Source organism: Salmonella sp. 2020_1459, assembly GCF_043847915.1.
In the GTDB taxonomy this organism is placed as follows: domain Bacteria; phylum Pseudomonadota; class Gammaproteobacteria; order Enterobacterales; family Enterobacteriaceae; genus Salmonella; species Salmonella enterica.
The window spans coordinates 1-55,659 of record NZ_JBCMFA010000001.1 but is presented as its reverse complement, the minus strand read 5'-3'; the positions used below and the strand labels follow the sequence as shown (position 1 = coordinate 55,659).

The following is a 55,659-nucleotide window of genomic DNA, read 5'->3' as shown; positions in this document are numbered from 1 at the left end:
ACCACATCGCCTCAGCACACGATATAGCACACTCTTTAGCGGAGTGATCCTCAAGGCAAACCAGCGCCAATGCAGGTGTCGTTACCGTGGCGACCATCGCCCCCACAAACAGGCGCAGCACAATTTTTTTTAAAGGCGGCATAACCTCTCCTGACAGTTAACAGACCATTAATCCTTATCGAGACATCATCCGTGCGCGGGTATCATAAACTTAACAACACGCAGCGTTTCAAAAAAAGCTGTCTGGTTATACCGGCATTTAGAGTAATAACAATTATTTTAAGTTTTAAGTGTATCCATTTGATTTTTATATTAAAATAAATATGACGACGTTTTGTTAAAAGCGTCGCCATAAAAATGAATATATAGTTTCAGAAAATCTGCTATTAATTCATATGGTTAATAGCAGTATTGTATTTACTACCTTCAGGAGGCATTCTGAAGATACTTATTCGCAATATTTTCTATAGTTAACTGAAATTGTTGTGGCGTTGGCATCGTCCCCTTATTAAACAGCGGCGTAACCTCTTTCATAACGATTTTCTCAGCATACGCTTTAAAAGATACCTGCTGATTATGATTTATAAACATATGCGGATATTTAATACTCGCGGAAGCAATGAGGGGGACGACAAAAGGATTCGCCCCTGCCCCACCTGGAGTAAATACACCATTTTTTATCTCCCCAGGTAGCCCCGCATTCTGCGCAGCCTCTCCTATCTCTTTCAGAAAGGGGGTAATACTGACCCCTTTACTGATGAGTAATTTACAACAGTGATCTTTATTATTACTGTACACGGCTGATAATATGGCTTCGCATGTCTGACGAGCATAGGCCGGATCTTTACTCGCATTACCTTTGATATCCAGGCTATTGAGCTTTTGTAGCATAAAATCTTTAACAGTTTTACTGGTTAATACTGCCCTACCCTCAGAGGCGCTCCCACGATGAAAATGGGTAGTCGGTATGTCTGTTTGTTGATGCAGGCTAAAACGATCTGACAGACTCGTCGACAGGCTGATAAAGCTATTTCTAACGGCAGTAATACTTTTCGCAAAAATGTCCTTCTCCGTTGTTTTTTCTTTTACTGGTTCAACGTCACTTCTATGGATTCTGTAGTGCTGGGTGGATAGTGTTATGTTAGTCACGGTAGTTCTCCTTTTAGATAACTATGCATAGCTACACTTTGTTTATATTTCTTGCTTTCAAAAAATAGCCACCTTCTCCACAACCATTTTTACTCATTGATATTTATAAATTTTATTTTCCTGATGGATTTTGTTCTTCTGTCACTTAGCCTGTTTTTTTTCGGCGCAAGGTGATCGACTTTTATCGAGAAACATTTTTATCGGGACAATCCTGAACAGACAAAACATCACTTCAATTCAACTGCTGCGTCACACAAAACATTCATGAATATTATTATTTATGCTGATGTTGTTACGCTTTCGCCCCCATTCAAACGCTGACTGTCAGTTATCCTGCCAGCGAGTTAGCCGCTTTTTCAAAACCTATAAAGTCGCCACGCCAAACCTCTCCGTCACTGTAATCCTTATCTAAACATCAATTAATTAACTGATTTTTATATATTATGACTTTTCATGACGTTCAGAAAAACTACAAATGAAATGGATTGACGCATCTATTAGTGGTCAAAAAAACGCGCTACGAGAAATAATCAGTAACAATTGCAACACTATTCCAATCATAACGTAAACTATATGATACCAGGCGATTATTATTGCTTTTAGGTAACATCTTTGTATGGCTGCTTTTAAGCAACAATACTCTAACACAACATATAACATTATAACTTACAATAGGCTAACAAATGGAATTACAGCTTATGCTTAACCACTTTTTCGAGCGCGTCAGAAAGGATGCAAATTTCAACGCATTTCTAATCGATCTGGAATATAATAATATCGCTTATTACATCTATTTTGTTGCTACCGGCAATGTGAAAATTATCACTCATGCAGGCCACTTCATTTCTATTAAAAGCAATAGAAAGCTGATTAAAGTCAATTCAACACCGAATACGCAATTAATAAAATTGACTTCAGATAAACACTTTTCGGGGGAGCATTCCTATGAAAAATACTGTACTGATCTGGCAACGGCAGGCGTTTTTAAATGGATTGTTGAATTAAACCAAAAAACTCGACAATACTGGTCGAAAGACAACCAATTATTATATATAGAAAATGTGGTCATGCCGCTTTAACAAGCCAGGGTAATAATAGCGTCAGTCGTGACATCCGGCGTGTTACGACTGCGGGTTATCCAATTTAGAGACCATAATGAGAGTCTGACTGCGAGAGTTACCCTGTGCAGTCCGACCGACGCAGCAACGTTTGACACGATTCTCGACAACAGCATCTCCTGGTGCAGGAGAAATGATATTCAAAGCGATATCGACTAAAAGCTCAAAATATTTGCCTTCTATTTATATTCTATCTAATTAATACCCTCCAGGAAGTGTGGCATAATTGCAGAATCTGTCAGGATTCCGGGAGCATACCGGAGCGTAATCGAAAAAACATCTGGAGATGTATGAGCAAGGATGAAATCAGTTATCAAATTCTTTACCGGTACTCTCTGGAAAAGCTATACAGTACTCTTACCAGAAGAGTAGATAACGTGCTGTCATTCGCCCTCGTTTTTCTCGGGGTCGGCGTCACCATAAACGTCGGGAGTCCCTTTATTCTGGGGCCAGGCATTGTGGGTATCGCCATACTAAAAAGAGTACTCCGCTTCGGCACGCGATCAGCACAGGCCGACCGGCAGTCCCGCGCCTGGCTGAAACTTTTTAATACTCAGCACCGCTTTCCTTCAGATAAAACACTGTTCCTTGCCTTCACATCGCTTGAGCAAGACGCGAGTGAAGTATGGTCCATGCTTATTGGTCCTGCCATCGTCATGACTGAGACCGCCCTCGGAAAAACGCCCATTGAGCCATTGACGGCGGGTGAAAAACTCTGTGCATTTTTGAGCGGCGCGACGAAATCCCAGCCAGCAGATCGCAATTGAACTGTCTTCTAAACGCCTGTGCCATACCACAGAGATTCAGTATAAAATTAATTAATGGAGTACTAACGCTGTCAGCAGGTTTCTCTGAGTGAAAGATTTGTATTATACGCACAGCCCAGTTTACAGTTTATATAACAGCGCAATATGTTTTTGTATCCGGACCATGTCGCCTACAAGCGGCTGTCTGAGTACCTCTAGCCATGCCAGGGGTATTAGCTCAAATGTGAGCTGACATATCTATGGCACAGCGCCAAACCTAATCTGACTGTCCGCCCTGTGCCAGAAGCGGACGCTGATCATGGTGTGTACAGGCCAACGGTACGATATATTTTAAAGCTACCTGATTACAGCTTTCATAAAGCTATGGGTATTCAAATGCAGCAAAGCTATAAACCGAGCTTAATTAAATAATGCCTTTGCGAACCTACTTTAGGAAAGTCCGGTAGCGACATTTGAAGTATATAACCCTGTTTTTCATAAAAAGGGAGAGCCTGGAAGCTAAAGGTATCTACAAGTCCATGAACACAGCCTTTCCGCAAACCTTCTTTTTCGGCCATCGCCATAAGTTTGCTCCCCAGACCGCAGTTCCTTGCAGATTCACTTACCCAAAGATAGTCGATGCAGAGCCACGGACCTTTTCTGTCAGCAATTAATCCGCCTACCATTTCGCCGCTTTCGTTTCTGCAGTAGACCCCAAGCTGCCCATTTTTACTAAAATCGACGAACTGAGCATTGTAGCTTCTTAATCCGGTTAATAGTTCTTCTTTATCAAATTCAGTAACTTGATGTGTGATTTGAATGTCCATACATGCCCAATTGAACAAGTTTGTATTTGGAATATAACGTTATAAATAAGTTAATTAAATGTATCAATAGAAAGTTTGTTTTTACTCCTGGGGGCAGGCCACGTCCGCTACTCACAGCTTAAAGCAGACTGTCAGCTGGAGTCTGAGCCGGTACAATTAATGTGCCACTGGTTAGAAATCAGTAATACGATTTTATCAGGCTGGTGCTCTGGCCTGTCAGGATTTGAGGTATCCACCCGGTTTACCAGCCCCCTGTATTTGGCACCAGTGGAACCCACTTCCCGATCCAGGATATCCAGTACCTACCACCGAACCTCTTTCCCCAAAAGACATGAGCAACCTCAAGCGCCTTGTCTGGATGATAACCACGGTATGAAGTTTGATAACACGTGGAATCAGGGCGTATGGTTCGCTCTCCGTTCAGCAACTGGACGCCCTTCTCCCCAGCCTTTCAGCGTTGAAGATTTGCCAGCGCAGGGTGAAGAGTGTAGGCGAATTATGAAAATCACTTCTGCCGTTTATACTTCGAAAAAGACGTTATCAAAAAGGTGGTTCGCAAGCGCGGAGTTATTAAACCTTTACTTAACGAAATACGGTTTAAGTTGCTTGAATTGCAGCAGAAAGAAAACGACGGCTTGCTGATGCTGGACAAATTAAGCGAGCATGGCATCAATGGACTGATACGCCGTCAATAAAAGGAAGGGTGCATGGACGATCCCGTCACATCACCAATCACAACAGAAGAGCACAAAACAACATTTCACAGCGTAAAGGATAAAACACGATGCCATTTTCAATCAAAAACATATGTTCAGGTCCACAAGGACACTACCCAGAAATCTCCAGACCTATACAGAACAAGCCAGTACCGAGGAATTGCACACTGATCTCAACAACATGCAAAATACAGGAGTATACAGTATTCAGCAGATGTTCCTGCAGTTTTGAAATGCGACCACCCGGTACAGAAGAAAGAACCCCACGACTAAAACTCTCAGCAACAGAGCTCTCATGGCTATCTAAAACAATAGAAACAGAGATGCGCAACACAAAAGAATGAGCCTGTCAGTAATTCTGTGTAACTGCCCAGTTATTAAAGGTGATCGCTCAGGCGGTCACCGAACTCGATAATAAAACGGCTCATCGCCAGCCGCCAGTTCTGGATCGGCATACTCCATTTTTTTGACGCATCCTTGATTGCCAGATAAATAACTTTTCGTACTGAGTCATCCGTTGGGAACACCTTGCGTTTCTTAATCGCGGCACGGATCACGCAGTTCAGGGATTCGATTGCGTTTGTCGTATAGATGGCCTTGCGGATATCCGGCGGATAACTGAAGAGCGTATTGAGGTTTTCCCGGTGCGCACGCCAGCTTTTGCTGATTTGCGGATATTTATCGTCCCGGACTTTCGCGAACGCATCCATCGCCATCAGTGCCGCCTCTTCGGTCGGGGCCTGATAGACCATCTTCCGGCCGCTGGTGACGGCTTTGTAGTCTTTCCAGGCTACGTATTTCAGGCTGTTACGCACCATATGGATAATGCACAGCTGGATATGGGGCTGCGGGAAGACGCTGTTTATCGCATCCGGGAAGCCCTTCAGACCATCCACACAGGCAATCAGGATGTCCTGAACGCCCCGGGTTTTCAGCTCCGTCAGCACGCTTAGCCAGAACTTTTCGCCTTCATTTTCGGCCAGCCACATACCCAGTAACTCTTTCTGGCCTTCGGTGTTGATACCCAGTGCCAGGAAGACGGCTTTGTTGATTACGCTGCCATTCTGACGGACTTTGACGACAATGCAGTCCATATAAACAATGGGGTACAGCGCATCCGGTTGCCGGTTTTGCCTCTCAGTGACCTGCTCTTTTACGGCGTCGGTGACTTTAGATATCAGCGAGGGTGACACATTGGCGTCGTACATCTCTTTGAAGGTGGCGACGATTTCGCGGGTAGTCATGCCTTTGGCGTAGAGGGATAAAATTTGGCTGTCCATCTGCGTAATGCGCGTCTGGTGCTTCTTAAGCAGCTGTGGTTCGAAGATGTTTTCACGGTCACGCGGTGTGTTGAGTTCTATCTCGCCGTCATCGCACAACACCGTTTTGGACGAGTAACCATTACGGGTGTTTGAGCCTGTTTTGGGCGCATTTTTCTCATACCCGGGGTGGTCAGCCAGCTCCGCATTGAGCACCGTTTCGACGGTTAATTTCGTCAGCATACGGGAAAACGAATTGAGGTCGGCTTCGGTTTTAAGGCCTTTAGCCAGTTCAACCACAAGGGCTTTGAGTTTCTTTTCGTCCATAATTGCCTGTCTCCGTTACTGGAGTGAACATATCAAAGACAGGCAATTACACAATTTTACTTACAGTCTCAGTTCAGTCACATTATTGATGAGCGACTGTACGTTAAGCAAATCAAGACCGGGATGAAAATCGCTCTGCCACTTCCGCTCAACCTTCCTTCCATGGGTTTACGCCTCAGTACGGTGATTGAGCGTTGCCGCCTGGTAAGCCGTAGCGAATACCTTATCAGCGCTGGCATACGCAAAAACCGCCCGAACGGGAGTATTCATCCTGATAGCCTGACTAAAAAATTTGTTGCGGCACGAAAATTGACCGGAATAAATTTCAGTGAAAACCCACCGCCGTTTCACGAGATCCGCAGCTTATCCGGACGACTGTATAAAGATGCTTACGGGGAAGGGTTTGCTCAGAAACTCCTGGGACATACTTCCGAGAACACCACGAAACTCTATCTCGATGAACGCGATAATAAAGCTTACGTGATGCTCTGATTTTGCTGTAAAAGAAATGTTAAACTGGATTTGGATCTGATATAACGAAAAAGCCCGGAATACAGAAATTCTGGAAAATTTCGGATTATTGATCATAAGCAACTGATTTATAAGAAAAAAAGAGACCGAATACGATTCCCGCTTACGGCAACCATTGATATTTCTCTTTAAATTCATAATGTTACATATTAATTAAGTGATTTTAACGATTGGAATATGTTATTTTTGATTCTAATAGATTCAATTAGTTATCACTTTTTACGTTTTAATTCGGACATATTTCGGGCCATTTTGCGTATAAATCCCCCGACCAAACAAATTAACTGCCCAATACATCACTCCCCTCTTCCATTGGGGGACTCCCGATGCCAAATACCCATGTAGACGAAGACTTAATAGTGATGCCAACAAAAGCGATCGCGAAAAGTTGAACAGGTGGCTAGTTTCAGATTAAACACATTGGTTAGTCATCTTGAACAAGTAAAATCCGCCGCAACTGGCAACCATTCAATACTCGCACTATCGAACGATCGCCAGCTTGCCGCAGCCCGTTCTTGCATACGATGTGGCTGCGGTTCCATCACATCAGGAATGTGAAAATCGGGATAAACCTGCCACTTAACCTGAAGCAGGTCTTCATAGCGGGGGGTATACCGAGGCGAAAGCATTTCTCTTAAGGTCGCCATATAAAAACATTCTATTACAACGAGTTATCTCCTCCTGCCTCCGCCCCGGCGCAAAGCTATAGTTTTTTCTATCTCCTTGTGAAACAAACAATTATTCTTGCTATGGCGCTGATTAACAATCGTTCGCGGGCAACGTACATTCAGCGAGTTTCAGAGCTTCCTGACGGAATTCAGCCGGTGCTGTTTCTGGGGCTTCTTACTGGTTGATACAGATCCTGCCTCTTACTTGAGAATTTACTCATTTAGCCGTATGTCCATTATGGGTGGATAAGATCATTTATCATCGTAAGGGTTGAAAGCGATAAGTTAAACCTGTCCTGGCTCAACAAGGGACCCGACTAATGATGAGCTCTTCATCTTCAAGGCGTTTTATGCCTTCCAGCAAGAATAGATATTAAATCGACAACTGCTGCCAGGTCTTGCAGGCGCAGTGGACAATCGTGTGGTAACAGCCTGAGTCATTTCTTATTTTTCTCATTCAGCATAACTGCGTCTTCTGATAGAGAAATTTTTATCTAAACATATAAAAAACACAGTGAAGAAAACGCTACTTTTTTCTAGCTAAAAAGCTAAATTAATTTTTTTATGGAGAGGATCTTATGCGCAAGGTGTCGATATCTATATTATTCATGCTAGTTTCACTGACCTGGGGGACTACATGGTTGGCTATGCGAATTGCCGTTGAAACTATCCCTCCAGTGTTTGCAACCGGAATGAGGTTTATGTTTGCAGCACCTTTTTTAATCATCATTGCATGGTTAAGAAAAAAAACACTGTTGTTTCCTCCCGGACAACGATTATTCCAGTTTGTGATATGCATCTTTTATTTTTGCATTCCTTTCTCACTAATGATTTATGGTGAAACCTATGTCAACTCTGGGCTTGCCGCCATTATCTTTGCGAATATGCCTGTGGCCGTTTTGATAGCATCGGTTTTGTTTCTAAATGAAAAAGCGAAACTAATGCAGATCGCAGGCTTAACTATCGCAATCACTGCATTGACGGGGATACTTCTTGAAGAAACGAATACAAGTACAGAGAGTCACTGGCAGGGTATCACTGCGCTTATTTCTGCTGTGTTAATCCATGCCATAATATATACACAATGTAAGAAAAGAAGTTGTACTGTCTCTGTTATCACATTTAATGCGCTCCCGTGCCTTTTAGCTGGGTTGATACTTTCTGCGACAGGATGGTTTTTTGAAAGACCACAAGTATCAACCTTCTCAGTACACTCAATATTAGCTACCCTGTATCTCGGGGCTTTTGCCGGAGTTTTTGGTATCCTGTGCTACTTTGCACTTCAGCAAAAGGCTAATGCCTTCCAGGCTTCGCTTGTATTTCTTATCTTTCCGCTGATTGCGGTAAGTCTGGAAGACTATATTTATGGATATGCTATTTCAACACACTCAATGCTGCTTATTATACCATTAGTTATCGGGATATTTCTTACTCTTGTCGCCAGAAATATCCCTGTAACCAGCAGATGCCGGGATAACTCATCACAGAAATAATCGATTTATAATAACGCAAATAATTCCTGATGCCTTACTGAGCTCCGGCTAATGCGGGGTGGATAAGCTGGAATACAGACCCGGTAATACACAGCGATTATATTAACAAGCAATGTAATAAAGGAGTTTTTTATGTTCATGTTTCTGCCATTCTTGCTTGCACTGAGCGTGGCAATGGGGGCCATAAACAGAAAGGATAAAGTCAGCTACATTCTGTGGGCCGTTTTACTCATCGTCACTATTTTATCATTCATTCATCATATGACCAATTCGCTGACTTTGTCATTTTAAGGAGTGTGTATGAAAACGCATCATCATCCAACAACATTTGTTCATCTGATTAATCAGGTGGGACTCCTTGGGATATGCGTTGCTCTGGTTGTAGCCTTTTATTATCAACTCGTTAGGCATGAGCTGCCTTGTCCAATTTGCTTATTACAGCGGGCTGGCCTCATCATCACCGGTTTTGGCTTTTTATTTAACCTCTGCTTTGGTCTACGAGGTATACATTACGGGATGGTAATTATTGGCAGTATCCTGACCGGAGTTATGGCATCCCGGCAAATATGTTTGCATATCATGCCCGGTGACACAGGATATGGTTCTGCATTTTTTGGATTACACTTTTATACCTGGACTCTGATTACGTCAATTCTCATTATTATTGCTGTTGCGGTAGTTCTGGCAATCAGTAGCATGAATGTTGCATTTCGTTCATTGAATATTAATCCGAACCTGTTCAGTATTGTCGGTTGGGTATTTCTATTACTGATTACTGCCAACCTTATTTCAACTGTACTGGAATGTGGCGGAGGGGAATGTGCTGCTAACCCGGTCACATATAAGCTACTGTCGAAACAGGATATTGCCTTTCTGAAAACAGGCCTCCTGACGAGGGCAGTTCTCCGGTTATGACGCACTTTTAAAATGACTGATTGGTAAATATATAGCAAGCACCTGTCTTGTAGAAATTGGAATGGTTATGGGCTAACACGGAAGTTACAGTAACATTGAAATGTTGCAATAACAGGAATCAAACTTACAACCTTCGCATTACGAATTAGTAGAATCACATTTAACTAACTGTTTCAAATACACATTTCCGCATTCCCATTGCTCAACTCAATGGCACATGATGTTAGAAATAGAATGATGCTTCACCATGTTTGACACAAAAATGGCACACCCTATAAAGCATCCACAGCACATATTTGGGTGGCACGCACCGTGGAAATACTGCATTACCCTAACACAGGGAATTTTCTGTACAGCGTCGACAGCCCCGCATCATAAATAATCGCTACCTGCTGTCGCGGTACTCCTGCCCTAATAAGGCACCCTGCCTGCGCCCATTGCTCCGGCGTCAGTTTTGGCCTACGGCCACCAATGTAGTGGCACTGTAGTGGCACACTGGGTACTGAAGCAATGGCCACAACTGGCGCTTGATGCTATCAGCCAGATAACCTTCCAGATGGATAACAAACATAGCAGCTATCCTGCCTGTATCGGAATTGTAAAACCAGACGTTGACCATCTTCATCAAGGTTAAAGGAACAAAGAGCTCTTTAAAGTAACTCTTTGTTCCATTACGATAGTTTAAATATGATGTTCTGAATGGGCCTTCACTACATGAACAGGAAAGGCTCAGGATAACCACTTCTCAGACATTAAAAGCAAATGAGAAAACCAAGGGGGCCTAAACCTGCCGCCAGGGAACAAACCTTTGCACAGTCTGCAGTGCTACCACCGTCCCCTATGCACCCCAGGGCGAACGCTGGCTGGGCAGCAGACGACAACAGCAGAAGAGTTGTTATGAATAAAACTTTACGTGATTTAATAAGAGAAAACATATTATTACCCTCATAGTAAGCAGTATTAAATAAGCCGGGATATATCTGATGTTCAATCAGTCCCTCATATAGGGTTAACACCATAGCGAGTCGTTTTCACAAAAAACACAGACTGTTGAAACTTTATTTATCACTTTGACATTTGCAATACATGACACATGATTAGCTTCAGCCGCCATTATAGGGAAAGCTCCATTTCCATACTCATTTACTCACTTCTCCCTGCGGAAAAAGAAATGCAGTATAGCCAGCGTGATGCTTTTGCTGAAACCAGGCGCGAGCAACACGGCAATGATGATCGGCGTCAGAATGAGTTCGGAATCAGCATTGGCAAACAAGGCGCACAGTCGTTAATACCCACCAGCAGTTCCGGCAGGACTGCGACAATGTCGTAAGAGAGGCCTTCAGCTAGGCAAAACAGCGCTACGGTGCGCCCCGGCTTGCTGAGGAAGTGAACCTGGGGCCTGAGGTACAATGTAAAACGATAGCGTCCAGCCTGCGCCGTCAGGGTCTGCGGCGATCTCAGTCCGGAACAATTTGAAAACCAGAACCTCGCTTAAGGCTGTGTCCACAATACGCGGACAGGATCAAAACTGTTAGTGTGGCTGGCTTACAAGAATGAAGTGAAGTTGATTGATATAACAAACACTCCTGATAATGTTAACTGGCCTGTTCCTCCGGGGGGGCGAGCCAGCCATGATTTGAAAAGCACATGAAATCACTTTCACATGAATTAATTTACATTGAAAATAAAATATAATAGTGCTTATCATTTTTATTTAAGTTAAATATTTTATAAATGGTTTTTATTTACTCACCTGATGGTAATGAATAACGTTTAATATCTATAGTAAAGGATGCTGTAACCGTAAGGATAGTGTGCCACAATTTAACAGGTAACATATTATGAAACACGTTAAGAGCGTATTTTTAGCAATGGTTTTAATATTACCATCTTCACTATATCCTGCTCTTACAATAGCGGCAGACTCTCAAGATCATAAAAAAGAAGAAACAATTAAGCCAATGCCTAAAAAGTGGTGTAATCTTTGGCCTGCTGACATACCCTTCCCTGAAGATTGGTTTAAAATGTGTAGAGGTTATTGAGTATAAATTTAATATACTAGCCAGTAACCATATCAGTTATGACAGACAGGCCTTCTTCATATTTGCTATAAATAAGGCCTGAGCTTTCCTGACAAATTATAAACTACTGGCTGGTTTCTCCGGCCAGACAGGCTTTAAAGTATCAACACGGTTTACCTGTACCCGGTACTTTCTCCATGCCAGAAGAGAAGCTTTTTCTTTATTGGTTGCTTCGTCCAGATCCACTGCATCCTGTAACGGCGCGATTTTTTCAGACGCTATTTGCAGGAGTCTGTTTTTCGTTCCTTCAGCTTCACGAAGTCTGGCTGCGGCCTCCGCAGCTTCATCATTCATCCAGACCTGAGCCTTACTATCCCATTTTTTGTATCCACCACCTGGTGAAACTGATGTGACGTTTTCAGGTAGCGGACCAAGATCGGAGATATAAACCTGATTGCCGGTTGTTGTGTCGTAAACCGTCTCGCCGCGGTGATCCTCCTGCAGACTCCACGTTTGGGTTTCAGCGTCAAAAACAGCAATATGACTAGAGGGAATATCAGGAGGGGCTATATCAGTACAATTTGCCGGGCGACGCTGTCCGGGGGGACCTGACCACATCCGGCCCCCATTGCAGGTAATGCAACAGATGTAATTTTCCGGTCTTCTCCGGCGCTTTTATTGTGCTGAAAAATTGCCAGTAACGCAGCCCGTGTTGCATTATAAACCGCGTCGGTGCCGTCAATAATCAGCGGAACGCGCATCGTCGGGGCGTGAACCAGCCACGGATGTTTACTGTTACCCGTTTCAATAACAAAGGCGGTGCCGACGGGCTGTTCCCCCAGGTATTCACGGATGATATTTTGCTGTACCCGTTCCTGTAATTGCGACCCGAAATATGCCGTAATAGCAGCATCCACACCGCCGTCCATAAGACCAAAGGTTTCCGCATTACCGTCTGCGTCCACAATAACGACGTGTCCCTGTGGACCGATATAAATGGTGTGCTCGTGTCCTCCGATATAAACTGTATGCGCATGGTCGCCAGCGGCCTGTGTCCACGCACCACCTCCTAGCTGAAATGAAGTGTGATTGGAATCTCCCCAGTATGAATTGATATAACCGCCGAACTGGTGAGTATGGTTGCCCGTGGTATTGGTCGATTTCGTACCGTAATCAAAGGATGAGGTAGATTTTGTCCCTAAATCAGTATCCTGCGCCCGCGCGGTGTGTCCGTGCGCCTTGTTGCCGTCCATTTCCTGTGAGAGCACGGCTCGACCGCTGGCGGGCTTGCCTTTGATTGTCCAGCCTCACATGTCAGGGATAATGCCGGACGGATACGCTATAGCCAGTAACGGGTAAGCAGATTTATCAAACGATTGCCCCTGCATCAGGGCGTAACCGGCTGGGGTGCATCAGACGGCCATGCTATCGGCGCCCCTACTGGATGCGAATCCGGAGGTGGGTTTAGTGTGGTATAGAGCATTGCCCATTCGGACCACTCAGCCTCGGCGGTATCTCGATGGCTGCGAATATATGCGGGCGCTGGCGCACCGTTTGTCCCGCTCCAGCCAATGAGAATTTCCCCATCACCGGTTCCGGTCAGACGCAAAATATTCCCGTATTGCGTTGGATAACCGTTATTGTAAACCTCGCCCATTATCAGGCCGCTATCGCTGCCTCTTGTCGTGCCAGTCAGTGCCGGAAGCGCGCCGCGTGATGCCAGTCTGTTCGCTGCAACAGCCGTACCTGATGCAGGGAGCGCTCCGATATTTTGTACAAACAGCGGCTTTTCCGGAATATCGCCACCGTTCTGTGATTTATGTAACGCATCGGCGGCGTGATTTATCGTTTCCCGTAAACCAATGTATTCGATAAAACCATCAGCGCTTTTTCCTGACAGCGCCGTCAGGGTTTCGTCCAGCGGCTGCTTGCCCGCCAGTTTATTCAGTACCGTGATGGCAAAGTTCGGATCGTTTCCCAACGCGTCAGCCAGTTCCTGCAGGGTGTCCAGCGCTTCCGGCGCAGAACCAACCAACTGCGCCACTTTCGCAACCACAAACGCTGCCGTGGCAATTTCAATACCTGCAGCTGTGGTTTCCGGCATTGGTGCCGTTGGCGTACCGGTCAGTGCCGGACTGTCCAGCGGGGCTTTGGTCTGTACCTCCCCCATACCCCACCATGTTTTCCATCGCTGGCTGGAACCAGTCGCCGCAGTGTGGACAGGGCCAGTACCACCGACGGCGATCGCCCCGGTTATAAAGAGAAAGAATGCCTGTCGTGGGTGGGGCCTCGTGCGGCGAAGAACGCCGCCATTTCACATCGGTGATTTCCCGACCAGACGAACTCTCTGCCAGTGTCATCCCCGCAGACATAAAGGTGGTGGTACGTTTGGATGCCAGGGAAAAACCATCTCCCTCGCCATCGATATCTTCAGGGAAACGGTCATAGTCGGTCAGCGCCACCCGCTTGTAATCCGACGAAGAAAAAACGGTTATGGACGGCCAGCCAATTTGCAGGAATGAACCATCACGAAACATTTTATCGTGGACGTTGTTGTCATTTCGGGAAGGACTGAGACGCTAACGTGTCATCCCAAGGAACCGCCGTATTGGTACCGCGGGGAACAAACATAAATTGTTTTGTTCCTTCCGCTACCGGCATTCTGCGTGGAGGCCTGAGATATTCAGCAACCTCCCGGCGTACTGCCGCTGCGGAGCCATATTTATTCCCCGTCATCGTCTGCGGTCTCCTGTATTGCCTTAACTAACAGTATTCTGACCTCATCCACCACATCCTGGGCCTCGTTTAGCTGATCCGCAGACCATCCCTTATCCCTTTCCAGTTTATCCGGCCAGACTTCAAGTACCCGCGTAATGGCCTTGACTATCGCCGCTATTTGTTGACGGACTTCCGGCAACGGGACGACCTGCTTCATCTCTTTTTCCAGCCAGAAACGCCCCTTTTCGGAGTCAAACCAGTTCTTACGCTCTTTTGGAGTCATTTTATTCGGGTCCTGATGTTCAGCAGCCTGGGAAACGGGCGTTTCCATCAGTACGCGGATCACATCCGTCAGGAGATACAGCTTGTTTTTTTCATTGCTTCCCGGTGCCAGAGGAACGCCCGAGAGGCGACTGACAACCGTCTGTCGATGTAACCCTGTAATAGCGGCAAGCTGACAGATATTGCATTTGAGGTTCTTCAGTTCGCCGTCCATTTTTACCTCTGGGGCTGTTTCTTAGCGCGCCTTCCCCCGGAAAAACAAAATATAATGAACAAAAAACATACAAACCATCATCTTTTAAAAATAAATGACATTAAAACAGAGAGTTACAACATGATGATGATGCATGAAAAATCAAAAATGCGCCAAATCCCGCGCCGCTGCAGCCCCGTGGCAGACCGCCCCGCCGGGAGTACCTTTTTAAAATACGAACAATTATCAACAACTACCACTTAATGATTATTTATTTCATTTTGCGATATTGATTATCATTTTCAATAACAACACACAGAGAACATAAATGAAAAACATCATCACTATTATCGTAGCCATTATTATCGTTTTTTATGCAGGTATGTGGTCGCAGAAATTCCTGATGGAAGATGAGTGCCTTGATTCAGGTGGTTCATACAATGAAAATGGAATTTGCAATATTGCAGGCAGTCATCAGGATGTTCCCCCTAAGTAAGCAGAATGCTTTTTAAATTCGTTACCCACCTCTACAGATAAGGAGGCGAATGGTCACTAAAAGTAAAATCCATTGCAGAAGAATTTCCGGAAAGTTGTTATTCCAGCACCCCGACAGGTTATTCAGACAGATTTCAGCTATATCAAAACTGAGTGAGTACTTATCAGTTTCATCTGGTGAAAAACCTGTTCTTATTCATCTGGTTCCATCTGATGATATGTAGTCACTTTTTTACAGCAATATTACAGGGGGAGTTTCAATGCCTCCTGTAATTATTTGACTCTCTCACCGAATCATATACTCGTTCACACGTCATTCCTGCCCGGTAGCGCTCGTCAGCGATTCCAGCATAATGTTTAGCTTCTTCTGCAATATCTCCGAGCATGTTGGCAAGCATTCTGGCGTCGGCGTTGGTTGTTTTGCTTCTGACGGCAGCGGCAAGATTTGCGGTGTGCTTTGCGGCGTCCAGGCGGGTGGCAAGTTTTTTTGCTTCGGTACGCAGCTGGCTAACAGTGGCAGACAGGCCAGCAGCAGTGGCAGCAGATTTAGCGGCTTGCGCTTGTGCATCTTTCACAGCCTCATCACGGGCAATAACGCGGCCCTGTTCAATAATACGGGCGGCGGTCTGGGCGTTGACTTCCTGAGAGGATTCAGCGCTGTCGCGATCTGCCCATTTTTTTTGCCAGCCCCTGTCACTCCAGACATTACCGGCGATAAACGCACCAGCCATCAGCAAAATAAACACCAGCTGCAACCAGTATCTTTTCAGAAGAGCAGATAACAGATTCATACCAGCACCGATTTTGCTTTCTCAAAGCGCTCCCGCCGATCACCGATGCCGTTCTACCCTCCGTTGATGATCTGCGTAACACGTACCAGGTCGCCGGAATATTTCAGACACCCTTTAGTCACAAAAAGCCACGCTGCGGATCGGGCGGCATGACGTTCTAGCTCAAGCTGTCCTGGATTCGCCACTAGATCCAGTTTCAGTGTAACGCCACATCTGGTGTAATTCTCCAGCCCGGTAATCCTGATCTTCGCCGAACGTGGTGCGAAAGCTTTCTTGCCGTTCATGGCGTTCGCGATCCGGACTGGTACGAATATGTGCCTGATAACACCCCAACAACCCATGAAGAAAATGCAGCAAGGCTTAGTCAGGCGGGCAAATGTCTGCGGGATATTGAGGCAGGGAGATTTCAGTGTGATGAAGAAAAACCGCAACCGACAGGCGAACTGGCAGATGAACCAGCAACGCCTGAAGCAGTGGAACAGGACACAACTGAACATCATCCGGACCCACAGCCGCTGGAGAATGAACCACCTGTAAGCCAGACAGAAGCAGGCTACCAGAAAATACGGGCAGAACTGCACGAAGCACGTAAAAACATTCCACCCAAAAACCCGGTTGATGTTGGTAAACAACTGGCAGCCGCGCGCGGTGAATATGTCGAAGACATCAGCGACCCGAACGATCCGAAGTGGGTTCATAACAATTACAGCGCCTCAAATCAGGGTGAAAAAGAAGAAGTGGTGCAGGAGGAAAAACAACCAGCAGCAGAGCCGGAGGCTGTCACCAGAAACGCGGACGGGACTTTCGATGTATCAGCGCTATTCCCGCCCCCCTCAAACCAGACCGAAAAAACGGAAGCCAGAACAGAAAGAGATGGAGAAACGCCGAAAGAGAGCAACCAGCAGGAAACGGCTGGCGATACAGGACAGGAAATTACAACGGACGGTGGATCAGGTACAACTTCATAGCGCAAAACCACACGCCAGTGGCGCTTATTGAAAAACTAAAAGGAACGGACTCATTCACTGTGTCCGCATGGATTGATCGCTATGAGGTTTTATTACAGCGCCGGAGTCTGTCGGTTAATACCTACAAGATTCGCAGTAATCAATTAGCGACCGTACGCGAAAAAATGGGGGAAATGATACTGGCAGAGGTGACCACGCGGCATATTGCTGAGTTTCTGGAGTCATGGATCGCGGAAGGTAAAAACACGATGGCGGGGGCGATGAGGTCTGTACTATCTGACATGTTTCGTGAGGCAATTGTGGAAGGAAGAATAACAACGAATCCGGTTGAGCCAACTCGAGCACCTGAAATTAAGGTTGCCAGGGAACGCCTGCAACTGGAAACATATAACGCCACGCGGACGGCGGCAGAATATCTGCCTGTGTGGTTTCCTCTTGCGATGGATCTCGCGCTGGTTACTGGCCAACGCCGTGAGGATATAGTTAACATGAAGTTTAGTGATATCGTTGATGGTCGCCTACACGTAACCCAGATAAAGACAGGAATGAAGATAGCATTCCCCCTATCCCTGATCCTTCAGGCGCCAGGGTTACGTCCGGGACGGTTATCGATCGCTGCCGACTGGTAAGCAGAACCGATTTCATGATCAGTGCCGGAATCAGGAAAAATAGCCCGACCGGGAATATTCACCCGGATGGGCTGACAAAGAAATTTGTAAAAGCCAGAAAAATTTCAGACGTTAAATGTAGTTATAACCCACCGACATTTCACGAGATCCGTAGCCTGCTCGGGCGGTTGTACAAAGACGAACGCGGCGAGGAATTCGCTCAAAAACTCCTGGGCCACACCTCAGAGAACACCACGAAACTCTATCTCGATGAACGCGATAATAAAGCTTACGTGATGCTCTGATTTTGTTGTAAAAGAAATGTTAAACTGGATTTGGATGTGATATAACCAAAAAGACCGGAATACAGAAATTCGAGGAAATTTCGAGGGGAAACACATAACCCATTGATTTATAATCCAAATAAAAAGAGACCGAATACGATTCCTGTATTCGGTCCAGGGAAATGGCTCTTGGGAGAGAGCCGTGCGCTAAAAGTTGGCATTAATGCAGGCTAAATCGCCTTGCCCTTTAAGAATAGATGACGACGCCAGGTTTTCCAGTTTGTGACGAAGGTGATTGAAAAAACCTGGCGTTTTGTCTGTTATCAGAGATAAAAAACCGTAAGCCTTTTCGTGAAGGTTTACGGTTTTTTATTAAAAATCAGTCAGCTATTGGATGGATCACAAAGCTTTTGCGCACGTTCGATAAACGGTGCCAGACTCATTTTCTCACCGGGCTTCGCCGGGTTATCGATTCGAATGACGGCAATAGGCTGAGCACGCGTTTTACCCTCCGCTACTTGCTGTTCGGCAATGGCATTCAAGGGATACTGCACCAGCGTACTGGGGTTGATCACATAGAGCGCCTGGCCAGGCCGACAGGTCAACATGACCTCTTCCCGATTAAACGCCCACTTGTCTTTTCCTACTTCAAAACGACTTACGGTAATCACCTGCGGCGCCGCCAACGCTACGCCCGAAGTGGCCAGCAGAAGCGCCGGAAGGAGTATTTTTTTCATTCGTTATGCCAGTCCATCAGAAAGGTTCGAGGGTTGCAAACAGGCTGACGATCGCCAGAACTATGCCTCCAACTCCCCATTCAATTTGCGTCATCCTGACAAACCATAGGTCAGTCCGGGGATTTTCCTGTCGCATACGTGGTACGAGAACATACCGATTCGTCAGCGCAATTGCTACCATAAGCACCACCAGCGCACATTTTAACAAAAGCAACTGTCCATAAGTGGTCTGCCAGATAGCGGTAAATCCCGTGATAAATAGCGTGTTGCCAATGCCTGTGAGCAGTACGCCCGCCACAAAAAAGTGACCATAACGAGAAAAACGCATCATGGCGCTAATAGCATGTTGACGCCAGCGTCCCTGAGCCATGCGCATACAATAAACCACTGGTAACAGCCCGCCAAACCAGGCTGCGGCACAGAGCAAATGCAGAGCATGGTTAATCTGCTGTAATGTTCCCGCTACACCGTCACGCATCGTCGCATGTCCAACGCCTGCCAGCAGGATAAACTGAGCAACGGTGAGAATAAGAAGCCGTCGTTGCATTTTTACCGGCGCAATGACTACCACCGCCAGCGTGACCAGCGCGAGGATAATTTGCCATATCCAGACCGCGCCAAAGCGGGTTTGCAGTACCGCGCCCCACACCGAGACGGAAAAAACATCGGGCCAGCCGCCGCCCATCAGTCCGCCCTGAATCGCCAGCATGAAAGCCGCGCTGATAACGCTCCAGGCGGCGGCATGTCGTTGCAGATGTAAAAATCGACGCGTCATTAAACGACGAATTGGTGCGGGTGACAGCCAGGCGCCGTAAAGCGCGCAGCCGTAGACCAGCATCAAACTAGCAAAATGAATAAATCGGAGAGTTATCCAGACGAATGTCAGCATCATTTATTTCACGCTGAAGGTGTATTTCCCTTTTGTTTTATGTCCATCCACCGACACAACGTGCCAGTCTACCGTGTAAGCGCCAGATTTTAACGGCTGCTCAAGCGGGATAATCAACTGCGTTTTATCCTGTTCATTTCGCTTTGCCGGGCGCGTTTTGATGAGCTCTTGCTGAGGGCCAGTAATGGTTGCGCCGCTGAACCCTGGCTCAATCCCTTCAGAAAAATTCAAGGTCAGCGCCTGTGGCGAGGCCGTAACGGCAGCATTCGCCGCTGGATACTGATGCGTCAGGTGCGCATGTGCCCAGGCCGCTGGCGTCGCAAATGTCGATGCCAGCAGCAGTAAAGCTAAACGTCGCGATGGTGCAGAAGAAGCCATATTCACTATTCCTTTTTGTTATACCTACGTTACAAAGAATAACCTTCAACAATCAATGAGTCGAGGATCATCATTTCCATCTTGCCATTACCGCGGACTCTTAGTACCTTCTGGCGGCAACAAAAAAGGAGACGCGTATGAAAACGAATCTGGCTCAGCTTGAACAAGCGGAAATGGATAAAGTCAATGTGGACCTGGCGGCAGCCGGGGTGGCATTTAAAGAGCGCTACAATATGCCAGTTGTCGCGGAGGCGGTCGAACGTGAGCAGCCAGAGCATCTACGCGCCTGGTTTCGCGAGCGGCTGATTGCCCATCGTCTGGCTTCCGTATCACTATCCCGACTCCCTTACGAACCCAAAGTTAAATAAAAATTATATAACGTTACACTTCCTTACATGCAGACGACTACATTATAAGGCGATTCTTAACCTATGCTTTTTAGAATGGCTGTAGAGACTATGAAAAGGAAGTCATTATGTCCTCCTGGAAAATTGCTGCTGCGCAGTATGCGCCCCTGAACGCCTCGCCGGCGGAGCATGTCGCCCATCATCTGGAATATATTGAGCTTGCGGCTCGTCAACAGTGCGAACTGCTGGTCTTTCCGTCACTGTCGCTATTAGGCTGCGACGAAAGAAATAAACCGTTGCCCGCCCCGCCTGACGAGGCGCTTTTACAGCCGCTCACTCATGCGGCCGATACCCACCATATGACTATCATTGTGGGTATGCCTGTTGAGCATAACTGCCGCTTCGTAAAAGGCATCGCTATTTTTGCCCCATGGCTAACGTCGCCGCTCATGTTTCACAAAAGTCATGGCGCCTGTATTGCCAGGCAGCGAAGCGCTATCAACGTGGTGGATGAGCAGCCAGAAGGTGGTGATATAGATCCCTCATTTACGTTATTCACAACCAGTCAATGTCTTAACGAACCTGAACTCCATGCTTCTACCTCACGCTTACAACGTTTTTCGCATAAATATGCGCTGGCCGTACTGATGGCCAATGCCTGTGGAAGTAGCGCGCTGTGGGATGAAAGCGGGCAACTTATTGTTCGTGCCGATTGCGGTTCGCTATTACTGACGGGTCTGCGCACAACCGAGGGTTGGCAAGGCGATATCATTCCATTACGCTAAGGTCTTTCGGTGAGGAATGAATCATGTTGCGGATTATAGACACGGAAACCTGCGGGCTGCAGGGCGGGATCGTAGAGATAGCCTCTGTAGATGTCATTGATGGCAACATTGTCAATCCCATGAGTCACCTGATACGCCCCGATCGCCCTATTACACCGCAGGCGATGGCGATACACCGTATTACCGAAGCCATGGTCGCCGATAAGCCGTGGATTGAAGATGTCATACCGCTTTATTACGGTAGTGAGTGGTATGTCGCTCACAATGCCAGTTTCGACAGACGCGTATTACCTGAATTGCCGGGTGAGTGGATCTGTACCATGAAGTTGTCGCGACGCCTGTGGCCGGGAATAAAATACAGCAATATGGCGCTCTATAAATCGCGTAAACTAAGCGTACAAACGCCGCCGGGGCTGCATCATCACCGGGCGCTTTATGATTGCTATATCACCGCCGCCTTGCTGATTGATATTATGCGAACCACCGGCTGGACCGCGGAAGAGATGGTCAATATCACGGGCCGTCCTGCGCTGTTAACCACTTTCCCGTTCGGTAAATACCGCGGTAAGGCGGTATCTGAAGTCGCAAAACGCGATCCGGGCTATTTACGCTGGCTTTTTAATAACCTTGATAATATGAGCCCGGAACTTCGCCTGACGCTTAAACACTACCTGGAGGATGTTCAGGCTGGCGAGCAACGCAGCAATGGAACACCACAATAACCCGCGACGCTCACAAGCCGTTGCGGGCGCGCGTCTATGCGCTATGTAAGGTTCCCTGCGCCAGGCCGATTAAAAAGGCGAACTCCAGCGCGACGCCTTCGTAGGATTTAAACCGCCCCGACTTACCACCGTGCCCGGAGTCCATATCCGTACATAACAGCAGCAGACGTTGGTCCGTTTTTAGCTCGCGTAATTTTGCCACCCACTTCGCCGGTTCCCAGTATTGCACCTGGGAGTCGTGCAATCCTGTCGTCACCAGCAGGTGCGGATAGTCCTGCGCTTTGACATTGTCATAAGGACTATAGCTTTTCATATAGTCATAATACTCAATATCCTGCGGGTTCCCCCACTCTTCAAACTCTCCTGTCGTTAGTGGGATCGACTCATCCAGCATCGTGGTTAATACATCAACAAAGGGTACCTGGGCAATAACGCCGTGGAAAAGCTCGGGACGTTCGTTGATAGCGACGCCCATTAGCATTCCGCCCGCGCTCCCGCCCATCCCATAACACAGCGACGGCGAACCGTAACCCAGTTTTAATAAGGCATCGCAGGCATCAAGATAATCATTAAAAGTATTCCGCTTTTTGAGGAATTTGCCATCTTCATACCACTGCTGCCCCAGCTCACCGCCGCCGCGAACGTGTACGATTGCGTAAACAAAGCCACGATCCAGCAAGCTCAGTCGGCTGCTGCTGAAGTCGGCGTCAATACTGGAACCGTAAGATCCGTAGCCGTAAACCAGAAGCGGATTTTGCCCTTTACGAAAATACTTCTGATGATAAACCAGCGATACCGGCACTTCGACACCGTCGCGTGCGGTGATCCACAGGTGTTCGCTCTGATAACAGCCAGAATCAAACCCAGGCACTTCCGTCTGTTTAAGTACCCGTCGCTCTCCGGTATCCATATCCAGTTCAAACAAGGTATCTGGCGTCGTCATTGAAGAATAGCCGTAACGCAGCCGGGAGGTCTCAGGTTCGGGATTATAGGCAAGCCACGTCACGTAAGCCGGATCGTCAAAGGCAATGCCTATCACTTCACGGGTTTTACGGTTTATTTGCCGCAGGCTGGTAAGCCCCCGTTGACGCTCTTCGACCACTAACCAGTCGGTAAACAGGGTAAACCCTTCCAGCATAATATGCTCGCGCGGAGGGATCAGTTCTTCCCAGGCGTTTTCATTGCGCACGCGGGTACGGTACAACCCAAAGTTTTTACCGTTCCGGTTAGAACGCAGGTAAAACTTATGTTGATAGTGATCGAGACTATATTCATGGTCTTTGCGGCGCGGTAAGAATGAAAACGGCTCGGCATCGGCCAGTTCCGCGTCAAGTAATAGCACTTCGCTAGTGGTGGCGCTGGCAAGATGAATCACCACATAATGCTGCGAAGTGGTTTTATGCAGGCTGACATAAAAGGTATCGTCTTTCTCTTCATATACCAGTTCATCTTGCGATGACGGAGTGCCAATCGTGTGCCGCCAAACCTGATAGGGCAGCAGCGTCTTCTTATGCTTACGCACATAGTAAAGGGTCAGGGAATCATTGGCCCAGACAAATTCAGGCGCAACGTTATCCAGCAGTTCCGGATACCAGTTACCGCTTTCGAGGTTACGAAAACGCAATCCATACTGACGACGGGATAAATAATCTTCTGCCAGCGCCATGATGGTATTATCCGGCGTAATGGCAAGCCCGCCGAGCGTATAAAATTCGCTGTGCGCGGCCCGCTGGTTCGCATCGAGCAAGGTTTCCCACACATCCCACTCTTCGCTTAACGCCGATTGTCGTTGATAGATGGCATATTCGCAGCCGGGTTCATAGATATAACGGTAGCGATAGCCGTTTTTCACATACGGAGCGGAAACTTCTCTGGGCGGGATGCGATCGATAATTTCTTTTAGAATGCGGTCCTGTAACGCCTGCTGAGAGGACATGACCTTCCGGCCATACTCATTTTCCTGATGCAGGTAATCAAGGACTTCCGGCTGCGAGCGAGTGTCATCTCGCAGCCAGTAATAATTATCAATGCGCGTATCGCCATGTACGGTCATGGCATAGGGAATTCGATTGGCTTTTGGCAACATGTCGTTTTTTCTTTTGCGTTAATATTTGTTATATATCACGCGGCAAACACAGCGGCGTAGCATGGTAGTCCCGGTCGCTCACCTCGGTAAGCGCCTGAGATGTCACTGCTTCGCCGCTATCCTGCAACATGAATGACGTAAACTATCCATCCTATAAGGGTGGCAAAAGACACGCATGATGCAAGCGAAACATGTTACTTAATGGCAGGTTATCAGCCTGGTAGCGCCTGTTTTTGCTGCTGCAAGTCCTGCTCGATACCGTCCCGAACCTCCTGAGGAATTTTTAGTGCGTCTCCTAACGCATTCAGATAGCTACGTTCCATAAAGTGGTCAATATCAATGGCGGCACAGCTCAGGAAGTAGATTTCCAGGGCTTCTTCTTCATTACGAACGCCCTGTGCCAGACGTTGTGGATCAAGCGGCTGCTCAATAGCTTTCTCGATAAACACACGCCCTTGCTCTTCCACACCTGATTCTCGCAGTTGGTGCTCAATCGCCGCGCGTTCTTTGGCATCAATATGCCCATCGCTTTTTGCAGCAAAAACCAGCGCCAGGATCAGTCGCTCAGTGCGAACATCCAGCGGCGTACTTTGGCTGCCGAATTGCGGCTCCCCCTGATGCGCGGCGCGTACTTTATCTTTGTACTTATTCCACAATACGGAACCCGCCACCGCGCCGCCGCCCACCAGCAAAGCGCCAGTACCGTATTTGGTTAATAATTTGCGCGAAGACTTATTGGCGACCAACAGTCCAGCCAGACCGCCCAGCGCGCCGGGAACCAGCAGTTTATTTAACCCCTGTTCACCGGAAGGCGATGCGGAAGCGCCTTTTTGCCCAAGAAGTGATTGTAATTGGTTCAACCAGTTAGCCATAGTACCCCTCAAATACAGACCAATAATGGTCAAGCGTACCTGAGGGGATGTCAGGAATTGTCTGTTCCGGCAAAAGAAGCGCAAATTACGCTGCTAGCGGGGCTTATATTCCGCCTTGCCGGCTTTGCAATCAACGATGACCTGATAATGAATGTCGGCGCTTTTACCGCGAACAGTTAGCGGAACTGTCCATTTATCATTTTGACCCACAACGTCCTGCACATTAACCCACGCGACCGGGTCAGCCTGCCCGACCTTTTTTTGGTCGTCGGCCCACCGCACGATACGATTTTGCTGGTAGTCGCGCTTCACGCTTGCCGCAATCCCGGCGGCATCCAGCCCTTCGCACTGCGGAAACTTAACCGATTTACTCTCGGTGGATGCCGCAAATGCCGATACGCTGGCGGATAACAGTAGCAGGCTCAACAACGCTCCTCTTTTATTCATACTTTTCTCCTTAGCACAATGATTCAGGAAAAGCATGGTACAAAACGCCGGGAGCGCAAGTACGGGTTCAGGCGGCTTGCTTTTTCGTTTTACTCGCGGCGTCCTTTTCAACCGCCTGCGGAGAAGGCAACTTACTGGTTTTGAGGATAGTACTTAACACCTCTTTATGTTCCGCCAGCCACAGCGACAACGCCTCGCGCTGCCCATCTTCCAGCACGACTGGCGACTGCTCAAGCCAGGTATCAAGAAGATCGGCAGTATCGAGCATTTTGTCCCAGGCGTCGGCTTCCTTTTTACTGGTAAATGACATCTTCTCCTCACCCTCGCGAATGACTACGTATTTAACTTCAACCGCCATTTTGCAGCCCCTTATTTACCTGTGTTTATATACAGTATATTGCAAGGCAGCAAGAAAAGCAATTTATTCGAAAAGACATACGCAAACGTTTTCGTATATACTGCGCGCAGGTAAATAAGGGGACAGAAATATGACGCTATTAGGCACTGCGCTGCGTCCGGCAGCAACGCGAGTGATGTTATTAGGGGCAGGAGAATTAGGAAAAGAGGTGGCGATTGAATGCCAACGCCTGGGGATCGAGGTTATCGCCGTCGATCGCTATCCTGATGCGCCCGCCATGCATGTGGCTCACCGTTCACACGTCATTAATATGCTGGACGGCGAAGCGCTACGTCATGTGATTACAGAGGAAAAACCGCATTATATCGTGCCGGAAATAGAAGCGATCGCCACCGATACGCTGCGCGAGCTGGAGGGCGAAGGGCTGAATGTCGTGCCTTGCGCCCGTGCAACGCAGCTCACGATGAACCGCGAAGGGATCCGTCGCCTGGCCGCAGAAGAATTAGGTCTGCCGACATCGACGTATCGCTTTGCCGACAGTGAGGCCAGTTTTCATGATGCGGTAGCCGCAGTGGGTTTTCCTTGCATCGTCAAACCGGTCATGAGCTCTTCCGGCAAAGGCCAGAGCTTTATCCGCTCAGCCGAACAACTCGCGCAGGCATGGGAGTATGCTCAACAGGGCGGACGCGCTGGCGCGGGTCGCGTGATTGTGGAAGGCGTGGTTAAATTTGATTTTGAAATTACGTTGCTCACCGTTAGCGCCGTCGATGGCGTGCATTTCTGCGCGCCGGTCGGTCATCGTCAGCAAGATGGTGACTATCGCGAATCCTGGCAGCCACAGCAGATGAGCGAACTGGCGCTGAAGCGGGCGCAAGAGATTGCCCGTCATGTGGTACTGGCGTTAGGCGGTCATGGCCTGTTCGGCGTTGAACTCTTCGTCTGTGGCGATGAAGTCATTTTCAGCGAAGTCTCCCCTCGCCCGCACGATACCGGAATGGTCACGTTGATTTCTCAGGATCTATCTGAGTTTGCGCTGCATGTGCGCGCCTTTCTGGGAATGCCCGTAGGCGCTATTCGCCAGTATGGTCCCGCTGCCTCGGCCGTGATTCTGCCGCAGCTTACCAGTCAAAATGTGACGTTTGATAATGTACACGCGGCGGTAGGAGCCGGAGTACAGGTACGGCTGTTTGGTAAGCCTGAGATCGACGGCACTCGTCGTCTTGGTGTAGCGTTAGCGACAGGTGAAAACGTTGAAGAAGCGGTGATAAGAGCGAAAAAGGCCGCCAGCCGCGTGACGGTAAAAGGCTAATGCGCCATCGCCTGATGGCGACGTTAGCGCATTTTTATCAGACCTGCCTGATCGCCACTCGTAAGCCCGATAAGCAAGCGCCATCGGGCATTTAACGGCTTACTGCTTCGCGCCTTCTACCGCTTCGCGCGCCAGTTTGGTGATGCGATCGTAATCACCCGCTTCCAGCGCGTCAGCCGGCACCAGCCAGGAACCGCCGATGCACAACACGCTTTTCAGCGCCAGATAGTCACGATAGTTTGCCGGAGAGATGCCGCCGGTTGGGCAGAAACGTACCTGAGAGAACGGGCCGGCAATCGCCTGCAACGCTTTAGTGCCGCCATTCGCTTCCGCCGGGAAGAATTTGAACTCTTTCAGACCATAGTCCATGCCCAACATCAGTTCAGAAACGGTGCTAATACCGGGAATCAATGGGATAGTGCCTGCCGTCGCGGCTTTCAGCAGTGGCTCAGTCAGTCCCGGGCTAATTGCAAACTGCGCGCCCGCTTCCGTCACCTCCGCCAACTGCTGCGGATTGAGAACGGTTCCGGCGCCGACAATCGCTTCCGGCACGTCTTTAGCGATAGCGCGAATAGCATCCATCGCGCAGGCCGTACGTAAAGTCACTTCCAGAACGCGAACGCCCCCGGCCACCAGCGCTTTAGCCATCGGCACCGCGTGCTCCAGTTTATTGACTACAATGACCGGGACAACCGGGCCGGTGGTCAGGATTGCTTCTGCACTTGTTTTCCAGTTTTTCATCGGAATTCTTCTCTCGCCTGATTACTAGTGTGTCATCTTAAAAAGTGATACAGGTTGCGCCCTGCTCCGCACCCGACAGCTTTTCGCGCAGCGCGCCAAACAACTCACGCCCCGTTCCGACGCGCGACGCGCTCAGGTCCGGAATATGAGGCTGACGAGCGGCAAGTTCCGCCTCGTCGACCAGCAGAGTTAACTCACCTGTCTGCCCATTCACGCGAATGATGTCGCCATCGCGCACTTTTGCCAGTAAGCCGCCATCGTAGGCTTCCGGCGTTACGTGGATAGCTGAAGGCACTTTACCCGAAGCGCCTGAAAGTCGTCCATCAGTAACTAACGCGATTTTGAAACGGCGGTCCAATAATACACCAAGTGGCGGCATGAGTTTATGTAATTCTGGCATTCCATTCGCTTTTGGTCCCTGATGACGCACGACAACGACACAATCCCGGTCAAGCAGGCCCGCGTCAAACGCAGGCAGCACATCATGCTGACTTTCAAATACCATGGCAGGCGCTTCAATGATCTGGTTTTCAACCGGTACCGCAGACGTCTTCATTACTGCGCGTCCCAGATTACCGCTTAGCACCTTAGTACCGCCGTGAGGAGAGAACGGCTTATCAAAAGAGGCAATGACATCGTTATCCAGTGACCTTTCCGCGCCTTCACGCCAGTCCAGCTCGCCGTTGTTGAGCCAGGGCTCCAGCGTATAGCGTTTCAGGCCGAAGCCTGCGACAGTATTAACGTCTTCGTGCAGCAATCCGGCATTGAGCAGCTCACGCATCAATACCGGTACGCCGCCCGCCGCCTGGAAGTGGTTAATGTCCGCCGGACCGTTCGGGTACAGACGTGCCATCAACGGAACCACTTCCGACAAATCCGAGAAGTCATCCCAGTTGATCAGAATGCCCGCCGCGCGCGCCATTGCAACCAGATGCATGGTGTGGTTGGTGGAGCCGCCGGTAGCCAGCAGCGCGACAATGCCGTTCACCACGACTTTTTCGTCGATCATTTTACCGAGCGGCATCCACGTATTGCCGTTGCCGGTAAGACGTGTTACCTGACGTGCGGCAGCGGCAGTCAATGCCTCGCGCAGCGGCGCATCCGGATGCACAAACGAAGAACCCGGCAACTGCATTCCCATAAACTCCACCACCATCTGGTTGGTGTTGGCGGTGCCGTAAAATGTACAGGTGCCCGGCGCATGGTAAGAGGCGGCTTCTGACTCCAGCAGCGCCATTCTGTCTACTTTTCCTTCCGCATATAGCTGACGAATACGGACTTTTTCTTTATTCGGCAGGCCGCTCGCCATCGGGCCTGACGGAACAAAAATCGCGGGTAAATGACCAAAAGAGAGCGCGGCCATCGCCAGCCCCGGAACGATTTTGTCGCATACGCCGAGGAATAACGCGCCGTCAAACATATTGTGAGAGAGGCCTACTGCTGCCGACATCGCTATCACTTCGCGGCTGAGTAATGACAACTCCATGCCATCCTGACCTTGCGTAACGCCATCGCACATTGCCGGTACGCCGCCTGCGACCTGACCTACCGCATTCACGGAATGCAGGGCCTGACGAATAATCTGCGGATAATGTTCATACGGTTGATGCGCAGAGAGCATGTCATTGTAGGAGGTAATAATGGCGATATTATTGCGCAACATACTTTTCAGCGAGGCTTTGTCCTCTGGCTGACAGGCGGCGAAGCCATGCGCCAGGTTGCCGCAGGCCAGTTGAGATCGGTGGACCGTGGCGGTTTTCGCCTGCTCAATGCGGGCAAGATAGGCTTCTCGGGTCTGCTGCGAGCGTTCGACAATACGCTGTGTTACGCGTAACAAATTAGGATTCATAGAGGCTCCTGAAATTTATCTGTCCGGCTACCGGGTTTACCATGCGTTTCATCAATGTGGAAAGACAGTGAAATACATGATGTCCGGTGATAATGGGGCAAAATCGTTTCAGGCAGTGTAATAAAAAAAGCCTCGCAGGTGAATCCACACGAGGCTTAAAAGTGCAAAAATGATTCTACAATCTGTGTTAGATCATGTTACCGGTAAAATACCACCTAAGAGTGAGTGGCAAATTTACTCAAACTCATTCCACGAACGACCGTCACGGGTAATCATCGCCACGGACGCTACCGGTCCCCAGGTGCCCGCCTGATACGGCTTCGGCGCGTCGTTGTCCATCGCCCATGCTTCGGTAATGGAGTCCACCCACTTCCAGGCTTCTTCCACTTCGTCACGGCGGACAAACAGCGCCTGAATGCCACGCATCGTTTCCAGCAGCAGGCGTTCATATGCATCCGCCAGGTGCGTCTGATTAAAGGTCTCGGAGTAGCTCAGATCAAGCTTCGTGATCTGCAGATTATGCTTATGATCCAGCCCCGGTACTTTGTTAAGCACCTGAATATCTACGCCTTCATCCGGCTGCAGGCGAATCGTCAATTTGTTCTGCGGCAGGTCTTGCCAGGACTCTTTAAAGAGATTCAGTTCAGGCGTCTTGAAATAAACCACGACTTCAGAGCACTTGGTTGGCAGACGCTTGCCGGTACGCAGATAGAATGGCACGCCCGCCCAACGCCAGTTATCGATGTCGACGCGGATCGCGACGAACGTTTCGGTGTTGCTGCTTTTATTCGCGCCCTCTTCTTCCAGATAGCCCGGCACCTTTTGCCCCTGCGCAAAGCCAGCGGTGTATTGACCACGAACCGTTTTTTCACGCACGTTGGAGCGATCAATACGGCGCAGCGATTTCAACACTTTGACTTTTTCATCGCGAATACTGTCGGCGCTCAGGTCAGACGGCGGTGACATGGCAATCATGCAGAGAATTTGCAGCAAGTGGTTCTGGATCATATCGCGCATCTGACCGGCCTGGTCAAAGTATCCCCAGCGCCCTTCAATCCCCACCTCTTCCGCTACGGTAATCTCAACGTGATCGATAGTGCGGTTATCCCAGTTATTAACGAATAACGAGTTGGCAAAACGCAGCGCCAGCAGGTTGAGAACCGTTTCTTTGCCCAGATAGTGGTCGATACGATATACCTGGCATTCTTCAAAGTATTCGCCGACCCGATCGTTAATCTCACGCGAGGTCGCCAGCGAAGTTCCCAACGGTTTTTCCATCACGACACGCGCCGGTTTGGCGTTGAGTTTAGCCTCTCCTAACCCTTTGCAAATAGCGCCAAAGGTGCTGGGCGGCATCGCAAAATAGTTAATGGTGGTGCGGTTTTTTTGATCCAGCATATCGCCCAGGCGATTAAACGCAGGCGTATCGTTCACGTCAAGATTACAAAAATCCAGACGGCCGCTCAGCGTATCCCACAAGCCTTCATCAATTTTTTCCTTCATGAAGGTTTCCAGCGCCTCACGCACGACGTGGGTATAAGCTTCTTTATCCCAGTCCGCGCGCCCCACCCCAATGATCCGGGTATCCGGATGGATCTGGCCGGCTTTCTCAAGCTGATACAGGGAAGGCAGCAGTTTCCGGCGCGCCAGGTCGCCTTTCGCGCCGAAAATGACCAGGTCACATGCCTGGGCTGTTTGCGTTACCGCCATGTCATTCTCCTCAGTTAATCTCCTGGTACTTTAGCCAGGATATCGTTGTAATTTTATTACACAGCACTGTACTGCTTTTACGAGATTACGGAAACCGTAAACGCCTTTTCATAGGTGAACCGGCGTTTGATTGGCAATATAATCGGCAAAACGCCTAATAAAATTGTCGCTTTTCCACACAAGCTGGAACTTAAAATCCGACGTCGGTCATGTAATGAAAAAAAACGACACCTTTTTTAGCCATTTTGCCCCCTTTGACAGCCGCCAGGAGTAATATCTAACAAAACGCGCTCGGTTTCGCGCATCATTGAAATCGCTAATACCCATGAGCCTTGCTAATCATGAATATGCTGGAAAAAGTCCAGTCTCAACTGGAACATTTAAGCAAATCTGAACGAAAAGTCGCCGATGTTATTCTGGCCGCCCCAGGCAGATCGATTCACTTAAGCATTGCCATGCTGGCCCAGGAAGCTAACGTTAGCGAGCCAACGGTGAACCGTTTCTGTCGCAGCATGAATACCCGCGGCTTTCCTGATTTTAAACTGCATCTGGCGCAAAGTCTGGCAAATGGCACCCCCTATGTTAATCGCAATGTGGATGAAGATGACAGCGTCGAGGCCTATACAGGAAAAATCTTCGAGTCCGCCATGGCCAGTCTCGACCATGTTCGCCAGTCGCTGGATAAATCGGCCGTCAACCGCGCGGTCGATTTACTAACCCAGGCAAAAAAAATCGCCTTTTTTGGTCTTGGTTCCTCCGCCGCGGTCGCGCATGACGCCATGAATAAGTTTTTTCGCTTCAATGTACCGGTGATTTACTCCGACGATATCGTGCTGCAACGGATGAGTTGTATGAATTGTAGCGATGATGACGTCGTCGTGCTCATTTCGCATACTGGCAGAACCAAGAGCCTGGTGGAACTGGCGCAGTTGGCACGGGAAAACGATGCGATGGTGATCGCCCTGACCTCCGCTGGAACGCCGCTGGCGCGCGAAGCCACGCTAGCCATTACCCTCGACGTACCGGAAGATACAGACATTTATATGCCCATGGTCTCTCGACTTGCTCAGCTGACCGTGATAGATGTGCTGGCAACGGGATTTACTTTGCGTCGCGGGGCAAAATTCAGAGATAACTTGAAGCGTGTCAAGGAAGCGCTCAAGGAATCGCGTTTTGATAAAGAATTACTCATCAGGAGTGATGACCGCTAAAAGCAATAACAATGTTCTACCCTTTTCGTCATCCGGGGACGTTCATTTTATACCGTTAAGGTTTCAGAACGACCGGATCAATGTTCACGCAACACCAAGTTGTTTTAGTCAACGGAGTATTACATGTCCAGAAGGCTTCGCAGAACCAAAATCGTTACCACGTTAGGCCCGGCAACTGACCGCGATAACAACCTTGAGAAGGTTATCGCCGCGGGCGCAAACGTCGTACGTATGAACTTCTCTCACGGCTCGCCGGAAGATCATAAAATGCGCGCTGATAAAGTCCGTGAGATTGCCGCCAAACTGGGGCGTCATGTGGCTATTTTAGGCGACCTGCAAGGGCCAAAAATTCGCGTTTCCACTTTTAAAGAAGGCAAAGTGTTCCTCAATATCGGGGACAAATTTCTGTTAGACGCTAACCTGGGTAAAGGCGAAGGCGACAAAGAAAAAGTCGGCATTGATTACAAAGGGTTGCCGGCAGACGTCGTTCCTGGCGATATCCTGCTGCTTGACGATGGTCGAGTGCAGTTGAAAGTGCTTGAAGTCCAGGGCATGAAAGTCTTTACCGAGGTCACCGTCGGCGGCCCGCTGTCTAACAATAAAGGCATTAACAAGCTCGGCGGCGGGCTTTCTGCTGAAGCGCTGACCGAAAAAGACAAAGCCGATATTCAAACCGCTGCGCTGATAGGTGTTGACTATCTGGCCGTCTCCTTCCCGCGCTGCGGCGAAGATCTGAACTATGCACGCCGCCTGGCGCGCGACGCCGGCTGCGACGCGAAAATTGTGGCTAAGGTCGAACGCGCCGAAGCGGTATGCGACCAAAACGCCATGGACGATATCATTCTGGCCTCTGACGTTGTGATGGTCGCACGTGGCGATCTGGGCGTTGAAATCGGCGATCCGGAGCTGGTTGGTATCCAGAAGGCGCTGATTCGCCGTGCGCGTCAGCTAAACCGCGCAGTCATCACCGCAACGCAAATGATGGAGTCGATGATCACCAACCCGATGCCGACCCGTGCGGAAGTGATGGACGTGGCGAACGCCGTCCTGGATGGCACGGATGCGGTTATGCTGTCTGCCGAAACCGCAGCCGGTCAGTATCCTTCTGAAACCGTTGCCGCAATGGCGCGCGTCTGCCTGGGCGCAGAAAAAATCCCCAGCATCAATGTGTCTAAACACCGTCTCGACGTGCAGTTCGACAACGTTGAAGAAGCTATTGCCATGTCTGCGATGTATGCGGCAAACCATCTGAAAGGCGTTACCGCGATCATCACCATGACGGAATCCGGTCGTACCGCGCTAATGACTTCCCGTATCAGCTCCGGCCTGCCGATTTTCGCCATGTCGCGCCATGAACGCACGCTGAACCTGACCGCGCTCTACCGCGGAGTAACGCCGGTGCATTTTGACAGCGCGGCTGATGGCGTTGTCGCGGCGCATGAAGCCGTTAATCTGCTGCGCGATAAAGGGTATCTGGTTTCCGGTGACCTGGTTATCGTGACCCAAGGCGATGTCATGAGCACCGTCGGTTCAACCAATACCACGCGTATTTTGACCGTTGAGTAAAACTCCTCCACGCCTGTTCATCAGGTAGTACAGGGTTTGTCAGCATAAAGCCTCTCTTACGAGAGGCTTTATTTATTTGATGGGATAAAGATCTTTACGCTTATACGGCTGAATCTCGCCTGGCTTGCGGGTTTTGAGCAGCTTCAGGATCCAGGTGTACTGTTCCGGATGCGGGCCGACAAAAATTTCGACCTCTTCGTTCATCCGTCTGGCGATAGTGTGGTCGTCAGCCGTGAGCAGATCGTCCATTGGCGGGCGAATCTGGATAGTCAGGCGATGCGTTTTACCATTATACACCGGGAAAAGCGGTATCACGCGTGCGCGGCACACTTTCATCAGCCGACCAATTGCAGGCAGCGTCGCTTTGTATGTCGCAAAGAAATCAACGAATTCACTATGCTCCGGGCCGTGATCCTGGTCCGGCAGGTAGTAACCCCAGTAGCCCTGACGAACAGACTGGATAAAGGGTTTAATCCCGTCATTACGCGCATGCAAACGTCCGCCGAAACGCCGACGCACTGTGTTCCAGATATAGTCAAAAACCGGATTACCCTGATTATGAAACATCGCCGCCATTTTTTGCCCCTGAGAGGCCATCAGCATGGCTGGAATGTCGACGCCCCAGCCATGCGGTACGAGAAAAATGACTTTTTCGTCGTTACGACGCATCTCCTCAATGATTTCCAGACCTTCCCAGTCAACACGCTGTTGAATTTTTTTCGGACCGCGCATCGCCAACTCAGCCATCATCGCCATTGCCTGTGGCGCGGTGGCGAACATCTCATCGACAATCGCTTCGCGCTCAGCTTCGCTACGCTGCGGAAAGCACAAAGACAGATTAATTAGCGCCCGGCGACGAGAACTCTTCCCCAGCCGTCCGGCAAAACGCCCCAGCGTCGCCAGCAAAGGGTCGCGGAATGATGCCGGTGTTAATGCGATCCCCGCCATTGCCGCCGCGCCCAACCAGGCGCCCCAATACTGCGGATAGCGAAAGGATTTTTCGAATTCAGGGATATACTCACTATTATTTTTTTTGGTTTCCATGCTTTTCCAGGGTCTGCTGACGCGAAAAGGAATTGTGAATAGTGTAGCGACGTCTGCGTCTCACACAAAACAAAAAAGCCGGCACACATCGCGTACCGGCTCTGTCAGCGCATTTGTTAATCGAAGCGCAGTTGCGGCAGAACCTCTTTCACCTGTGCCAGGTATTCACGACGATCTGACCCCGTCAGACCTTCCGTGCGCGGCAATTTTGCTGTCAGAGGGTTAACGGCTTGCTGGTTGATCCATACCTCATAATGCAGATGCGGCCCTGTGGAACGCCCGGTGTTACCAGAAAGCGCAATACGATCGCCACGTTTCACTTTTTGCCCCGGTTTCACCAGCAGCTTACGCAAGTGCATGTAACGTGTGGTGTAGGTGCGTCCATGACGAATCGCAATGTAGTAACCGGCAGCGCCGCTACGTTTAGCGACCACGACCTCGCCATCCCCCACTGACAGCACCGGCGTACCCTGCGGCATCGCAAAGTCAACGCCACGATGCGGCGCAACGCGTCCGGTAACCGGGTTCAGACGGCGCGGATTGAAATTGGAGGAGATGCGGAACTGTTTGGCGGTCGGGAAGCGTAAAAAGCCTTTCGCCAGGCCAACACCGTTACGGTCATAGAATTTACCGTCAGCGGCGCGAATGGCGTAGTAATCTTTACCATCGGAACGCATCCGCACGCCCAACAACTGACTCTGTTCACGCTTGCCATCCAGCATCTCGCGCGACATCAGAACCGAAAATTCATCGCCCTTTTTCAGCTTGCGAAAATCCATCTGCCACTGCATGGCTTTTATCACTGCGCTGATTTCGCTGCTGGTTAAACCTGCCTCTTTCGCGCTGGCGACAAAGCTCCCCCCTACCGTGCCTTTCAGCAGACTGTTGACCCAGTCCCCCTGCTGCATTTCACTGCTCATTTTAAAACCGTTGGCAGTGCGATCGTAGGTACGCGTTTCACGGCGGGAGACTTCCCATGTCAGACGCTGTAAATCGCCATCGGCGGTCAGTGTCCAGGAAAGCTGTTGGCCAATTTTCAGATTGCGCAACTCCTTATCAGAAGCGGCAAGTCGGCTAATATCGCTCATATCGATGCCGTACTGATTCAGAATGCTGCTTAACGTATCGCCTGTGGAGACGACGTATTCATGGACGCCGACTTCGCCTGCGGTTTTATCGTCCAGCTCATCCTGAGGAATAGCTTCATCTTCCTGCGCGGCCTGATCGATGGGTTCGCTGGCCTCCGGTAAGAGGGAACGAATCTCGCTTTTCTCCAGTTCAATAGTTTTAACGATTGGTGCGGATTCTGGGTGGTAAACATAGGGCCGCCATACGGCGACGGCCAGTGTCAGAACGGTAAGTGACCCCAGCATAACGCGGTGGGGTCGGGGCAGATTATTAAATGCCAGGGCGACAGAGCGGGCTATCTGTTGCACGTATTCACTTCCTCGTTAATCTCCTTTCAGGCAGCTCGCATACTGGTTGGCTAATTGGCTTAAAAACACTGAATAGCTTGTTTTACCCAGTTTAATGTTCGTCCCGAGGGGGTCCAGTGTTCCCATTCGAACGGATGTCCCTCTCGCCACGGCTTCCACGACCGCTGGCCTGAATTGTGGCTCAGCAAAAACGCAGGTTGCTTTTTGCTCAACCAACTGTGTTCTTATTTCATGTAAACGCTGCGCGCCAGGTTGTATCTCAGGGTTCACGGTAAAGTGACCGAGCGGGGTGAGTCCGTAGTGTTTTTCGTAGTAACCGTAGGCGTCATGAAAAACGAAATACCCTTTCCCCTTGAGCGGCGCGAGCTCGTTACCGACCTGTTTATCGGTTGCGGCTAATTGTGCCTCAAAATCCTTCAGGTTGGCGTCGAGTTTGGCTCGACTTTGCGGCATAAGTTCCACTAATTTTTCATGGATTGCAACCGCTGTAGCCCGCGCTATCTCTGGGGAGAGCCAAAGATGCATGTTATATTCGCCGTGATGGTGATGTACGTCACCTTTTTCCTCATCGGCGCCCGTATGCGCATGTTCATCCTCATCATCATCCGCGCCCTTCATGAGTAACGGTTTTACATCGGCAAGTTGCGCAATGGTAACCTGCTTATTATCAGGAATATTCCTGACCGACTTCTCCATAAAGGCTTCCATTTCCGGGCCAACCCAGACGACTAAGTCCGCGCCCTGTAAGCGTTTTACGTCTGATGGACGCAATGAATAATCATGCTCGGAAGCCCCATCCGGAAGTAATACTTGTGTATCCGTAACGCCATCAGCAATGGCGGAAGCGATAAACCCAAGCGGTTTAAGCGAAGCGACAACGGCGGCGTCGGCAGCCTGGGTTGCACTCCCCCAAAGCGCGGCGGATAATGCTGCGAAAAGAAGCGTATTTTTCTGTAACATAATGCGACTAATCATCGTAATGAATGTGTGAAATGTGATATTATAACATTCTATCACTTCTGCAAGCCTAAAATTAACATGACAAGTTTAGTTTCACTGGAAAACGTCTCGGTCTCATTTGGTCAACGCCGCGTCCTCTCTGACGTGTCGCTTGAATTGAGCCCCGGAAAAATTTTAACGCTTCTCGGCCCTAACGGCGCGGGGAAGTCAACGCTTGTACGCGTGGTTTTAGGACTGGTAGCCCCTGATGAAGGGGTGATCAAGCGCAACGGGCAACTCCGTATCGGCTATGTCCCGCAAAAGCTCTATCTCGATACCACGCTTCCGCTGACGGTAAACCGATTTTTACGTTTACGTCCCGGCACACAAAAAACGGATATTCTCCCGGCGCTTAAACGCGTTCAGGCCGGACATTTGATTGACGCGCCCATGCAAAAACTCTCCGGCGGTGAGACACAGCGCGTACTGCTGGCGCGTGCTCTGCTTAACAGGCCGCAGTTGCTGGTACTTGATGAGCCGACGCAAGGCGTGGATGTCAACGGCCAGGTCGCGTTATACGACCTTATCGATCAGCTGCGCCGTGAACTCGATTGCGCCGTGCTGATGGTGTCGCATGATCTACATCTGGTCATGGCAAAGACGGATGAAGTGTTATGCCTGAACCATCATATTTGCTGTTCCGGCGCGCCGGAAGTGGTGTCTATGCATCCGGAATTTATCTCTATGTTTGGCCCGCGTGGCGCGGAGCAATTAGGGATTTATCGCCATCATCATAATCATCGCCACGATTTACAGGGTCGTATTGTACTGCGCCGGGGAAATGGTCACTCATGATTGAATTATTACTGCCCGGCTGGCTGGCCGGGATGATGCTGGCCTGTGCCGCTGGTCCTTTGGGCTCATTTGTGGTCTGGCGTCGGATGTCCTATTTTGGCGATACGCTGGCTCACGCGTCGCTTCTGGGCGTGGCGTTTGGCCTGTTGCTGGACGTTAATCCCTTTTATGCGGTAATCGCCGTTACGCTGCTGCTGGCCGCCGGTCTGGTATGGCTGGAGAAACGCCCTCACCTCGCGATTGATACCTTACTGGGCATTATGGCGCACAGCGCCTTATCTTTAGGACTGGTCGTGGTCAGCCTGATGTCCAATGTCCGTGTTGATTTAATGGCTTATCTGTTTGGCGATTTGCTGGCCGTGACGCCGGAAGATCTTATCTCGATCGCTATTGGGGTCGTTATTGTGCTGGCCATTCTCTTCTGGCAGTGGCGCAACTTGCTGTCAATGACTATCAGTCCGGATCTTGCCTTTGTCGATGGCGTGAAGTTACAGCGCGTGAAGCTGCTATTGATGCTGGTAACGGCGTTAACCATTGGCGTAGCGATGAAGTTTGTCGGAGCGCTGATCATTACGTCGCTGCTGATTATCCCCGCCGCAACCGCGCGCCGCTTTGCCCGTACGCCGGAACAGATGGCGGGCGTCGCCGTTGGTGTAGGTATGATAGCGGTTACAGGTGGACTGACCTTCTCAGCCTTTTATGATACCCCGGCAGGGCCATCCGTAGTGCTGTGTGCCGCGCTGCTGTTTATCTTCAGTATGATGAAAAAGCAGGCAAGCTAAGCGTGTGTTGCCCGGTGGCGCTGCGCTTACCGGGCCTACAAAATCGCCCAGGTCTGATGAGCGCAGCGATTTCAGGCGCTAAGGCATCTCTGGCGGCGTGATCCCGAAATGGTTCCAGGCGCGCACCGTTGCCATACGCCCACGCGGCGTGCGCTGCAAAAAGCCTTGCTGAATCAGATACGGCTCCAGCACATCCTCAATGGTTTCACGCTCTTCGCCAATCGCCGCCGCCAGGTTATCCAGTCCCACCGGACCACCGAAGAATTTATCAATAACCGCCAGCAGCAGCTTGCGATCCATATAGTCAAACCCTTCCGCATCGACGTTCAGCATATCCAGCGCCTGCGCGGCAATTTCCGCTGAAATAGCCCCGTCATGCTTCACCTCGGCGAAATCACGCACACGTCTGAGCAGGCGGTTGGCTATACGCGGCGTACCGCGCGCCCGACGCGCCACTTCCAGCGCGCCGTCATCGCTCATCTCCAGCCCCATGTGCCTTGCGCTGCGCCCGACGATGTGCTGCAGATCGGGCACCTGGTAGAACTCCAGGCGCTGCACAATACCAAAACGGTCACGTAGCGGCGAGGTCAGCGAACCTGCTCGCGTCGTCGCGCCAATGAGCGTAAACGGCGGCAGATCGATCTTAATTGAACGTGCAGCAGGCCCTTCGCCAATCATAATATCCAGCTGGTAATCTTCCATCGCCGGATAGAGTACCTCTTCCACCACCGGTGAAAGCCGGTGAATCTCATCAATAAACAGCACATCATGCGGTTCAAGATTGGTGAGCATAGCCGCCAGATCGCCTGCTTTTTCCAGCACCGGGCCAGACGTGGTTCGGAGATTGACGCCCATTTCATTGGCAACGATATTCGCCAGAGTCGTTTTACCTAACCCTGGCGGGCCGAAAATCAGCAAGTGATCTAGTGCGTCGCCACGCCGTTTTGCCGCCTGAATAAAGATCTCCATCTGGGAGCGCACCTGCGGTTGGCCGACATATTCCGCCAATAGCTTCGGGCGAATGGCGCGATCGGCGACGTCTTCTGCGATCGTGGCGCCTGCTGAAATCAGGCGATCTGCTTCTATCATCCTTTACCTCATAACGCGGCGCGTAACGCGTCGCGAATCAGTGTTTCACTGCTTGCATCCGGACGGGCGATCTTGCTTACCATCCGACTGGCTTCTTGCGGTTTATAACCCAGCGCCACCAGCGCAGCAACTGCTTCTTGTTCTGCATCTTCCGAGGTTGGGCTGGCCGGCGATGTCAATACCAGATCGACCGCTGGCGTAAAGAGATCGCCATGTAGCCCTTTAAAGCGGTCTTTCATTTCGACAATCAGCCTTTCGGCGGTTTTCTTGCCGATACCCGGCAGCTTCACCAGTGCGCCAAGCTCTTCGCGCTCAACCGCATTCACAAACTGCTGCGCCGACATGCCGGAGAGAATCGCCAGCGCCAGCTTAGGCCCGACGCCATTCGTTTTAATTAGCTCTTTAAATAGCGTGCGCTCTTGCTTATTGTTAAATCCGTACAGCAACTGCGCATCTTCACGCACCACGAAGTGGGTGAAGACGATTGCCTCCTGCCCGGCCTCCGGCAGCTCGTAAAAGCAGGTCATAGGCATATGTACTTCATAGCCTACTCCCCCTGTCTCCAGCAGCACGATCGGGGGTTGTTTTTCGAGAATAATGCCTCTGAGTCTGCCTATCACATGACGCTCCTGCGTAAAGGGCTGAAAAGATAATGCACTATCATAAAAAAAGACTGGATGTTTATCCAGATGAAAAACACGTATCCCGATATTTCTCTACTCCGACAACCCGCGATGGTTAACGACGGGTACGCTCCCCGCTGCGTACAAAATAAGTCGTACACTCATTGACAACTTTTTGCGTCCTACGCGAACAACTTTTTGCCAACATGCCGTGGCGCACGTTCGGTAGTCTTCAATAATGAGTATCCTGATAACACTAATAATGTATCCAGTACGAATGCCAACAGCGGAACATCGGGCCTCCAAAAAAACAGACCCGAGAATAGATTTAATAATATTAACCACTAGCGCTGAATTTAATCGCATGTTGTTTTATCGTCGCGCGCAACAGATTTTAATTCGCCATGACACAATAAATATTGTACAAACTCATTTTTCATGCCATCGAAATTCACGGCTGGCATCCCTTCTGAATAACTATAATAAATATTCACATACTCTTCGCTACTAAAAAGTGCCTGTCGTTTTGCTGCTAACCCACGGCCTTTTGCTGCAATATACTGGAAGCAGTGGCCGCTGGCGCCACAGCTCCGCCCATCATCAACAATATATATATCGGCAGCGTTAAACAGCTGTTCCAGCCAGCACTGGCGAATCGTTCCGGCCGCACAAACCAAAAATAATGATGCGCTAATCATCCACCCGGATTTTTTTACCGATGTCATAGCCAGGAAAGCCATAAAGCACGCTGCCTGCAGGCACAAAACCAGTTCTTTATTCCCGGCAACCAAATGCCACTGGTTAAATACTAAGGTAATGAAAACTGAACTCAATGTTGCCAACAGTCTGGTCCTGAACCGCCTGGCAGGGAGAAGCAAAAATAATAATGAAATCGTCCCTGGCTTTAATAAAAAAACAACAGTATTAGCCTCTGCCATATCAATACTCAAACAATAACAAAAACTAATAAACAGATGAAAGATAATAGCAACAAAAATATAAGAAAAATAAAATACCCAACCTATTCTCATTGGTTTATCATCAACCACGTCATACTCCCTGTCAATATGAGAGATCAGATGATGAGAAATTTACCACCTTAATCCCCCCCAAATATATTTGCGACATTAATTCCAATAAATGAAATATTCACCATACATATTTCGATGACACTAAGGCTTGTCATTTATCTGGTATAATGCTAACTACCCTGTAGAATAAATAAAAGGAATTTATTTCAAATAATGGAATGCAGAGATGAAAAAACATTATTCTGTCCAATATGAAACCGGGGATATCGTCTTTACCTGTATAGGTGCCGCGCTTTTCGGCCAGATATCCACCGCTTCACAGTGCTGGAGCAACCATGTTGGGATTATTATTGGTCATAATGGTGATGACTATCTGGTGGCGGAAAGTCGCGTCCCCCTCTCAACCGTCACCACGCTGTCACTGTTTATACAACGTTCAGCTGGACAACGTTACGCGGTTCGTCGCCTGTGCGGCGGTCTGACGGTCGAACAGAAACTCGCCATCATGGAACAGGTTCCCGCCCGGCTGAATAAGTTTTATCACACGGGGTTTAAATACGAGTCATCGCGCCAGTTCTGCTCGAAATTTGTGTTTGATATCTATAAAGAAGCATTATGTATTCCGGTAGGCGATATTGAGACATTCGAAGAATTACTTCACAGCAATCCTGATGCGAAACTCGCCTTCTGGAAGTTCTGGTTTTTAGGTTCAATCCCGTGGGATCGTAAGACGGTGACGCCAGCCAGCCTGTGGCATCATCCCAACCTGGATGTAATCTATCAGAGTCACTCTCAGGGGCATCTTCCCGGAGAAGCGGCATAACGCCCTGATATTTCCACTCGCGAGTATATCCTGACAGGCCGATACGAGGCCTGTCAAATGACTGACAGATATATTGTCTCTCCCGCCTCCCAACGTGCATTAGCGCGCCAGAGGAACGTATCCAACGTCAGCAATCAACCTTTGCCCTTGCTCGCTCAAAAACCAATCGATAAATTTTTGCGATTGCCGCGAGGGTTTTCCAGCGGAAACCATATATACATCAATAGTGTAAGGATATTTTCCATTGCGAATATTTTCGATGGTCGGCTCGATGCCATTCACCGCCAGCAAGCGCAAATCAGGGCTATGGTGAAGCTGCGTAGCATAATAGCGGAAGGTATACCCCAGAGCATTGGCGCTGTTCTGGTAATTTGCCACATTACGCAGCAATCCGATCATATCGTGAACGGATTCTGTTTCCAGCGGCTTGCGAAGTTTATCCTCGCCCATCACCGCAGCCAGCATAATCGTCTGGCTACCCGATCCCTTTGGCCGCTGATAGGGGTAAATACGCGCATCGTTGCCGCCGACTTCCAGCCAGTTGTTCACACGCCCGGAATAGATATCGCGAATCTGTTTTTCACTCAGTTGAGTCAGCGGATTATCCTTATGCGTGACAAAAACAAAAGCCTCGCGGGCAATGGGATAGAAGTGTAAATCAACGCCCTGCGCCCTCGCGCTGGCTTTTTGCTCGGCGGAAGGCTCAGCGACAAAAATGATATCCGCTTCACCATGAATTAACTTCTCCCAGGCACCAGGTGTCCGATCGCAGCGAACATATTTCCACACGCTGTCTACATCCAGGTTGTGATACAGCGCCTGCGCTGCCGAGGCGTATACCGGATAAACTGCCGTTGCGCCATTCAGTCGCGGCCAGTCGTTTTCCAGCGATAGGCCAGGTGATGCGCTCAGCGCCGTCAGTTTATTATCGGGGGTAAACGGGTCATATGCGCCAGGCTCAAAAGATTCCGTTATTTCCCTGGCCGGATCGTTAACCACTCGTCGCTCGCGACGATCATAAGTTTGCCAAGCCAATAATCCGCTAATAGCAATTGTCATTGCGGCGATGAGCAGGACAATACTTCGCCATCCGGCGACGTTTTCCAACTTATTATTCTGCCGAACGGTGATAAAACGCATGATGGTATACGACAGGAAGCCGACAAATGGAATCACCGGGGCAATGATCACCCTTGACGATGATATCTCATAAAATTCCGTCATTAAAGCCGATTTGATCAAGGCAGAATAGAGTCCGAACCACTGTATCCCGTGATAAAACACGCTACTTTCGAAGTCGCCGTCAGCGACGATAATCATTATCAGCCAAACGGTAAGAGAATAGAAAATCAGTAATAAGGCAGGTAAAAAACCAGGAATAAAACGCTCTCGTTCATCGATAAAGCGACCGCGAATACCACCAGTCGCACAACCCACAAGAATGGTGGCCATCAGCGTGGCGATAAGCCCATAGATATCGCCAGCAATATTAAAAATAATGTTAAAGATACTGAGTATTATTGCTAATATCGGCAACACCACGACCAGCAGCACGATTTCTGCCAGCCAAAATTTTATCGACTTTATTATCGCCATAGTACGGGTCTCCCTGACCCTGCATTTACATCAGCGCATTCTCCCACGCGCTAAATTCAGCCGCGATTCGCTCATTTGCATCGCGTTCTGGCTAACATGGCAATGCGTAATGGCGATAGCCAGCGCATCTGCGGCGTCTGCCTGCGGGTTAGCGGGGAGCTTCAGCAACGTGCGCACCATATGCTGAACCTGGCTTTTCTCCGCGCTACCAATACCGACGACGGTTTGCTTCACCTGACGCGCCGCGTATTCAAACACGGGCAGTTCCTGGTTGACCGCGGCGACAATCGCGACGCCGCGCGCCTGTCCCAGCTTGAGGGCTGAGTCGGCATTTTTCGCCATAAACACCTGTTCGATAGCAAAATAGTCCGGCTGGAACTGCGTGATGATTTCCGTCACGCCTGCGTATATGAGCTTCAAACGAGACGGCAAATCATCGACTTTGGTGCGAATACATCCGCTGCCCAGATAGGTCAGTTGTCTGCCTACCTGACGGATAACGCCATAACCGGTAATGCGCGAGCCGGGGTCAATACCGAGAATAATCGACACGCTATACCCCCTGCCCGCCGGCGTTTAGCAGCACCATTACAGGGTCGCCGCCACCTCATCAGAGATCTCACCGTTATGGTAGACTTCCTGAACATCGTCACAGTCTTCCAGCATATCGATCAGACGTAGCAGTTTCGGCGCGGTTTCCGCATCCATATCCGCTTTGGTTGACGGGATCATGGACACTTCGGCGCTATCCGCTTTCAGACCCGCCGCTTCCAGCGCGTCACGCACTTTGCCCATCTCTTCCCAGGCAGTGTAAACATCAATCGCGCCATCATCATAGGTCACAACATCTTCCGCGCCAGCTTCCAGAGCGGCTTCCATGATGGTGTCTTCATCGCCTTTCTCAAAGGAGATGACCCCTTTCTTACTGAACAGGTATGCCACTGAGCCATCGGTACCCAGATTACCGCCGCACTTGCTGAAAGCATGACGCACTTCCGCTACGGTACGGTTACGGTTGTCACTCAGACACTCAATCATAATGGCCGTGCCGCCAGGACCATAACCTTCATAGATGATGGTTTCCATGTTCGAGTCTTCATCACCACCCACACCGCGAGCGATGGCACGGTTCAGAGTGTCGCGGGTCATGTTGTTGGCCAGCGCTTTATCTACAGCCGCGCGCAGACGCGGGTTGGCATCCGGATCGCCGCCGCCCAATTTAGCTGCCGTTACCAGTTCACGAATAATTTTAGTGAAGATTTTACCGCGCTTGGCATCCTGCGCAGCTTTACGATGTCTGGTGTTGGCCCATTTACTATGACCTGCCATAAATATTTCCTCAAAAAAAGCGCGCCTTTTCAGGCGACGTTAATGACAAACTCTTCAATCGCTTGCCGGTTACTCCAGGACTTGGTAAGCGCCGCCGCGTCAGGCGCATCAAGCCACTGGTACGTCAGATGTTCAGTGAATATCACCTGCCGCTCATGCGGTAACGCAAGGCAGAACCAGAATTCTGTATTGTGCATAACGCCCGGCGCATAGCGATGACGTAAATGTGAAAAAATTTCAAACTCCACCGTACGCTGGCAGTCGATTAAGGTCAGTTGCTCTGCCGCAACATCAATCGTGACCTCCTCTTTGACTTCACGCACGGCGGCCTGCAACGCGGTCTCCCCTTCTTCTATGCTGCCAGTCACTGACTGCCAAAAATCCGGGTCGTCGCGTCGCTGCAACATTAGCACCCGTTTCGTATCCTGCGCGAAAATAACCACCAGGACCGAAACGGGGCGCTTGTACACTTTATCCTTCACGCGACCTCGTTGTTGGCTGTTGGGTGACGCCGCGCATTGATGAGGCACCCCCTTGCGGGCCGCCGCGATATCACGCGAATGATGTCGTGTACATTGTTCATATCAGTTATTCTCGGCTTTCTTCACAACCTGAATACCCAACTCCGTCAACGCTGCCTGGTTGGCGAAACTCGGCGCTTCGGTCATCAGACACGCGGCGGCGGTCGTTTTCGGGAAGGCGATAACATCACGAATATTGTCGGTGCCGGTCAACAGCATGGTCAGACGGTCCAGACCAAACGCCAGGCCCGCGTGCGGCGGCGTACCGTATTTCAACGCATCCAACAGGAAGCCGAACTTCTCGCGCTGCTCCTGCTCATTGATACCGAGAATACCAAATACGGTTTGCTGCATTTCACCGTTGTGAATACGCACCGAACCGCCGCCCACTTCATAGCCGTTAATCACCATATCGTAAGCGTTAGCGACGGCTCCTTCCGGCGCAGTTTTCAGTTCAGACGCCGTCATGTCACGCGGGGCGGTGAACGGATGGTGCATCGCGGTCAGACCGCCTTCGCCGTCGTCTTCGAACATCGGGAAGTCAATCACCCACAGCGGCGCCCATTTGTCTTCGTCGGTCAGGCTCAGGTCTTTGCCCAGTTTCAGACGCAGCGCGCCCAGCGCATCGGCAACCACTTTTTTGTTATCTGCGCCGAAGAAGATCATGTCGCCGTCCTGCGCGCCGGTACGTTCAAGGATAGCCTCGACGATGTCGGCGGTCAGGAACTTGGCCACCGGACTGTTAATCCCGTCCAGACCTTTCGCGCGCTCGTTAACTTTGATATACGCCAGTCCTTTCGCGCCGTAGATCTTAACAAAGTTACCGTAATCGTCGATCTGCTTACGGCTAAGCTGTGCGCCGCCAGGCACACGCAGCGCTGCCACGCGGCCTTTCGGATCGTTAGCCGGGCCCGCGAAGACCGCGAACTCTACCGATTTCAGCAGGTCAGCGACATCTACCAGCTCCATCGGGTTACGCAGGTCTGGCTTGTCGGAACCGTAGCGACGTTCCGCTTCGGCAAACGTCATGACCGGGAAATCCCCCAGATCCACGCCTTTCACTTCCAGCCACAAATGGCGCACCAGCGCTTCCATCACTTCGCGCACCTGTGGCGCGGTCATGAAGGAGGTCTCGACGTCGATCTGAGTAAACTCCGGCTGACGGTCAGCACGTAAGTCTTCATCACGGAAGCATTTGACTATCTGATAGTAACGGTCGAAACCGGACATCATCAGGAGCTGTTTGAACAGCTGCGGCGACTGCGGCAGCGCGTAGAATTTACCTTTGTGCACGCGCGAAGGCACCAGATAGTCGCGCGCGCCTTCCGGCGTGGCTTTGGTCAGCATCGGCGTTTCAATATCAAGGAAACCGTGATCGTCCATAAAACGACGCACCAGGCTGGTAATTTTGGCGCGGGTTTTCAGGCGCTGCGCCATTTCCGGACGACGCAAATCCAGATAGCGGTACTTGAGACGCGCCTCTTCGGTATTAACGTGGTTAGCGTCAAGCGGCAGTGAGTCTGCGCGGTTGATGATAGTGAGAGAGGACGCCAGCACTTCAATTTCGCCGGTCGCCATATCCGCATTGACGTTTTTCGCGTCACGCGCACGCACGGTGCCCGTAACCTGAATGCAGAACTCATTACGCAGTTCAGAGGCCAGCTTTAACGCGTCCGCACGATCCGGATCGAAGAACACCTGCACAATACCTTCGCGGTCGCGCATATCGATAAAGATCAGGCTGCCAAGATCACGACGACGGTTGACCCAACCACACAGAGTCACCTGCTGCCCCACGTGGGACAGACGTAGCTGTCCGCAATATTCTGTACGCATGAGATATCCCTTAACTTAGCCGCAGGCGGATTGTTGCCTGCCATGCAGGCGACGAAGTCGCAGCTTTAGCTGTATGTCACAACTGGATGAAAAAAGGCGGCTATTATACTGGAAATTCTGCCGCACGATAAGAGTCAATCCAGCATGGGAGCGATAACTTGCCCGTTTCATGCGGTATCGACACTTGGTTCATACTGACTGTACCCGGGTTTTTCACGCGGGTATTGCGTATGCTCACAAAAATTAACAATATTTGTCACCGCTTTCCTCTTTAATCGCGCTTAAGGTGTAGTGAAATACGCTATTTTTAGGAGAGTGATTATCATGCTGAAACTCAACGCGACCACAACCGCCCTGGTGGTTATTGATTTACAGGAAGGAATTCTTCCGTTTGCCGGCGGCCCGTATACGGCAAATGAGGTGGTCGCCCGCGCCGCGCGGCTGGCGGAAAAGTGTCGTGCCAACGGCTCGCCCGTGGTTATGGTACGCGTTGGATGGTCTGATGATTATGCCGAAGCGTTAAAACAGCCGGTGGATGCCGCAACGCCTGCGCACGCGTTGCCGGAAAACTGGTGGACCTGGCCTACGGCATTGGGTAAAAAGGACAGCGATCTGGAAGTGACTAAACGCCAGTGGGGCGCGTTTTACGGCACCGACCTGGAATTACAACTTCGCCGCCGGGGTATCGACACCATCATATTGTGCGGAATCTCAACCAATATCGGCGTCGAATCCACAGCGCGTAACGCCTGGGAGTTAGGATTTAACCTTATTATTGCCGAAGATGCCTGTAGCGCCGCCAGCAGTGAGCAGCATCAGAGCAGTATGACGCATATTTTCCCGCGCATTGGCCGGGTACGCAGCGTAGAGGATATTTTAAACGCCTTATGATCTACATTGGCCTGCCGCAATGGTCGCACCCGAAATGGGCGCGGCTCGGCATCACCAGTCTGGAAGAGTATGCCCGCCACTTTAATTGCGTAGAGGGCAACACCACGCTTTACGCGCTGCCGAAAGCGGAAATTGTCGATCGCTGGTATGCGCAAACTACGGACGATTTCCGTTTTTGCTTTAAATTTCCCGCCACCATTTCTCACCAGGCCGCGCTGCGCCATTGCGACGATCTGGTACAGGCGTTTTTTACCCGCCTGGCGCCGCTGGAAACGCGTATTGGCCAATACTGGCTGCAGTTGCCCGCCGCCTTTGGACCGCGCGATCTCCCCGCCTTATGGCAGTTTCTTGATGCGCTCCCCGCCACGTTTACCTATGGCGTAGAAGTTCGTCATCCGTGTTTTTTTGACAAGGGTGAGGATGAACAGCGGCTCAATCGCGGGTTACACGCGCGCGGCGTAAACCGCGTGATCCTGGATAGTCGTCCGGTACATGCCGCCCATCCCCACAGCGAAGCCGTCCGCGACGCGCAGCGAAAAAAACCCAAAGTCCCGGTACATGCGGTCGTGACGGCCAGCCATCCGATGGTGCGTTTTATCGGTAGCGATAATATGGCGCAAAACCGTGAGTTTTTCGCCGCCTGGTTGCAGAAACTCCCGCAGTGGCGGCAGACCATCATGCCTTTTCTGTTTTTACATACTCCGGATATCGCGCAGGCGCCGGAACTGGTGAATACGCTTTGGCATGATTTACGCAGCGTCTTACCGGAAATCGGCACTGCTCCGTCCATTCCACAGCAATCTTCTCTTTTCTGAAAATGCCCCCTATCATAGACAGTGCCATCAGCCATTTTAAAAGGGAGTTTGTATGGTAAGCGCGCTGTATGCCGTTTTGGGTGCGTTATTATTAATGAAGTTCTCTTTTAATGTCGTTCGCTTGCGAATGCAGTACCGTGTCGCCTATGGCGACGGCGGTTTTAGCGAATTACAAAGCGCCATCCGTATTCATGGCAACGCGGTGGAATATATTCCTGTCGCGCTGGTGCTGCTGCTGTTTATGGAAATGAACGGCGCCGAAACGTGGATGGTGCATATCTGCGGCATCATTTTAATCGCCGGTCGGCTGATGCATTATTACGGTTTTCACCACCGCCTGTTCCGCTGGCGGCGGGCGGGGATGAGCGCGACCTGGTGCGCATTGTTGCTGATGGTGCTGGCAAACCTGTGGTATATGCCCTGGGAGTTGGTTTTCTCCCTGTATTAGCGCACAATACGCGCCTTTATTTTTCCCGGATGTATACGTTATGTCTCACCGTGACACGCTTTTTTCTGCGCCTATCGCCCGTCTCGGCGACTGGACTTTTGATGAACGAGTAGCCGAAGTTTTCCCCGACATGATTCAGCGTTCGGTACCAGGCTACTCCAACATCATCTCCATGATCGGCATGTTGGCTGAACGCTTTGTGCAGCCGAACACGCAGGTCTACGATCTGGGCTGCTCGCTGGGCGCCGCGACGCTGTCTGTTCGGCGTAATATCCGCCATGAGCATTGTCGCATTATCGCCGTCGATAACTCCCCGGCCATGATTGAACGCTGCCGTCGTCATATTGATGCGTATAAAGCGCCAACGCCGGTTGAAGTTGTTGAAGGCGATATCCGCGATATCACTATTGAAAACGCCTCGATGGTGGTGCTGAATTTTACCCTGCAATTCCTTGAACCTGCCGAACGCCAGGCATTGCTGGATAAGATTTACCTGGGGTTGAATCCCGGCGGCGCGCTGGTACTGTCGGAAAAATTTAGCTTTGAAGACGCGAAAGTGGGCGAGCTGTTATTCAACATGCACCACGATTTTAAACGCGCTAATGGGTACAGCGAACTGGAGATCAGCCAGAAGCGCAGTATGCTGGAAAACGTGATGCTCACCGACTCGGTGGAAACACATAAAGCGCGCCTGCGTCAGGCGGGTTTCGAACATAGTGAACTGTGGTTCCAGTGCTTTAACTTCGGGTCGCTTGTCGCGTTAAAAGCCGGAGTTGCCGCATGATCGAGTTTGGTAACTTTTATCAGCTCATTGCTAAAAATCATCTCTCCCACTGGCTGGAAACATTGCCCGCGCAGATTGCCGCCTGGCAACGCGAGCAGCAGCATGGCTTGTTTAAACAGTGGTCGAACGCGGTAGAATTTTTACCGGAAATGACGCCCTGGCGGCTGGATTTACTGCACAGCGTCACGGCGGAAAGCGAAACGCCGCTCAGCGAAGGTCAGCTAAAGCGTATCGATACGTTGCTGCGTAATCTGATGCCATGGCGTAAAGGCCCGTTCTCGCTTTATGGCGTAGATATTGATACCGAATGGCGTTCCGACTGGAAGTGGGATCGCGTATTGCCGCATCTGTCAGATTTAACCGGCCGGACGATCCTTGATGTCGGCTGCGGCAGCGGCTATCACCTGTGGCGGATGATTGGCGCAGGCGCACATCTGGCGGTCGGCATCGATCCTACGCAGCTTTTCCTCTGCCAGTTTGAGGCGGTGCGTAAACTGTTTGGTAACGATCAGCGCGCGCATCTGCTGCCGTTGGGCATTGAACAACTCCCGGCGCTGAAAGCATTTGATACCGTCTTCTCGATGGGGGTGCTTTATCACCGTCGCTCGCCGCTGGAGCATCTGTGGCAGTTAAAAGATCAGTTGGTCAACGAGGGTGAGCTGGTACTGGAAACGCTGGTCGTCGACGGCGACGAAAATACCGTACTGGTGCCGGGTGATCGCTATGCGCAGATGCGTAATGTCTATTTTATTCCTTCCGCGCCGGCATTAAAAAAATGGCTGGAAAAATGCGGCTTTATTGATGTGCGCATCGCTGACGTTTGCGTCACCACCACCGAAGAGCAGCGTCGCACCGAGTGGATGGTTACCGAGTCGCTGGCCGATTTTCTTGACCCGAACGATCGCAGTAAAACGGTGGAAGACTACCCCGCCCCGCAGCGCGCGGTGCTGATTGCGCGTAAACCGTGATGGATTGCCGAATGACCGTTACGTATAGCACCGTTTCTCCAAAATAGTTCAAGTTGCAGCAAGGCGGCAACGCAGCAAATCCCCGGGAACGTAGGTAGCTACGTGACCGGGGTGCGCGAGGCGGCCAACGCTGCTGCGGCTTGAAATATGAAGGAGAAAAAAAGGCCCCTGTTGAATTGGCAGGGGCCTGGTACGAGCAAGCATCATATTGGGCGACATGATGCAACGGTAAAAATCATTTGGCCTGATGGCGAACAATGATTCCTTTCATTTCAGCGACCGCCGCACCCTCTACCCTATAGCGAGAATACTCGTCCGCCTGTATATCGGCAGACATCGATAACCCCTGATTGCGATAGCGCATCGGCGAAGGCAGTAAGACTCCGGCGGAACTGTGTACTTCCCGTACTCCGGCATCGAGGAAATTCTGCAGGTTATTTGCACGAACCCCCGCACCAGCCATAATGATTGGAGCATCCCCCTGGGCAATAAGTTCCATAATTATTGATAAACCTTGCGCCGCATCGGCTTTTTGTCCGGAAGTCAGTACTCTTGCTACGCCTGCGTCAGCCAGATTCTTTAGCGCATTGAAGGGATTAGCGCACATATCGAAGGCGCGGTGGAATGTCACCGCCAGCGGCCCGGCCGCCGCCATTATTTTTTCCATTCGCGACATATCGACATCCCCATCAACGGTCAACACGCCAGTAACCAGCCCGGGAAACCCCAACTCTCTGACGAGGCGGATATCTTCCAGCATGGCGGCAAATTCACCGTCAGTGTAATAAAAATCCCCACCGCGAGGACGAATAATCGGATGTACGGGAATCGTAATATGCTCGCGTACGCTGCGTAAGACGCCGAAAGAAGGCGTAAGCCCCCCTTCTTTCGGCGCGGCGCACAGTTCGATACGATCCGCGCCGTTTCGCTGCGCGGTGAGCGCGCATTCCATGCTGTAACAACAGATCTCAAGTAACGCCATATTCACTCCGCTCGGCAGGTTAATGGGCCGCCTGTTCGCTGGCGACAATCGCTTCAATCGACCATGGATGAAATTTTACCGTGACGCGGCCATCGGTCACAGCCAGCGTAGGGTTTGGCAAACGTTCATGCTCGCCCTGTGGCGAACTGGTTTTAACCACGATCCCCGGCTGACTAAGCCCCTCATCCGACAACAACGCCAGCGCCCTCGCGTTCAAGGTCTCCGGCTCGCCGGGCAGCACGATTTCAATATGCTCCCACCCTTCGTGTGGATAGCGTTTTTCTCCCGGCCACGGTAATTCAATAACAGAAAACCGCCAGTGTTCCACACATACCGGTTCATGCAGTTTAAACAGACAAATCGGCCTGCCGTTGATGATATTTTCCGACAGTAGCTCGCCGCATTGTTCAAAACCGCGACGCCAACGCTCCGCCGTCGTATTCTGGTGACAGCGCAATGAAATGTGATCGGCCTCAAGGGCGCTAATCTGCAGACCAAGGCGAGTGGAAAGTTCTCTGAACGCCAGAGTGAATCGCGGTAAATCTGCGGAAATATCATGCAGTTCATCAATGTGTTGCCAGTTCGCCATATCAGGACGCTCTTCTTGCTGTGAAAACCGCTAATTTACGCTGTTGCGCCCCGGCAACCAACCTTTGATTTGATTGGGCGTTTATTGAATGCTTATGCAGATTATTGTTGCGTATATTTCAGGCGACGCGCCGCGCGCGCAATGCTGACGCCAACGGGCATTTGCAGTATACTCCCGCCCTAATTCTTAAACTGGCGCGGGCAATACAGCCCGCTTCATAAACGTAAGGTATTCCGGTGAATATTCAGGCTCTTCTCTCAGAAAAAGTTAGTCAGGCCATGATTGCTGCAGGCGCGCCTGCAGATTGCGAGCCCCAGGTTCGTCAGTCAGCCAAAGTTCAGTTCGGCGACTATCAGGCCAACGGCATGATGGCAGTTGCGAAAAAACTGGGTATGGCCCCCCGACAACTTGCAGAGCAGGTGCTGACTCATCTGGATCTCAGCGGCATCGCCAGCAAGGTTGAAATCGCCGGCCCTGGCTTTATCAATATTTTCCTCGAACCGGCTTTTCTCGCTGAACAGGTGCAACAGGCGCTGACCTCCGATCGTCTGGGCGTTTCTCAGCCGACTCGTCAGACGATTGTCGTCGACTACTCCGCGCCCAACGTCGCGAAAGAGATGCACGTCGGTCATCTACGCTCCACGATCATCGGCGATGCGGCAGTGCGCACGCTGGAGTTTCTGGGCCATCATGTTATTCGCGCTAACCACGTCGGCGACTGGGGTACCCAGTTCGGTATGCTTATCGCCTGGCTGGAAAAACAGCAGCAGGAAAACGCGGGCGACATGGCGCTGGCGGATCTCGAAGGATTTTACCGCGATGCGAAAAAGCATTATGATGAAGATGAAGCGTTTGCCGAGCGCGCGCGTAACTACGTCGTCAAATTGCAGAGCGGTGATACCTATTTCCGTGAGATGTGGCGTAAGCTGGTTGATATCACCATGACGCAAAACCAGATCACCTATGATCGCCTGAACGTCACTTTGACGCGTGACGATGTGATGGGCGAAAGTCTGTATAATCCGATGCTGCCGGGCATCGTCGCCGATCTGAAAGCCAAAGGCCTGGCGGTTGAAAGCGAAGGCGCAACGGTGGTTTTCCTTGATGAGTTTAAAAACAAGGAAGGCGACCCGATGGGCGTCATTATTCAGAAGAAAGATGGCGGTTATCTGTATACCACTACCGATATCGCCTGCGCCAAATACCGTTACGAAACGCTGCACGCCGACCGCGTGCTCTACTACATTGACTCCCGTCAGCACCAGCACCTGATGCAGGCCTGGACCATTGTGCGTAAAGCCGGTTATGTGCCGGATTCCGTTCCGCTGGAACACCACATGTTCGGCATGATGTTGGGTAAAGACGGTAAACCGTTTAAAACTCGCGCGGGCGGTACGGTGAAACTGGCGGACCTGCTGGATGAGGCGCTGGAGCGCGCGCGTCGTCTGGTGGCGGAGAAGAACCCGGATATGTCGGCTGACGAGCTGGAAAAACTGGCTAACGCCGTCGGTATTGGCGCGGTGAAATACGCCGATCTGTCAAAAAACCGCACCACTGACTATATCTTCGACTGGGATAATATGTTGGCTTTCGAAGGCAATACCGCTCCTTATATGCAGTATGCCTATACGCGTGTGCTGTCTGTTTTCCGTAAAGCGGACATCGACGAGCAGGCGCTGGCGAGCGCGCCGGTTATCATTAGCGAAGATCGCGAAGCGCAACTCGCTGCCCGTCTGCTGCAGTTTGAAGAAACCCTGACGGTGGTCGCGCGTGAAGGTACGCCGCACGTCATGTGCGCGTATCTGTATGACGTCGCCGGGCTGTTCTCCGGCTTCTACGAGCACTGCCCTATTCTCAGCGCCGAGAATGACGCGGTTCGCAATAGCCGCCTAAAACTGGCGCAACTGACGGCGAAGACGCTGAAACTGGGTCTGGATACGTTGGGTATCGAAACCGTAGAACGCATGTAAACGCGCCGTCGTTAACATCATCAGGCCTGACTCCGGATAACGGACTCAGGCCTTTTTATTGCCACTGACCCGTCCTGAATAGCGTTGACACGTTCCAGACTTAAATCCGGAGAACGTGATGATGACTGAGTTCAAACGCACCCAACGCGATTATCCTCTATCCTTTAAAATAGCCGTCGTTGAGCAGGTCGA

At 50.4% G+C, this 55,659-nt stretch carries 56 protein-coding genes and 10 pseudogenes (1 of these 66 only partly in view); 30 read left to right on the top strand and 36 right to left on the bottom strand.

The window, feature by feature from the left end; all coding sequences use genetic code 11:
• Both ACH0VJ_RS00330 and sopE2 read right to left on the bottom strand, forming a co-directional pair.
• Window positions 1-142, bottom strand: the 5' portion of a protein-coding gene (locus ACH0VJ_RS00330) for a membrane protein (protein ID WP_001134856.1). It extends 23 nt beyond the left edge of the window; 142 of the gene's 165 nt are visible here — the first part of the coding sequence; the start codon lies at window positions 140-142; its stop codon lies beyond the left edge, outside the window.
• 284 nt (window positions 143-426) lie between these two features.
• The gene (sopE2, locus tag ACH0VJ_RS00325; RefSeq protein WP_023240423.1) at window positions 427-1,149 is read right to left on the bottom strand and encodes an SPI-1 type III secretion system guanine nucleotide exchange factor SopE2; all 723 of its coding nucleotides are present in this window, start codon (window positions 1,147-1,149) and stop codon (window positions 427-429) included.
• 683 nt (window positions 1,150-1,832) lie between these two features.
• Here sopE2 and ACH0VJ_RS00320 point away from each other — a divergent pair.
• Together ACH0VJ_RS00320 and ACH0VJ_RS00315 are read left to right on the top strand one after the other, a co-directional pair.
• A complete protein-coding gene (locus tag ACH0VJ_RS00320; RefSeq protein ID WP_000422890.1) occupies window positions 1,833-2,228 on the top strand; it encodes a DUF1398 domain-containing protein in 396 nt (131 codons plus the stop codon).
• Between the two features lie 329 nt (window positions 2,229-2,557).
• Window positions 2,558-3,034, top strand: coding sequence for a hypothetical protein (locus tag ACH0VJ_RS00315; protein WP_000030946.1), 477 nt, complete (start codon window positions 2,558-2,560; stop codon window positions 3,032-3,034).
• Between the two features lie 386 nt (window positions 3,035-3,420).
• Here the strand turns inward: ACH0VJ_RS00315 and ACH0VJ_RS00310 are convergent, their stop codons facing one another.
• Window positions 3,421-3,840 carry a GNAT family N-acetyltransferase gene (locus ACH0VJ_RS00310; protein WP_000354407.1) on the bottom strand — a complete coding sequence of 140 codons (420 nt, stop codon included), beginning with the start codon at window positions 3,838-3,840 and terminating at the stop codon, window positions 3,421-3,423.
• 372 nt (window positions 3,841-4,212) lie between these two features.
• On the opposite strand from ACH0VJ_RS00310, the gene ACH0VJ_RS00305 reads away from it, so the two are divergent.
• Together ACH0VJ_RS00305 and ACH0VJ_RS00300 are read left to right on the top strand one after the other, a co-directional pair.
• Window positions 4,213-4,482, top strand: coding sequence for a hypothetical protein (locus tag ACH0VJ_RS00305; RefSeq protein ID WP_012664556.1), 270 nt, complete (start codon window positions 4,213-4,215; stop codon window positions 4,480-4,482).
• Between the two features lie 165 nt (window positions 4,483-4,647).
• Complete coding sequence (locus tag ACH0VJ_RS00300) at window positions 4,648-4,788, top strand: hypothetical protein (RefSeq protein WP_001576018.1); 141 nt, start codon at window positions 4,648-4,650, stop codon at window positions 4,786-4,788.
• A gap of 145 nt (window positions 4,789-4,933) precedes the next feature.
• Here ACH0VJ_RS00300 and ACH0VJ_RS00295 read toward each other — a convergent pair whose 3' ends face one another.
• Entirely contained in the window at window positions 4,934-6,142 is a 1,209-nt protein-coding gene (locus ACH0VJ_RS00295) for an IS256 family transposase (RefSeq protein ID WP_000343626.1), read from the bottom strand.
• A 69-nt stretch (window positions 6,143-6,211) separates the two neighbouring features.
• Between ACH0VJ_RS00295 and ACH0VJ_RS00290 the strand changes: the two are divergent.
• From ACH0VJ_RS00290 to ACH0VJ_RS00275, 4 genes and pseudogenes are all read left to right on the top strand, one after another.
• Window positions 6,212-6,634: pseudogene (locus ACH0VJ_RS00290) on the top strand (tyrosine-type recombinase/integrase); the annotation flags it as partial.
• Window positions 6,635-7,919: 1,285 nt separating this feature from the next.
• Complete coding sequence (locus ACH0VJ_RS00285; protein WP_001233445.1) at window positions 7,920-8,834, top strand: DMT family transporter; 915 nt, start codon at window positions 7,920-7,922, stop codon at window positions 8,832-8,834.
• A 132-nt stretch (window positions 8,835-8,966) separates the two neighbouring features.
• Complete coding sequence (locus ACH0VJ_RS00280) at window positions 8,967-9,125, top strand: DUF5993 family protein (protein WP_000480735.1); 159 nt, start codon at window positions 8,967-8,969, stop codon at window positions 9,123-9,125.
• Window positions 9,126-9,134: 9 nt separating this feature from the next.
• Window positions 9,135-9,749, top strand: coding sequence for a disulfide bond formation protein B (locus ACH0VJ_RS00275; protein WP_000848071.1), 615 nt, complete (start codon window positions 9,135-9,137; stop codon window positions 9,747-9,749).
• Between the two features lie 326 nt (window positions 9,750-10,075).
• Here the strand turns inward: ACH0VJ_RS00275 and ACH0VJ_RS00270 are convergent.
• Window positions 10,076-10,222: pseudogene (locus tag ACH0VJ_RS00270) on the bottom strand (helix-turn-helix domain-containing protein); the annotation flags it as partial.
• A 14-nt stretch (window positions 10,223-10,236) separates the two neighbouring features.
• Here ACH0VJ_RS00270 and ACH0VJ_RS00265 point away from each other — a divergent pair.
• Window positions 10,237-10,383, top strand: coding sequence for a hypothetical protein (locus tag ACH0VJ_RS00265; protein ID WP_001537204.1), 147 nt, complete (start codon window positions 10,237-10,239; stop codon window positions 10,381-10,383).
• A 513-nt stretch (window positions 10,384-10,896) separates the two neighbouring features.
• On the opposite strand, the gene ACH0VJ_RS00260 is transcribed toward ACH0VJ_RS00265, so the two are convergent.
• Window positions 10,897-11,022, bottom strand: coding sequence for a hypothetical protein (locus ACH0VJ_RS00260; protein WP_001574229.1), 126 nt, complete (start codon window positions 11,020-11,022; stop codon window positions 10,897-10,899).
• On the opposite strand from ACH0VJ_RS00260, the pseudogene ACH0VJ_RS00255 reads away from it, so the two are divergent.
• Both ACH0VJ_RS00255 and ACH0VJ_RS00250 read left to right on the top strand, forming a co-directional pair.
• Window positions 11,013-11,213: pseudogene (locus tag ACH0VJ_RS00255) on the top strand (IS3 family transposase); the annotation flags it as partial. The gene ACH0VJ_RS00260 and the pseudogene ACH0VJ_RS00255 overlap by 10 nt on opposite strands.
• 377 nt (window positions 11,214-11,590) lie before the next feature.
• A complete protein-coding gene (locus tag ACH0VJ_RS00250; RefSeq protein ID WP_001751604.1) occupies window positions 11,591-11,791 on the top strand; it encodes a PagK family vesicle-borne virulence factor in 201 nt (66 codons plus the stop codon).
• A gap of 96 nt (window positions 11,792-11,887) precedes the next feature.
• Here the strand turns inward: ACH0VJ_RS00250 and ACH0VJ_RS00245 are convergent.
• The 5 genes and pseudogenes from ACH0VJ_RS00245 to ACH0VJ_RS00225 form a co-directional block, all read right to left on the bottom strand.
• Window positions 11,888-12,376: pseudogene (locus ACH0VJ_RS00245) on the bottom strand (tail fiber assembly protein); the annotation flags it as partial.
• Window positions 12,343-12,717, bottom strand: a pseudogene (locus ACH0VJ_RS00240) (macro domain-containing protein); the annotation flags it as partial. The pseudogenes ACH0VJ_RS00240 and ACH0VJ_RS00245, both read right to left, overlap by 34 nt.
• Window positions 12,709-13,940 (bottom strand): annotated as a pseudogene (locus ACH0VJ_RS00235) (tail fiber protein); the annotation flags it as partial. The pseudogenes ACH0VJ_RS00235 and ACH0VJ_RS00240, both read right to left, overlap by 9 nt.
• Window positions 13,903-14,506, bottom strand: a pseudogene (locus tag ACH0VJ_RS00230) (phage terminase large subunit family protein); the annotation flags it as partial. The pseudogenes ACH0VJ_RS00235 and ACH0VJ_RS00230, both read right to left, overlap by 38 nt.
• On the bottom strand, window positions 14,493-14,984 hold the full coding sequence (locus ACH0VJ_RS00225) for a DUF1441 family protein (protein ID WP_000348539.1): 492 nt from the start codon (window positions 14,982-14,984) through the stop codon (window positions 14,493-14,495). The gene ACH0VJ_RS00225 and the pseudogene ACH0VJ_RS00230, both read right to left, overlap by 14 nt.
• A gap of 54 nt (window positions 14,985-15,038) precedes the next feature.
• Here ACH0VJ_RS00225 and ACH0VJ_RS00220 point away from each other — a divergent pair, with 54 nt between their 5' ends.
• Window positions 15,039-15,227 (top strand): hypothetical protein, encoded by a 189-nt coding sequence (locus ACH0VJ_RS00220; protein ID WP_001537366.1) that lies wholly within the window; start codon window positions 15,039-15,041, stop codon window positions 15,225-15,227.
• Between the two features lie 64 nt (window positions 15,228-15,291).
• Complete coding sequence (locus ACH0VJ_RS00215) at window positions 15,292-15,459, top strand: lytic enzyme (RefSeq protein WP_000789530.1); 168 nt, start codon at window positions 15,292-15,294, stop codon at window positions 15,457-15,459.
• Between the two features lie 256 nt (window positions 15,460-15,715).
• Here ACH0VJ_RS00215 and ACH0VJ_RS00210 read toward each other — a convergent pair whose 3' ends face one another.
• On the bottom strand, window positions 15,716-16,249 hold the full coding sequence (locus ACH0VJ_RS00210; protein ID WP_001050883.1) for a DUF2514 domain-containing protein: 534 nt from the start codon (window positions 16,247-16,249) through the stop codon (window positions 15,716-15,718).
• A gap of 53 nt (window positions 16,250-16,302) precedes the next feature.
• A pseudogene (locus ACH0VJ_RS00205) lies at window positions 16,303-16,494 on the bottom strand (glycoside hydrolase family 19 protein); the annotation flags it as partial.
• On the opposite strand from ACH0VJ_RS00205, the pseudogene ACH0VJ_RS00200 reads away from it, so the two are divergent.
• Both ACH0VJ_RS00200 and ACH0VJ_RS00195 read left to right on the top strand, forming a co-directional pair.
• A pseudogene (locus ACH0VJ_RS00200) lies at window positions 16,483-17,208 on the top strand (exonuclease VIII); the annotation flags it as partial. The pseudogenes ACH0VJ_RS00205 and ACH0VJ_RS00200 sit on opposite strands and share 12 nt — an antisense overlap.
• A pseudogene (locus ACH0VJ_RS00195) lies at window positions 17,208-18,130 on the top strand (tyrosine-type recombinase/integrase); the annotation flags it as partial. The pseudogenes ACH0VJ_RS00200 and ACH0VJ_RS00195, both read left to right, overlap by 1 nt.
• A 362-nt stretch (window positions 18,131-18,492) precedes the next feature.
• On the opposite strand, the gene ACH0VJ_RS00190 reads toward ACH0VJ_RS00195, so the two are convergent.
• Genes ACH0VJ_RS00190 through yobA form a run of 3 tightly spaced genes read right to left on the bottom strand, consistent with a single transcriptional unit; the run spans window position 18,493 to window position 20,113 of the window.
• Window positions 18,493-18,846, bottom strand: coding sequence for a YebY family protein (locus ACH0VJ_RS00190; RefSeq protein WP_000722370.1), 354 nt, complete (start codon window positions 18,844-18,846; stop codon window positions 18,493-18,495).
• 16 nt (window positions 18,847-18,862) lie between these two features.
• Window positions 18,863-19,738 (bottom strand): copper homeostasis membrane protein CopD, encoded by an 876-nt coding sequence (copD, locus tag ACH0VJ_RS00185; RefSeq protein ID WP_000979699.1) that lies wholly within the window; start codon window positions 19,736-19,738, stop codon window positions 18,863-18,865.
• The gene (gene yobA, locus ACH0VJ_RS00180) at window positions 19,739-20,113 is read right to left on the bottom strand and encodes a CopC domain-containing protein YobA (protein WP_000168393.1); all 375 of its coding nucleotides are present in this window, start codon (window positions 20,111-20,113) and stop codon (window positions 19,739-19,741) included.
• A gap of 137 nt (window positions 20,114-20,250) precedes the next feature.
• On the opposite strand from yobA, the gene ACH0VJ_RS00175 reads away from it, so the two are divergent.
• The 3 genes from ACH0VJ_RS00175 to exoX all read left to right on the top strand — a co-directional run bounded on the left by ACH0VJ_RS00175 (window position 20,251) and on the right by exoX (window position 21,967).
• Complete coding sequence (locus tag ACH0VJ_RS00175; protein ID WP_000856224.1) at window positions 20,251-20,481, top strand: DNA polymerase III subunit theta; 231 nt, start codon at window positions 20,251-20,253, stop codon at window positions 20,479-20,481.
• A gap of 107 nt (window positions 20,482-20,588) precedes the next feature.
• Entirely contained in the window at window positions 20,589-21,245 is a 657-nt protein-coding gene (locus tag ACH0VJ_RS00170; RefSeq protein WP_000100249.1) for a carbon-nitrogen hydrolase family protein, read from the top strand.
• Window positions 21,246-21,268: 23 nt separating this feature from the next.
• Complete coding sequence (exoX, locus tag ACH0VJ_RS00165; protein WP_000944282.1) at window positions 21,269-21,967, top strand: exodeoxyribonuclease X; 699 nt, start codon at window positions 21,269-21,271, stop codon at window positions 21,965-21,967.
• Between the two features lie 34 nt (window positions 21,968-22,001).
• Here exoX and ptrB read toward each other — a convergent pair whose 3' ends face one another.
• The 4 genes from ptrB to yebG form a co-directional block, all read right to left on the bottom strand.
• Window positions 22,002-24,053, bottom strand: a complete 2,052-nt coding sequence (gene ptrB, locus ACH0VJ_RS00160) for an oligopeptidase B (protein ID WP_000936990.1) — start codon at window positions 24,051-24,053, stop codon at window positions 22,002-22,004.
• Window positions 24,054-24,265: 212 nt separating this feature from the next.
• Complete coding sequence (locus tag ACH0VJ_RS00155) at window positions 24,266-24,925, bottom strand: tellurite resistance TerB family protein (RefSeq protein WP_000024707.1); 660 nt, start codon at window positions 24,923-24,925, stop codon at window positions 24,266-24,268.
• Between the two features lie 93 nt (window positions 24,926-25,018).
• Window positions 25,019-25,372: a protein YebF gene (gene yebF, locus ACH0VJ_RS00150; protein WP_001042123.1), complete on the bottom strand. Its 354-nt coding sequence runs from the start codon at window positions 25,370-25,372 to the stop codon at window positions 25,019-25,021.
• Between the two features lie 67 nt (window positions 25,373-25,439).
• The gene (yebG, locus tag ACH0VJ_RS00145) at window positions 25,440-25,730 is read right to left on the bottom strand and encodes a DNA damage-inducible protein YebG (RefSeq protein ID WP_000257727.1); all 291 of its coding nucleotides are present in this window, start codon (window positions 25,728-25,730) and stop codon (window positions 25,440-25,442) included.
• A gap of 130 nt (window positions 25,731-25,860) precedes the next feature.
• On the opposite strand from yebG, the gene purT reads away from it, so the two are divergent.
• A complete protein-coding gene (gene purT / locus ACH0VJ_RS00140) occupies window positions 25,861-27,039 on the top strand; it encodes a formate-dependent phosphoribosylglycinamide formyltransferase (protein ID WP_000173430.1) in 1,179 nt (392 codons plus the stop codon).
• A 99-nt stretch (window positions 27,040-27,138) separates the two neighbouring features.
• Here purT and kdgA read toward each other — a convergent pair whose 3' ends face one another.
• The 3 genes from kdgA to zwf all read right to left on the bottom strand — a co-directional run bounded on the left by kdgA (window position 27,139) and on the right by zwf (window position 31,339).
• Complete coding sequence (gene kdgA / locus ACH0VJ_RS00135; protein WP_000800494.1) at window positions 27,139-27,780, bottom strand: bifunctional 4-hydroxy-2-oxoglutarate aldolase/2-dehydro-3-deoxy-phosphogluconate aldolase; 642 nt, start codon at window positions 27,778-27,780, stop codon at window positions 27,139-27,141.
• A 37-nt stretch (window positions 27,781-27,817) separates the two neighbouring features.
• Window positions 27,818-29,629, bottom strand: a complete 1,812-nt coding sequence (edd, locus tag ACH0VJ_RS00130) for a phosphogluconate dehydratase (RefSeq protein WP_001069113.1) — start codon at window positions 29,627-29,629, stop codon at window positions 27,818-27,820.
• A gap of 234 nt (window positions 29,630-29,863) precedes the next feature.
• Window positions 29,864-31,339: a glucose-6-phosphate dehydrogenase gene (zwf, locus tag ACH0VJ_RS00125; protein WP_000301704.1), complete on the bottom strand. Its 1,476-nt coding sequence runs from the start codon at window positions 31,337-31,339 to the stop codon at window positions 29,864-29,866.
• 341 nt (window positions 31,340-31,680) lie between these two features.
• Between zwf and ACH0VJ_RS00120 the strand changes: the two genes are divergently transcribed.
• Together ACH0VJ_RS00120 and pyk are read left to right on the top strand one after the other, a co-directional pair.
• Window positions 31,681-32,550: a MurR/RpiR family transcriptional regulator gene (locus tag ACH0VJ_RS00120; protein ID WP_001056721.1), complete on the top strand. Its 870-nt coding sequence runs from the start codon at window positions 31,681-31,683 to the stop codon at window positions 32,548-32,550.
• Window positions 32,551-32,673: 123 nt separating this feature from the next.
• Window positions 32,674-34,116, top strand: coding sequence for a pyruvate kinase (pyk, locus tag ACH0VJ_RS00115; RefSeq protein WP_000091156.1), 1,443 nt, complete (start codon window positions 32,674-32,676; stop codon window positions 34,114-34,116).
• A 72-nt stretch (window positions 34,117-34,188) separates the two neighbouring features.
• Here the strand turns inward: pyk and lpxM are convergent, their stop codons facing one another.
• The 3 genes from lpxM to znuA all read right to left on the bottom strand — a co-directional run bounded on the left by lpxM (window position 34,189) and on the right by znuA (window position 37,556).
• Window positions 34,189-35,160 carry a lauroyl-Kdo(2)-lipid IV(A) myristoyltransferase gene (lpxM, locus tag ACH0VJ_RS00110; RefSeq protein ID WP_000448401.1) on the bottom strand — a complete coding sequence of 324 codons (972 nt, stop codon included), beginning with the start codon at window positions 35,158-35,160 and terminating at the stop codon, window positions 34,189-34,191.
• A gap of 116 nt (window positions 35,161-35,276) precedes the next feature.
• Window positions 35,277-36,596, bottom strand: coding sequence for a murein DD-endopeptidase MepM (mepM, locus tag ACH0VJ_RS00105; protein WP_001184028.1), 1,320 nt, complete (start codon window positions 36,594-36,596; stop codon window positions 35,277-35,279).
• 15 nt (window positions 36,597-36,611) lie between these two features.
• Window positions 36,612-37,556, bottom strand: a complete 945-nt coding sequence (gene znuA / locus ACH0VJ_RS00100; RefSeq protein ID WP_000939598.1) for a zinc ABC transporter substrate-binding protein ZnuA — start codon at window positions 37,554-37,556, stop codon at window positions 36,612-36,614.
• A gap of 78 nt (window positions 37,557-37,634) precedes the next feature.
• Between znuA and znuC the strand changes: the two genes are divergently transcribed.
• Both znuC and znuB read left to right on the top strand, forming a co-directional pair.
• A complete protein-coding gene (gene znuC, locus ACH0VJ_RS00095; RefSeq protein WP_000203023.1) occupies window positions 37,635-38,390 on the top strand; it encodes a zinc ABC transporter ATP-binding protein ZnuC in 756 nt (251 codons plus the stop codon).
• Entirely contained in the window at window positions 38,387-39,172 is a 786-nt protein-coding gene (gene znuB / locus ACH0VJ_RS00090) for a zinc ABC transporter permease subunit ZnuB (RefSeq protein ID WP_000571508.1), read from the top strand. Before znuC ends, znuB begins: the two co-directional genes overlap by 4 nt.
• Before the next feature lie 78 nt (window positions 39,173-39,250).
• On the opposite strand, the gene ruvB is transcribed toward znuB, so the two are convergent.
• The 3 genes from ruvB to ACH0VJ_RS00075 form a co-directional block, all read right to left on the bottom strand.
• A complete protein-coding gene (gene ruvB / locus ACH0VJ_RS00085; protein WP_000568508.1) occupies window positions 39,251-40,261 on the bottom strand; it encodes a Holliday junction branch migration DNA helicase RuvB in 1,011 nt (336 codons plus the stop codon).
• A gap of 8 nt (window positions 40,262-40,269) precedes the next feature.
• On the bottom strand, window positions 40,270-40,881 hold the full coding sequence (gene ruvA, locus ACH0VJ_RS00080; protein ID WP_000580335.1) for a Holliday junction branch migration protein RuvA: 612 nt from the start codon (window positions 40,879-40,881) through the stop codon (window positions 40,270-40,272).
• 359 nt (window positions 40,882-41,240) lie between these two features.
• Complete coding sequence (locus ACH0VJ_RS00075; RefSeq protein WP_000227320.1) at window positions 41,241-41,933, bottom strand: hypothetical protein; 693 nt, start codon at window positions 41,931-41,933, stop codon at window positions 41,241-41,243.
• A gap of 208 nt (window positions 41,934-42,141) precedes the next feature.
• Here ACH0VJ_RS00075 and ACH0VJ_RS00070 point away from each other — a divergent pair, with 208 nt between their 5' ends.
• A complete protein-coding gene (locus tag ACH0VJ_RS00070) occupies window positions 42,142-42,738 on the top strand; it encodes a YebB family permuted papain-like enzyme (protein ID WP_000716747.1) in 597 nt (198 codons plus the stop codon).
• Between the two features lie 99 nt (window positions 42,739-42,837).
• Here ACH0VJ_RS00070 and ACH0VJ_RS00065 read toward each other — a convergent pair whose 3' ends face one another.
• From ACH0VJ_RS00065 to aspS, 5 genes are all read right to left on the bottom strand, one after another.
• The gene (locus tag ACH0VJ_RS00065) at window positions 42,838-44,334 is read right to left on the bottom strand and encodes a PstS family phosphate ABC transporter substrate-binding protein (protein ID WP_000974706.1); all 1,497 of its coding nucleotides are present in this window, start codon (window positions 44,332-44,334) and stop codon (window positions 42,838-42,840) included.
• 30 nt (window positions 44,335-44,364) lie between these two features.
• A complete protein-coding gene (gene ruvC, locus ACH0VJ_RS00060; protein ID WP_000022510.1) occupies window positions 44,365-44,886 on the bottom strand; it encodes a crossover junction endodeoxyribonuclease RuvC in 522 nt (173 codons plus the stop codon).
• A 36-nt stretch (window positions 44,887-44,922) separates the two neighbouring features.
• Complete coding sequence (locus tag ACH0VJ_RS00055) at window positions 44,923-45,663, bottom strand: YebC/PmpR family DNA-binding transcriptional regulator (protein ID WP_000907242.1); 741 nt, start codon at window positions 45,661-45,663, stop codon at window positions 44,923-44,925.
• Between the two features lie 29 nt (window positions 45,664-45,692).
• Entirely contained in the window at window positions 45,693-46,145 is a 453-nt protein-coding gene (gene nudB / locus ACH0VJ_RS00050; protein WP_000653693.1) for a dihydroneopterin triphosphate diphosphatase, read from the bottom strand.
• Between the two features lie 102 nt (window positions 46,146-46,247).
• The gene (aspS, locus tag ACH0VJ_RS00045) at window positions 46,248-48,020 is read right to left on the bottom strand and encodes an aspartate--tRNA ligase (protein WP_001258635.1); all 1,773 of its coding nucleotides are present in this window, start codon (window positions 48,018-48,020) and stop codon (window positions 46,248-46,250) included.
• A 324-nt stretch (window positions 48,021-48,344) separates the two neighbouring features.
• Between aspS and ACH0VJ_RS00040 the strand changes: the two genes are divergently transcribed.
• Genes ACH0VJ_RS00040 through cmoB form a run of 5 tightly spaced genes read left to right on the top strand, consistent with a single transcriptional unit; the run spans window position 48,345 to window position 51,926 of the window.
• Window positions 48,345-48,911 carry a hydrolase gene (locus ACH0VJ_RS00040; protein WP_000916144.1) on the top strand — a complete coding sequence of 189 codons (567 nt, stop codon included), beginning with the start codon at window positions 48,345-48,347 and terminating at the stop codon, window positions 48,909-48,911.
• A complete protein-coding gene (locus ACH0VJ_RS00035) occupies window positions 48,908-49,726 on the top strand; it encodes a DUF72 domain-containing protein (RefSeq protein WP_000639225.1) in 819 nt (272 codons plus the stop codon). Before ACH0VJ_RS00040 ends, ACH0VJ_RS00035 begins: the two co-directional genes overlap by 4 nt.
• Window positions 49,727-49,778: 52 nt before the next feature.
• Window positions 49,779-50,174 (top strand): MAPEG family protein, encoded by a 396-nt coding sequence (locus ACH0VJ_RS00030; protein ID WP_000252975.1) that lies wholly within the window; start codon window positions 49,779-49,781, stop codon window positions 50,172-50,174.
• Window positions 50,175-50,214: 40 nt separating this feature from the next.
• A complete protein-coding gene (cmoA, locus tag ACH0VJ_RS00025; protein ID WP_000019609.1) occupies window positions 50,215-50,958 on the top strand; it encodes a carboxy-S-adenosyl-L-methionine synthase CmoA in 744 nt (247 codons plus the stop codon).
• Window positions 50,955-51,926 carry a tRNA 5-methoxyuridine(34)/uridine 5-oxyacetic acid(34) synthase CmoB gene (gene cmoB, locus ACH0VJ_RS00020; RefSeq protein ID WP_000569033.1) on the top strand — a complete coding sequence of 324 codons (972 nt, stop codon included), beginning with the start codon at window positions 50,955-50,957 and terminating at the stop codon, window positions 51,924-51,926. Before cmoA ends, cmoB begins: the two co-directional genes overlap by 4 nt.
• A gap of 235 nt (window positions 51,927-52,161) precedes the next feature.
• Here the strand turns inward: cmoB and cutC are convergent, their stop codons facing one another.
• Both cutC and ACH0VJ_RS00010 read right to left on the bottom strand, forming a co-directional pair.
• A complete protein-coding gene (gene cutC / locus ACH0VJ_RS00015) occupies window positions 52,162-52,908 on the bottom strand; it encodes a copper homeostasis protein CutC (RefSeq protein ID WP_001185768.1) in 747 nt (248 codons plus the stop codon).
• A 19-nt stretch (window positions 52,909-52,927) separates the two neighbouring features.
• On the bottom strand, window positions 52,928-53,497 hold the full coding sequence (locus ACH0VJ_RS00010) for a VOC family protein (protein WP_000024796.1): 570 nt from the start codon (window positions 53,495-53,497) through the stop codon (window positions 52,928-52,930).
• A 236-nt stretch (window positions 53,498-53,733) separates the two neighbouring features.
• On the opposite strand from ACH0VJ_RS00010, the gene argS reads away from it, so the two are divergent.
• The gene (gene argS / locus ACH0VJ_RS00005) at window positions 53,734-55,467 is read left to right on the top strand and encodes an arginine--tRNA ligase (RefSeq protein ID WP_001025369.1); all 1,734 of its coding nucleotides are present in this window, start codon (window positions 53,734-53,736) and stop codon (window positions 55,465-55,467) included.
• The last annotated feature ends 192 nt before the right edge of the window (window positions 55,468-55,659 follow it).

Coding starts and splice junctions, on each gene's coding strand:
- copD (WP_000979699.1), bottom strand. CDS start 19,738: ATGATGCTGACATTCGTCTGGATAACTCTCCGATTTATTCATTTTGCT.
- kdgA (WP_000800494.1), bottom strand. CDS start 27,780: ATGAAAAACTGGAAAACAAGTGCAGAAGCAATCCTGACCACCGGCCCG.
- ptrB (WP_000936990.1), bottom strand. CDS start 24,053: ATGTTGCCAAAAGCCAATCGAATTCCCTATGCCATGACCGTACATGGC.
- aspS (WP_001258635.1), bottom strand. CDS start 48,020: ATGCGTACAGAATATTGCGGACAGCTACGTCTGTCCCACGTGGGGCAG.
- cutC (WP_001185768.1), bottom strand. CDS start 52,908: ATGGCGTTACTTGAGATCTGTTGTTACAGCATGGAATGCGCGCTCACC.
- yobA (WP_000168393.1), bottom strand. CDS start 20,113: ATGGCTTCTTCTGCACCATCGCGACGTTTAGCTTTACTGCTGCTGGCA.
- edd (WP_001069113.1), bottom strand. CDS start 29,629: ATGAATCCTAATTTGTTACGCGTAACACAGCGTATTGTCGAACGCTCG.
- ACH0VJ_RS00010 (WP_000024796.1), bottom strand. CDS start 53,497: ATGGCGAACTGGCAACACATTGATGAACTGCATGATATTTCCGCAGAT.
- exoX (WP_000944282.1), top strand. CDS start 21,269: ATGTTGCGGATTATAGACACGGAAACCTGCGGGCTGCAGGGCGGGATC.
- ACH0VJ_RS00320 (WP_000422890.1), top strand. CDS start 1,833: ATGGAATTACAGCTTATGCTTAACCACTTTTTCGAGCGCGTCAGAAAG.
- znuA (WP_000939598.1), bottom strand. CDS start 37,556: ATGTTACAGAAAAATACGCTTCTTTTCGCAGCATTATCCGCCGCGCTT.
- ACH0VJ_RS00175 (WP_000856224.1), top strand. CDS start 20,251: ATGAAAACGAATCTGGCTCAGCTTGAACAAGCGGAAATGGATAAAGTC.
- ACH0VJ_RS00315 (WP_000030946.1), top strand. CDS start 2,558: ATGAGCAAGGATGAAATCAGTTATCAAATTCTTTACCGGTACTCTCTG.
- ACH0VJ_RS00040 (WP_000916144.1), top strand. CDS start 48,345: ATGCTGAAACTCAACGCGACCACAACCGCCCTGGTGGTTATTGATTTA.
- ACH0VJ_RS00210 (WP_001050883.1), bottom strand. CDS start 16,249: ATGAATCTGTTATCTGCTCTTCTGAAAAGATACTGGTTGCAGCTGGTG.
- yebG (WP_000257727.1), bottom strand. CDS start 25,730: ATGGCGGTTGAAGTTAAATACGTAGTCATTCGCGAGGGTGAGGAGAAG.
- ACH0VJ_RS00300 (WP_001576018.1), top strand. CDS start 4,648: ATGTTCAGGTCCACAAGGACACTACCCAGAAATCTCCAGACCTATACA.
- cmoA (WP_000019609.1), top strand. CDS start 50,215: ATGTCTCACCGTGACACGCTTTTTTCTGCGCCTATCGCCCGTCTCGGC.
- cmoB (WP_000569033.1), top strand. CDS start 50,955: ATGATCGAGTTTGGTAACTTTTATCAGCTCATTGCTAAAAATCATCTC.
- ACH0VJ_RS00055 (WP_000907242.1), bottom strand. CDS start 45,663: ATGGCAGGTCATAGTAAATGGGCCAACACCAGACATCGTAAAGCTGCG.
- zwf (WP_000301704.1), bottom strand. CDS start 31,339: ATGGCGGTAACGCAAACAGCCCAGGCATGTGACCTGGTCATTTTCGGC.
- ACH0VJ_RS00170 (WP_000100249.1), top strand. CDS start 20,589: ATGTCCTCCTGGAAAATTGCTGCTGCGCAGTATGCGCCCCTGAACGCC.
- ACH0VJ_RS00275 (WP_000848071.1), top strand. CDS start 9,135: ATGAAAACGCATCATCATCCAACAACATTTGTTCATCTGATTAATCAG.
- ACH0VJ_RS00120 (WP_001056721.1), top strand. CDS start 31,681: ATGAATATGCTGGAAAAAGTCCAGTCTCAACTGGAACATTTAAGCAAA.
- ACH0VJ_RS00215 (WP_000789530.1), top strand. CDS start 15,292: ATGAAAAACATCATCACTATTATCGTAGCCATTATTATCGTTTTTTAT.
- ACH0VJ_RS00035 (WP_000639225.1), top strand. CDS start 48,908: ATGATCTACATTGGCCTGCCGCAATGGTCGCACCCGAAATGGGCGCGG.
- ACH0VJ_RS00310 (WP_000354407.1), bottom strand. CDS start 3,840: ATGGACATTCAAATCACACATCAAGTTACTGAATTTGATAAAGAAGAA.
- purT (WP_000173430.1), top strand. CDS start 25,861: ATGACGCTATTAGGCACTGCGCTGCGTCCGGCAGCAACGCGAGTGATG.
- ACH0VJ_RS00285 (WP_001233445.1), top strand. CDS start 7,920: ATGCGCAAGGTGTCGATATCTATATTATTCATGCTAGTTTCACTGACC.
- ACH0VJ_RS00250 (WP_001751604.1), top strand. CDS start 11,591: ATGAAACACGTTAAGAGCGTATTTTTAGCAATGGTTTTAATATTACCA.
- ruvB (WP_000568508.1), bottom strand. CDS start 40,261: ATGATAGAAGCAGATCGCCTGATTTCAGCAGGCGCCACGATCGCAGAA.
- znuC (WP_000203023.1), top strand. CDS start 37,635: ATGACAAGTTTAGTTTCACTGGAAAACGTCTCGGTCTCATTTGGTCAA.
- ACH0VJ_RS00225 (WP_000348539.1), bottom strand. CDS start 14,984: ATGGACGGCGAACTGAAGAACCTCAAATGCAATATCTGTCAGCTTGCC.
- ACH0VJ_RS00190 (WP_000722370.1), bottom strand. CDS start 18,846: ATGAAAAAAATACTCCTTCCGGCGCTTCTGCTGGCCACTTCGGGCGTA.
- pyk (WP_000091156.1), top strand. CDS start 32,674: ATGTCCAGAAGGCTTCGCAGAACCAAAATCGTTACCACGTTAGGCCCG.
- lpxM (WP_000448401.1), bottom strand. CDS start 35,160: ATGGAAACCAAAAAAAATAATAGTGAGTATATCCCTGAATTCGAAAAA.
- znuB (WP_000571508.1), top strand. CDS start 38,387: ATGATTGAATTATTACTGCCCGGCTGGCTGGCCGGGATGATGCTGGCC.
- ACH0VJ_RS00305 (WP_012664556.1), top strand. CDS start 4,213: ATGAAGTTTGATAACACGTGGAATCAGGGCGTATGGTTCGCTCTCCGT.
- ACH0VJ_RS00280 (WP_000480735.1), top strand. CDS start 8,967: ATGTTCATGTTTCTGCCATTCTTGCTTGCACTGAGCGTGGCAATGGGG.
- ACH0VJ_RS00065 (WP_000974706.1), bottom strand. CDS start 44,334: ATGGCGATAATAAAGTCGATAAAATTTTGGCTGGCAGAAATCGTGCTG.
- ACH0VJ_RS00295 (WP_000343626.1), bottom strand. CDS start 6,142: ATGGACGAAAAGAAACTCAAAGCCCTTGTGGTTGAACTGGCTAAAGGC.
- yebF (WP_001042123.1), bottom strand. CDS start 25,372: ATGAATAAAAGAGGAGCGTTGTTGAGCCTGCTACTGTTATCCGCCAGC.
- ACH0VJ_RS00030 (WP_000252975.1), top strand. CDS start 49,779: ATGGTAAGCGCGCTGTATGCCGTTTTGGGTGCGTTATTATTAATGAAG.
- ACH0VJ_RS00070 (WP_000716747.1), top strand. CDS start 42,142: ATGAAAAAACATTATTCTGTCCAATATGAAACCGGGGATATCGTCTTT.
- ACH0VJ_RS00155 (WP_000024707.1), bottom strand. CDS start 24,925: ATGGCTAACTGGTTGAACCAATTACAATCACTTCTTGGGCAAAAAGGC.
- ACH0VJ_RS00220 (WP_001537366.1), top strand. CDS start 15,039: ATGAACAAAAAACATACAAACCATCATCTTTTAAAAATAAATGACATT.